Here is a 55,293-nt window from a genome sequence, read left to right as displayed (position 1 = left end):
GAGCTGGGCCAGCCGCGCTCGCGGCGAACGTCCTCGCCGCCCTCGACCGGACGCTCGCACGCGTTGACGCCCGGCAGCCCGTCGACGGTCAGCGGGCAGTTGCCGCACGCGCCGTAGCCGCACGTGTAGCCGCGCGGTCGCCGGTACTTGAAGCTGCGCGTGAGGATCCGGACGCCGTCGGCGTGCAGCGCGCCGCCGAGGGTCTGGCCGGCCGTGGCCTCGACGCTGCGCCCTTCGAACGTGAACCGGACCGGGCTGGGCGTACGGTCGTCGGTCATGCGTGGTCCTCCCCGGTGGGAACGACGAGGGACGACTCGGCGATCATGCGTCCTTCGGTGAGGCGGCGTGGCGAGAACGGGGCGAGGACGGGCGACGGCGTGCCGGTCACGATCTCCTCGGCGAGCAGTGTCGACGCGCCCGGCGCGCCCATGAAGCCGTAGACCCAGCCGCAGGTCATCACGTAACCCTCGACGTCGGGCACCGACCCGATGACCGGCGCCAGGTCGGCGGCCTGCGTGACGGTCCCGGCCCAGTTCCGCAGCAGGCGTGCGCCCGACAGCAGCGGGAAGAGCGTGACCCACTTCGTCGCCATGTCGGCGAGCAGGTCCCACGTGCTGTTCTGGCTGCGCGACTCGTCGACGTGGTGCCTCTCCGTGCCGCCGACGAACTCGCCGCGCGCGGTCTGGTGGCAGTAGCCGAGGAGCGCCAGCGCGGCGAGACCCTGCCGCAGGAACGGCGCGAGCGGCTCGGTCACGAGCATCTCGAGCCGGCTCGTGACCATGGGGAGCGTGATGCCGGCCCAGGCGTTGACGTCGAGTGCGTTGCCGCCCGCGGCGTTGAGCACGAGGCCGGCGGCGATGGGGCCGCGGCTGGTTTGCACGCCGGTGACGCGGCCGGCCGCGGTCGTCAGGCCGGTGACCGTGACGTCGCAGTAGACCTCGACACCGCGGCGCACGCCGGCCTTGAGGTATGCCCAGTTCACGGCGTCGTGGTGGGCGAAGCCGCCGGACGGCTGGACGACGCCGCCCCGTACGACGTCGGGGTTGAGCGCGGGGACGAGCGCGAGGACGTCGGCCTGGGAGAGGAGGTCGCTGTCGACGCCCTCGGAGCGGTGGTAGGCGTGGTCGCGCTCGCAGTTGGCCCACTGCTCGTCGGTCGAGGCGAGCACGAGATAGCCCGAGGAGCTGAAGAGCACGTTCATCTCGAGCTCGGCCGACAGCTGGTGCCAGCGCGTGAGGCTCAGGTCGAACAGGCCGACCCACTCCGGCGACGAGAAGATCGAGCGGATCAGCTCACCGTTGCGACCGCTCGCGCCGCCGCCGGGCCACGCGCGGTCGAGCACGGCGATGCGCTTCACGCCACGCTTGGCCAGCTCGTACGCGGTCGAGAGTCCCTGGATGCCGGCGCCGATGACGACGACGTCGTACGAGGCGTCGGGGTCTCCGGCGCGGACACCGGGGGCGCTCACGCGGGCTCCGCGTCGGGGTCGGCGAGCTCGCCGAGGCGCACCGCGTACAGCGGGGGACGGACCGTCGGACGGGCGGGGGAGTCGCCTGCGGCCGGCGCCGCGCCGACACTCTCGAGGAACTCGTCGAGCGCGGGAGCGCAGAGCTTGCCTTGGCACGGGCCCATGAAGAGGGCCGTCGCGCGCTTGAGCGTCTCCGGGTGCGTGTAGCCGCGCTTCCAGCAGACTTTGAGGTCGTGGAGCGTGACGTCGTGGCACGGGCAGACGATCGTGCGGCGGTCGGCACGCGCGCTCATCGACGCCGCCTCGCGGGAGACTTCATAATACGCCACTATTATGAATCGATCCCGTGTTGTCAACGCCCTGAGCCCTTGAGTTCCTACGATCGACGCATGGGGCTCGTCAGGGCTCGACCTACAGGAGGAAATGTGGCATCCGTCCGAATCGGTCGACCGCCTCTCAACGACGAAGCCGTCGAGCAGCGCCGCTCCCACATCCTGGGGGTAACCCTCGCCCTCGTCGCGCGCGACGGCGCCGACCGCGTCCGCCTGCGTGACGTGGCACAGGAGGCGAGCGTCTCGGTCGGCATGCTCCAGCACTACTTCGCGACGCGCGACGCGCTGCTGCACGAGGCGTTCTCGGCGCACGCGCAGGAGGTCGTCGCCCGCGTCGAGGTCGCGTCGCGCGCCGACGTCGACCCGTGGGAGCGCATCCGGTCGCTCGTCCTCAGCATCACCAACCCCGAGGACTACCTGCAGCGCTGCTCGCTGTGGGTCGAGTTCGCCGCGGCGGCCTCGCGCGACGTCGGGCTGCGCACGCTGATGACCGAGGCGTACGGTCGCTGGCGCGTCCCGCTGAACGACGCGGTTCAGGCAGGGGTCGACGCAGGGATCTTCCACCCCGTCCTCCCGCCCGCGTCGGTCGTCGAGAACCTCCTCGCGCTCATCGACGGGTACGAGGTCGCGCTCGCGATCGAGGAGAAGACCGACGTCGACAAGGTGGCCGACGAGATGACCGCGGTCGCGGGGGCGCTGCTCGGGTACGACGCCGGCGCCGCGGCGGACGCCGGCTGATCCGGGCACGGGCTCACCGGTGCCCGGACGAACCGGCTGTACGACCTCAGCTCCCGAGGACGACGCAGTCCTCGGCCGACCATGTCGCGCTGACCCGGTCTCCGCGCTCGAAGCGTGACCACTGCGCCGAGCGGGCGATCTTCGCGTGGACCTCGTCGCCGCCGTCGCCGGCGACGATGTACTTCACCTGCGACCCCAGATAGACGACGTCCGCGACGCGGCCGGTCATCTGGTTGACGGCCGACTTCGAGTCCTCGGCAGGGGAGAGGCGGACCATCTCCGGACGGATGATGACCGAGGCCGGTGACCCCTTCGGTGTCGCACCCCGCTCCGGGCCCGCCGCGATCCAACCGTCGCCGACGACCGTCCCGTCGCCCTGCGACTCGCCCGCGAGGATGGTCGAGTCACCGACGAAGTCGGCCACGAACGTCGTTGCCGGACGCTCGTACAGGTCCTCTGCCGTGCCGAGCTGCTCGATCACGCCGTCGTTGTAGATCGCGATCCGGTCGCTCATCGTGAGCGCCTCTTCTTGGTCGTGCGTCACATAGACGACCGTGCTGCCGACCCGGCGGCAGAGCCGCATGATCTCCAGCTGCATGGTCTCGCGCAGGCGCTTGTCGAGTGCGCCGAGCGGCTCGTCCATGAGCAGCAACCCGGGCTCGAAGACGAAGGCGCGTGCCAGCGCCACCCGCTGCTGCTGGCCGCCGGACAGCTCAGCCGGCCGCCGGTCGGCACACTTCTCGAGCTCGACGAGCTCGAGCGCGGCGAACGCACGGCGCATCGCCTCCTTGCGGCCGACACCTCGCATCTCGAGCGGGAACGCGACGTTGCGCTGCGCGCTCAGGTGCGGGAACAGCGCGTAGTTCTGGAACACCACGCCGATGTTGCGCGCGTGCGCGGGCGTCCTGGTGATCTCGCGCCCGTCGAGCGTGACCGTCCCGGCGTCGGGCTGCAGGAACCCGGCGACCATGTTGAGCGTCGTGGTCTTCCCCGAGCCCGACGGGCCGAGCATCGTGAGGAACTCGCCCGGCTTCAGGTCGAGGTCGATCTCGTGGACGGCGACCGCATCGCCGAACCGCTTGGTGACCCCTGAGAGGGTCAGGGCTGCACCGGTCGCGACCGGGCTGTTGTCAGGCATCTCGTTCACTCCTGCGGAGGACTTGCATGGCGATGAGCGCGAGGCTGGAGACGAGCAGGAGGCACGTCCCGAGCGCCGCGAGGGTGGGGGTGACCTGCGTGCGGACCTGGATCCACATCTCGACCGGGAGGGTGCGGGTCTGCGCGTCGGTCAGGAAGATCGACACGACGACCTCGTCCCAGGACGTGACGAACGCGAAGAGCGCACCCGCGACGACGCCGGGGAGCAGGAGCGGCAGGATCACACGGCGCAGCGTCTGGAACGGCTTGGCCCCGAGGCTCGCGGCGGCGCGTTCGTAGACGGGGTCGAGCTGCGCGAAGCTCGCGCCGACGGCGATGACGACGAAGGGGATCGCGAGCACGGTGTGCGCCAGGATCAGGCCGAGCACCGTGCCGTTCAGCTGCCAGGTGAGGAACACGCTGTAGAGGCCGACGCCGAGGATGATCGGCGGCACGACGACGGGCGCGATGCTGCCGCCCTGGATCACGCGTCCGTACACGCCCAGCTTGTTGAACCCCCACGCCGCCAGGGTCCCGAGGACCGTGGCGAGCACCGTCGAGCCGAGCGCGACCTGCAGGCTGTTGAGGGCTGCCGTACCCCACTCGGGCGAGGTGAGCAGCTCGTCGTACCAGTGCGTCGTCCACTCGCCGTTGAACACGCCGAGCGTCGACGAGCCGTTGAACGACATCGGGACGACGACCAGCGTCGGCAGGAGCAGGAAGCACGCGGTGAGGACGGTGGCAGTCGTCAGTACGACCCACCGTACGGGTGGCTTCTTCATCGTGAGGCCCTCCCGAGGCGCTTGGCGAACAGGGCGACCACCATGAGGATGATCAGCGTTCCGGTCAGCAGGACGATGCCGAGCGCGCTCGCGGTCGTCAGGCCGAACTGCTCGACCTGCTCGGCGATGACCTCGCCGAGCATCGCCTGGCTCGGGGCACCGAGCAGCGCCGGCGTGATGTAGAAGCCGAGCGAGATCGTGAAGACGAGCAGGCAGCCGGCGGCCAGGCCGGGCAGGGTCAGCGGCAGGAAGACCCGCACGAACCGGCGCCACGGCGTCGCGCCGAGGCTGGAGGCCGCGAGCAGCAGCCGGCCGTCGACGCGTGCCATCGCCGTGTAGAGCGGCAGCACCATGTACGGGAGCATGATGTGGACCATCCCGATGAGGACGCCGGGCGTCGTACGGATGAGCGACACCGGGTCGTCGGTGATCCCGAGCCCTTGCAGGGCCTGGTTGATCAGGCCGCTGTCCTGCAGGAGCGCGATCCACGCGAAGCTGCGGACGAGCAGGCTGGCCCAGAACGGCAGCAGCACGAACGCCATCAGCGCCAGGCGCAGGCGCGGCGAGACCTTGTTCATGACGTACGCGTACGGGTAGGCGAGCACGAGGCAGAGGAGGGTCGTCGCGCCCGCGATGGTCAGCGTGTTCGCGAAGACCTTGCGATAGACCGGCGACGTCATGATCGCCTCGTACGTGGCGAGCCCGCCGCTGGCGCTCTCGCGCGCCATCTGGACCAGCGGATAGAGGAAGAAGACGCCGAGGAAGAGGACCAGGGGGACGACAAGGGTCCACCCCCCGCCGCCGGGGCCGAGACGGCCCCGTCGGCGAGGGGCGGGCACCGTGCCGACCGTCACGCGGGGACCCAGGCGTTGAACGTCTCCATAACGCCCTCGAGGTTCTCGGCCCACCAGTCGTCGTTCATCGGGACCTGGGTGTCGAGGTGGTTGCTCGGACGGTTCGGGTTGGCCCGTACGGTCTCGTCCTCGGCGGCCTCGCGGTTCACGGAGCCGTAGTCGATCAGCTGGGTGAACGCGACCTGCGGGTCCTTCGTGACCATGTAGGCGATGAGCTTCATCGCCTCCTCCGCGTTCGGCGAGCCCTTCGGCACCATCCAGTACGCGTCCTGGCTCAGCCAGGTGTTCCAGTCGATCTTGACCGGGCTCGCCTTGCCGGCGTCGACGGCGCGGCCGACCCACACGAGGCCCATCGTGACCTCGCCGGACTCGAGCAGCTGCTGGCTCTGGGCCGCGGTGTCCCACCAGACGATGCGGTCCTTGATGGTGTTGATCTTCTTGAGCGCGCGGTCCACGTCGAGCGGATAGAGCTCGGCCTCGGGGACGCCGTCGGCGAGCAGTGCCGCCTCGAGGATCCCGCCGGCAGCGAACTTGTTGACGGCCCGCTTGCCGGGGAACTTCTTGGTGTCGAAGAAGTCGGCCCACGACGTCGGCGCCGTGGGGAGCTCGTCCTCGCGGTACGCGAGCACGGTGCCCTCGACGTCGGCGCCGGCACGGAACTTGTCGGCGTACCCGTCGAGCAGCGAGGCCTTTTCGACGATGTCGTAGTCGATCGGCTCGAGCCACTTGCCCTGGCTCTCGTTGCCGAAGTCGTTGGCGAGGAGGACGACGTCCCACTGCGGCTTGCCGGACTCGACCATCGCCCGCAGCTTCGCGTTCTCGGAGGGGCCGTCCTGGACGATCTTCACGTCAGGGTTCGCCTTCATGTACGGCTCGAAGAACGCCTCCGCCTGGGCTTCCTGGTAGGGCCCTCCATAGCTGGCGACGGTCAGCGTCGTCTTGCCGTCGTCAGAGGCATCGGCGCCACAGGCGCTTACAAGGGCGAGCGGAAGCATGGTCGCCGCGATCGCCGCGATCGTCCGGCATCCGAGGGATGTCTTCATGGTCACGTGTGCACTCCTGCATCGGCGGGCCGGGGCCCGGTTTTAAGTAGTGCACTATTATTAATGTCACCTTGTCAAGGGCTGCGGCGCAACCGTGGACGCTTTGAGACCAAGTTGGTGGGTGGTGCGAGCCCTCGAGGAACGTGGTGCGGCCTACCTCGCGGCATGTCGCAGGTCGGCGAGGACTCCCGCAGGCTCCTGGTCCAGCGGGAGTGTCGCCCGGTCGTGCGCACCGTTGAACGCCGACGCAGTCGACGGCAGCGGGTCGGGGTCGGTCGACGCGAACGCCGCCTCCCAGTCGTCGAGCGGAGGGCCGTCGACGGAGAACACCTCGACGGTGCGGCCGGTCGCCGCAGGCGTGCGGAGTGCGTGGACCAACGTCTCGGCGACGTGCCGGCGCCGGACCGGGCCGTATTCGGTCAGGTCACCCTGTCGCAGGTCGACCCGTTCCTCGTCGCCGGTGCCGGTGTCGAACCATCCCGGCCTCACGATCGTATACGGGAGGCCGCTGGCTCGGAGCAGGCGCTCGCCGCGCCGCTTCCAGCGGAGCAGGTCGGCCGCGTCGTCGCCGGTCCCGGTGCCGGTCACGCCGATCGACGTCATCAGGGCCACCCTCGCGGTGCGGTCGCCGAGGGCCTCCACAAGCGTGCGCACTGCACCGTAGTCGACCGCCTCGTAGTCCCCGGACCCGTATGGGGCGCCGTGGGTCATGACGACGGCCTCCACGTCGGTGAGCGCAGCGGCCACGCTTGCCACGTCGCTGAAGTCGCCACCGGCGATCTCCACCGCCGGATCCGCGATGCTGCGCGCGCGTCGCGGGTCGCGGGTCAGCACCCGCGCGGTGCCTCCCGCCCGGGTCAGCTCCGCCACCACAAGCCGTCCGACAGATCCGGTGCCGCCGAGGCAGAGGACGGTGGTCGCTCCCATGTCTCCATTGGACCCCCGATCGACGCCGAACGGGTATGGCACGGGCTCGAGGAGGTCGGCAGGTGGGCCGCGGCGAACCTGAATGTGTGGTATTGACCGCTCGCCAACGCTTTTGCAGTTTCTTGTACGGCAAATCTGCGGATGCCGAAATGCTGTCCTATGGTGGCGCTTACGAAGCATGATTCCGCAATCTCGGGTAGGCGTCACGACGTTCCGTCGACGCGGCCCCGGCCTATCTCCGAGTGCCGCGACTGCATTCTCGCGGTGCTACCACCTTGTGCCCGAGTCAGAAATGGAACCCACGGTGAAGAACGACACTCTCCACGACGCCGAATGGCACGCTCGCACGCTTCTGCTGTCATTGCGTACGCCTTCTCGACGACGGCAGATGTGACACCGGATATCAACCGTCATCGTCCGCTGAACGAGGGGGAAGTGCGTGACCGTGTCAACCGGGGGGCCTGAGTCGGGCTCGAGCGAGCTTGCGTGGGGAAGTCCTGAGGTCGATGATCCGCAGCCGCTGCTGCTGGAGGCGACGTCGATCGGGGTCGACGCATCATGGGGCCAGATCTACGGCCCCATCGACCTGTCGATCCGTACGGGTGGTCTCACGGTGCTCGCGGGTCCTGGGGGTCGAGGGCGGGTCGCGCTGCTGCTCACCCTCGCCGGGAGGATGAAGCCGACGACCGGCTTCTTGAAGGCGTTCGGTCGCATCAACGACGCCCACGACCTCTTCTCCAAGGCCATCGTGGCAGACATCGACGAGATCGACGGGATCGCCCAGGCCATCCGCGTGCACGACCTCATCACCGAGCAGGTGCGCTGGGAGGCGCCTTGGTACCGGTGGGTCAGGCAGTCCCGGCAGGAGGACCTGGAGCGGATCTGCCGGCCGGTGTTCGGCGACCTCACCCTGCCCGCGATGGACGCGTACGTCGAGGAGCTCCCGGAGCTCACCGCCGCGCTGCTGCGGATCGCCGTCGCCAACACGCACAAGCCGCCGCTGCTGGTCGTCGGGGGAGTGGACGCGCTCTCGAGCGTCCGCGCGACGTACAAGCTGCTCGACCGGCTGATCGTGCTCGGCACGGAGCAGACCGTCATCACCGCGGACATCAACGCCGGGTACGGAGACCGCCGTCTGCACGACGTGATCGACGTGCCGAACCTCATCGACAACGAGTTCGTCGAGCTCGAACGAGAGGCGTTGAGCTGACATGTTTGCCGCCTTCTCCCCGGGAAGCGACCTCAAGCGCTACTACCGCGGACGCATGCCGCGCCTTGCGCTCGTCGTCATCGTCGCGATGCCGCTGCTGTACGGCGCGCTCTATCTCTGGGCGTTCTGGAACCCGTTCGCGGCCGCCGACAAGATCCCGGTCGCCCTCATCAACGACGACGTCGGCGCGGTCGTGCAGGGGGAGAAGCTCGACGCCGGCAAGCAGGTCGCGGACGGCCTCATCGCCTCCAAGCAGCTCGACCTGCACCTCGTCTCGGCGAAGGAAGGTGCCGACGGCGTTGCCGACGGGACCTACTACTTCTCCGTCACCCTGCCGAAGGACTTCAGTGAGGCGGTCGCCTCTCCGGCCGGCGACAAGCCGCGGTCGGCGGACCTCATCTTCACGTACAACGACGTGAACAACTACCTCGCGACGATCATCGGGCAGGACGCGGCGCAGCAGGCGGTCAACGAGATCTCGGCACAAGTGGGGGTCAAGACCTTCGAGATCGCGTTGAACGAGGTGACCAACGACCTGGTGCCGAAGGTGAAGGAGGCGTCCAGCGGCGCCACCCAGCTCGACACGGGTCTGGTGAAGCTGAACTCCGGGGCGCAAGAGCTCTCGACCAAGATGGTCACCGCCAAGGACGGCTCTGCCGAGCTCGCGAGCGGTGTGGACGAGCTCGACGCGAAGGTCGACTCGGTGACCGGGGTCCTGCTGGCCGAGATCGACAAGTCGGGCATCACCGGCGCGGAGATCAGGACCACGGCGAACCAGCTCAAGGTCAACGCGAACGAGGTCGTCAAGGTCCTCGACGACGTGACCTCCGCGCAGGCCGTCGCGAGCCAGCGCCTCGACACGGTGGTCGCGCAGCTGCGAGCGAGCGGCGACGCAGCGGAACGCCGGTTGGCCAACGCCCTGAGCCCGGTGCAGGACGCGCTCGCGACGAAAGGGCTGGGCCCGCGCGCGAACGACCAGCTGACTGCGATCCGGGGCGACGCCCGGTTGCTCGATTCCGAGCTCGGCAACTCGCAGAGCCGGATCAGCGGGGCCCTGCGCGTCCTTGAGAGCGGCGAGGTCGTCAGCCAGATCAAGACCGCCCGCACCGACGTGGGGAAGCTGAAGAGCGGCGCCGACGAGCTGAGCTCCGGACTGGTGAAGCTCAGCAGCGGAGCAGACCAGCTCTCCGCCGGCACCAAGACGGCCTCGGCCGGGTCCGCCGAGCTGGCGAGCGGCCTGAAGCAGGGGGTCGGCATGATCCCCTCCTGGTCCGACGAGCAGCGCAGCGACATCGCCAAGGCCCTCGCGAAGCCCGTGCAGCTCCAGGAGGACTACCTCCACAAGGCGCCGACCTTCGGCACCGGCTTCGCACCGTTCTTCTTCGGGCTCGCCCTGTTCGTCGGCGGCATCATCGCGTGGATGCTCTTCACGCCGCTGCAGACGAGGCCGCTCGTCCAGGGGTTGGGGTCGTTCCGCGTCGTGCTCGCGTCCTACGCGCCGACGTACGCGATCGGGGTGCTCCAGGCCGGGCTCCTCTATGCCGTCGTCGTGTTCGCGATCGGGCTGAGACCGACGCATCCGTGGGCGACCTTCGGCTTCATGCTGCTGATCGTGGCGATGTTCCTCGCCATGATCCAGATGTTCAACGCGCTGTTCGGGCCCGCGGTCGGACGCGTGGTGACGCTCGCCTTCCTGATGATCCAGCTGGTCTCCGCAGGCGGGATCTATCCCGTCCCGACCACCACCAAACCGTTCCAGTACATCCACGTGATCGACCCCATGACGTACACGGTCACGGGGCTACGGCAGCTGACCGTCGGCGGGATCGACAGCCGGCTGTGGGTCTCGATCACGGTCATCGTCTGCCTCACCGTGCTGTTCCTCGCCGTCTCGACGTGGGCGGCCCGACGAAATCGGCAATACACCATGGACCGGCTCTATCCGCCGATCGAGGTCTAGGAATCGTCGGCCCGCACCGGCTGCGGGCCGCGAACAATCACTCGTCACCGAGAGAGGACACCCATGTCCGTCAGACACACCAACGCTCGCCAGACCACCAACATCGGCGAATCGCTCATCGTCAACCCCGTCTTCGTGCGCCCGGGGGAGGCCACGGAGATGCCGAAGTTCGAGATGCCCGACCGTGCGAGCCTCCCTGAGACCGCGTACCAGATCGTCCACGACGAGGCGATGCTCGACGGCAACGCGCGGCTCAACCTCGCGACGTTCGTCTCCACGTGGATGGACGACGAGGCGAAGAAGCTCTACACCGAGACCGCCGACAAGAACATGATCGACAAGGACGAGTACCCCCAGACGGCGGCCATCGAGGAGCGCTGCTGGCGGATCCTCGCCGACCTCTGGCACGCGCCGGACGGCGCCGCCACGATCGGGACGTCGACGATCGGCTCGTCGGAGGCCTGCATGCTGGGCGGTCTCGCCCTGAAGCGGCACTGGCAGACCCGGCGCCGCGAGGAGGGCAAGTCGGTCGAGTCGCCGAACCTCGTGCTCTCGACCGGCGTCCAGGTGTGCTGGGAGAAGTTCTGCAACTACTTCGAGGTCGAGCCCCGCTGGGTCCCGGTCTCGGAGGAGCATCTCGTTCTCGACGGCCACGACCTGGAGAAGTACGTCGACGAGAACACGATCGGCGTCGTCGGGATCATGGGGCAGACCTACACCGGCATGTACGAGCCGATCGCCGAGATCGCGAAGAAGCTCGACGAGATCCAGGCTGCGACCGGGTTGGACGTAAAGATCCACGTCGACGGCGCCTCGGGGGCGATGATCGCCCCGTTCTGCCAGCCCGAGCTCGAGTGGGACTTCCGTGTCGAGCGGGTCGTCTCGATCAACACCTCGGGCCACAAGTACGGCCTGGTCTATCCGGGAGTCGGGTGGATCGTCTGGCGCGACACCGAGGCCCTGCCCGAGAGCATGGTGTTCCACTGCAGCTATCTCGGTGGGAACATGCCCACGCTCGCGCTCAACTTCTCGCGTCCGGGCGCGCAGGTGCTCCTGCAGTACTACATGTTCCTGCGCCTCGGTCGCGACGGCTATCGCGAGGTCCAGCAGAGCTCCCTCGATGTGGCGCAGTACCTCTCGTCCGCCATCGAGAACATCGGTCCCTTCACGCTCGTGAGCAGGGGCGACACCATCCCCGTCTTCGCGTGGAAGCTGAAGCCGGACCACACCGCCAACTGGAACCTGTACGACCTGTCGGACCGGCTCCGGATGAAGGGCTGGCTCGTCCCGGCGTATCCGCTCGCCGACGACCTCGCCGAGGTCACGGTGCAGCGCATCGTCGTACGGGCCGGGCTGAGCCACGACCTGGCCAATGCACTCCTACGGGACCTCGAGGGTGAGGTCGCCTACCTCGACGGCCTCAAGGCTCCACTGCCCCGCGAGGTCGCAGGTGCGCACTTCCATCATTGAGATCGCCATCATCGACGGCGAGCTGCCATGAGCGAGATCGCACAGAGCTCGTCGCTGCAACGGGCGGCGCTGACACCGACGCTCACCAAGCAGTGCGTGGGGTTCATGATCGGCTCCGCGCTCTTCGCCCTGGGGTCTGCCCTCGCGCTGGGCGACTGGGCGTCGGCCGCGACGTCGAACATGTGCTACTTCGTCGGCGCCTGGTTCTTCACGGCTGCGGGCCTGGCCCAGCTGCTCATGAGCGGGGCCGTGACCGTACCGGTGTCCTACGGGAGGGGGACGATGGTGCGGGCGGAGTGGCTGGCGGCCGCGACCCAGTCCTTCGGCACCGTGCTTTTCAACGTGAGCACGACGGCCGCGCTCGAGGCGAGAACCGTCTCCGCGCAGAAGCACTTCGTCTGGTCGCCCGACGCGGGCGGGTCGGTGGCGTTCCTCGTGAGCGGTGTTTTCGTGATCGTCGCCTACAACCACCTCAACAAGGCATGGAGTCCAGGCGAGCGACAGTGGTGGTCGGCCCAGATCAATCTTGTCGGGTGCGTGGCATTCGCGATCTCGGCGGTGGGCGCCTACATCCTGCCCGGTGGGGATTCTGTCAACAATGCCGTGGCAAACGTCGGCACTCTGATCGGTGCGGTGTGTTTCTTCATGGCGTCGTTCATTGTTCTGCCGCGGCGTGAAAGGAGCCGAGAAAGCCACTCGTGATGTCCAGCATTTCGTACACCTGAAAGCGAGAAGATATGTGCACGAGAGTCATTTGGCCGGACGCCGCCGGATCGGTGATCGTCGGTCGCAACATGGACTACCACCGCGACCTGGGGACCAACCTCTGGAAGCTGCCGCGCGGCATCTCCCGCGACGACGGAGTGAAGGGCGAGCTCACCTGGACGGCGAAGTACGGGAGCCTGGTCGCCACGGCGTTCGACATGATCTCGGTCGACGGCATCAACGAGGCGGGGCTCTCGGGGCACGTCCTGTGGCTCGCCGAGTCGACGTACGAGCCGCGTGACGAGTCGCGGCCCGCGCTAAGCCAGGCCGTCTGGCTCCAGTACTTCCTGGACAACCATGCGACCGTCGCGGAGGTGGTCGCGTGGATCCAGGGCAACGACGCACAGGTGGTTCAGCTGACCGACCCGTCGAGCGGCGAGGTCCCGGCGATCCACCTGGCGCTGGACGACGCGACCGGCGACTCGGTGATCATCGAGTACATCGACGGCAACGCGCAGATCCACCACGGTCGCGACTACAAGGTGATGACGAACTCGCCGACCTTCGACAAGCAGCTCGAGCTGGTCGCGCATGTCGACGGGCTGGGGGGTGACAAGCCGCTCCCGGGCTCGACGCTTGCCACCGACCGCTTCGCCCGTGCGCTCTACTACGTCGGTCGGCTGTCGCAGCCGCAGTCGCAGGTCGAGGCGATCGCGGCGATGTTCAGCGTGATCCGCAACGCGGCACAGCCGTTCCGCGTGCCCGACCCGGGCAAGCCTGACGCCTCGCAGACGATCTGGCAGGTGGTCGCCGACCTCACGAACAAGCGGTACGTGTTCGAGTCGACGACCCGCCCCAACATCGTGTGGGTGGACCTGGCCGACCTCGACTTCAGTGAGGAGTCGCCCACGCTCAAGCTCGATCTGCTGAGCAAGCTCGCGCTCGAGGGCGGGATCGCCGGCAACGTCAGCGACAAGTTCGAGGATGACGGCGCGCTCAACTTCCTGACGTTGGCGATGGTCGACGCGCTCAAGGCCGGCGCGAAGGACTGAGGTCTCGCTCCTCCTGTGCTCCTGGTTGTCGGGACAGGGGCACAGGAGGAGTGAGCGGCTTACCGTGCGGGGCTGACAGGTTCCGCGATAATTCATGACATGGATAAATACGGCGTGTCATCGGGGCGCGCTCTCCATGAACGGACTCTCGGGGGCGAGGATGAGCGTGGGCGTAGCCAGCTCAGAGCAGAGGATGGCGCCGAGCGGAGGCGGGTTCCGGTACGCGGTCCCGCGGTTGCCGCGGCCGTTGGCCAAGCGGGGGAGGCTGCTCGAGCGCCTCGACTCACAGGTCCCGCTCGTGGTCGTACGAGGGCCGGTCGGCATCGGGAAGACCACGCTCGTCGCCCAGTGGATCGCCTGCCTACCTGACGTCGCCGATGCCGCGTGGGTGACCCTGGACAGGGACGCCCGTAGCGCCGACGACCTCTGGGAAGAGGTGCATCAGGCGCTGGCCGTGACCGGCGTCCTCGCCTCTGACGCCGATGACATCGGGGCACGTCTGGCGATCCGACGCGCGCTCCACGCCTGGGCCGCCCCGGTGATCCTTGTGGTCGAGGCGTACGAGCGCGTCCACGGGGACGAGGCTCACCGCGAGATCGCCGAGATGCTCCGTCAGTGCCCGAACCTCCGTGTCATCGCGTGCACCCGAGACGACGGCCGGCTTCGTGAGGCGTGCCGACAGCAGGGCGTCGAGTCGGACGTCATCGACGTGCGTGACCTCCTGCTGACCCGGGAGGAGACGCACGCGCTCTTCGAGTCGTTCGGACTCGCGCTCCCGCCGGCGAGGTTGGCTGACCTGCACCGCGAGACGGGCGGGTGGCCGGCGATCCTGTGGACGATTGGCAACGCCCTCGCGCACGAGCCCTCCCCATGGACGCTGCCGGTCGACGAGGTCGTCCGGCATCATGCCCACGAGTGGGTACGCAGCGAGGTGCTCCCGGCGCTGGCGCCGCTGGCCTCGACCGAACGGGTCTTCCGGATGACGGTCCCCGCTCGGCTCGACGACGAGGTCGCCCGCTTCGTGAACGGAGGCGACGATCCGCGGCCCGTCCTCGACTGTCTCGTCTCCCACGGCCTTCTGGTCTCGACGCCGACCGCGCCGACGCCGACCTACGTCTGGCCTCGGCTCGTCCGCTCCGCGCTCCTGTCCCTGTTCGTGTCGGAGCGGCCCCAGGTCGTCAGGCGCCTCGACAGCGAGCTGGCCGACTGGTTCCGCGCTCACGGGGATCACGCCCACGCCTTGGCGCACGCGCTCGCGGCGGACGACCTCGATCGCGCTCACGAGACGGTCGAGGAGGGCTGGCTCAGTCTGCTGGCCGTCGACCAGGACGGGCTCGAGGCCTTCTTCACCCGGCTCCCTGCCGCTGATCTCCCGCAGCGCCCCAAGCTTCGGGCGATCCATGAGCTGGTCGAGTCGTTGCGTGGAGACGGTGCGGCGGCGTCGGAAGGCCCGGTCCTGCTCGGCCGTACGGAGCTCGAGCTGATCGGTCGGTCGAGCGACCCGCGGTGCGCGCTGGACGACGGGCTCCTCTCGCTCCTCTCGCTGCGCCGGCACGGCGACCTCGGTCAGGCCCGCGACATCGCCGTACGCCTCACCTCGATCGCGGCGGCGGCGCGGGGCGCGTCGTCCGACCACGTCGGGGACCTGCTCTGCCCGGTCTTCAAGGAGACCGGCATCCTCCATCTGGTCGCAGGTGAGACGCGCGCCGCCAAGGAAGCCCTGACGTGGGCGTACGAGACGGCCTCGTCGTCTCGCATACCGGGGGCTGCGCGCGACGTGAGCGCCGCCCTCGCCCTGACCCTCGCGGTCGACGGTGACGTCGCCGAGGCCGAGGCGTGGATCGCTCAGCACGCGAAGCTGTCAGAGACGAGCCTCGATGCCGAGGCGCCGAGCGAGCAGGACGTCAGCACCGCGATGGCCCTGGTGGGGGTGGAGCGCCTCGACCGACGACTCGTCAAAGAGGCGTTGGAGCGCGGGCTCCGACCGCCGGAGGCCTCGAACGAGCTGTGGTTCCACGAGCTGTACGCACGCGGGCAGGTCGCTCTCCTGTGGGGAGACCGCATCGGGATGTTGCACCGCATCGCGGCTGAGAGGTCGCGCCGTGGGCGCAGGGTCGTCGCGGGATCGCTCGCCGAGGCCGTGGTGGCCGCCGTCGAGGTCGACCTCCTGATCTCGCTGCAGTGCGCGTCGCGTGCCAGCGGACTCCTGGCCTCCATCGAGTCGGACCACCCGATCGTCGACCTGGCCCGTGCGCGGCTCGCGCTCGTCGTCGGCGACCACCGCACAGCCCAGCGGATCGCGGGATCGCGCCGTTGGGACGACCGCTGCAGCAGCCGCGTGCGTACGGACCTGAACCTCACCTACACCGCGGCCGTCCTCGCGGGAGGGGACGAGGGCGAGGCGCTCGCAGACTTCGGTCGCGCGCTCTCGATGGCCGACGGCGGGATCTACAGGCCTTTCGCGATGATCCCGCGCGACCTGCTGACTGCCGCGGCGGGACAGCTTCCCACGCTGGCCACGGTGGTCGCGGCGCTGGACGACGCTCACGTACGGGATGTGCTCCCCAGGCAGCTCGAGATCGTCGAGCTGACTCCTCGGGAGGAGGTCGTCCTCGCGGAGATCGCGACCGGCCGCACCATCGATGACATCGCCCAGACCCTGCACGTCTCGGTGAACACCATCAAGTCCCAGACCCGCAGCCTCTATCGCAAGCTCGGTGTCCGCTCGCGCGACGAGGCCGTTCACGCGGCGGCGATCCGCGGGATGCTCGACCCCTCCCGCTGACGGGGCTCCCAGGGGGTGAAGCCGTGGGTGAAGTCTCCGATCTGGGATGGTCTGCCCCTGTGTCGTACGGCGTAATAGTTGCAGGGGATGAATCAGCCGGAAACGGTGACTTGCCTCGGGGGGGCGGGGCCTCGGATTGGGGGATCTGAGGCCCCGCCTGACGTTTGCGCCCATGTCGCGACGCGGCAGCTGCGCCGAAGGGAGAACGGTGTCCACGACAGTGCGAGAGGCTACGTTCCAGCTGTTGCGTGAACTGGGGATGAGAACAGTCTTCGGAAATCCGGGTTCGACGGAGGAGACTTTCCTCAAGGATTTCCCCGAGGACTTCACCTACGTCCAGACCCTCGCTGAGGCATCGGCGGTGGGGATCGCAGATGGCTTCGCCCAGGCCAACCGTGTGCCGGCCCTCGTGAACGTGCACACCGCCGCGGGTCTCAGCAACGGGATGTCCAACATTCTCACTGCATCGATGAACCGCACGCCACTGATCATCACCGCAGGCAACCAGACGCGCGACATGCTCCTGATGGAGCCGTGGCTGACCAATATCGAACCGACCGAGCTGCCCAAGCCTTGGGTGAAGTGGAGCTACGAGCCGGTCCGTGCGGGCGACGTCCCGGCGGCCTTCATGCGGGCGTACGCGGTCGCGACGCAGCCACCGGCCGGCCCCGTCTTCTTGTCGATCCCGCTCGACGACTGGGACCAGACCGCGGACGGCGTGGCGGTCGTCCGCTCGGTCGCGACCAGGACCGCGCCCGACCCGGAGCGGATCGCTGACTTCTGCGCGCAGCTCTCCGCTGCGGTGAATCCCGTCCTGATCTTTGGCTCGGCGATCGCCCGAGGCCGAGGATGGGACCAGGCGGTCGCGCTCGCGGAGAAGATGGGCGCTCCGGTGTGGGCGGCGCCAGCCTCGGAACGGCCTCCGTTCCCCGAGAACCACCCTCTTTATGCGGGAGGGCTCCCGTTCGCGATCGGTCCGCTCTCGGAGAAGCTCAGCGGCCACGACGTGGCCCTCGTGATCGGTGCACCGGTGTTTCGCTACTACCCGTACGTGGCCGGACCGTACCTTCCTGCCGGGCTTCGGCTGCTGCACGTCACCGACGACCCGGTGGAGGCGGCGAAGGCCCCGGTCGGGGACAGCCTGCTCGGCGACGCGGTCCTCACGCTGGAGGCTCTCGCGGCCGATGTCGCCGCTCGGACAGCGCCTTCGAGCAGTGTCGTCACGCAGCCGCACCGCCTCGCGCCGCATCCGGCCGCCCCCGCTGGCGAGGCCGAGGCGCGAGACGCCAGGCTCACCCCGCTCGCGTTGTTCCGGACCCTGCGCGCAGCGGCGCCAGCCGAGACCGTCCTCGTCGAGGAGTCGCCCTCGAACCTGGGTGAGCTTCACGCGGCCTGGCCGGTCGAGCGCCCCGACTCGTTCTTCACGTTCGCCTCCGGAAGCCTCGGCTGGAACCTCCCCGCATCGGTCGGGATCGCGATGGCCGAGCGCGACAGCGGCCGCAACCGTCCCGTCCTCGCCGTCATCGGCGACGGATCGCTGCAGTACTCGATCCAGGCGCTGTGGACCGCAGCGCAGCACGCGCTGCCGGTCGTCGTGGTGGTGCCCCGCAACGCCGAGTACGCGATCCTCAAGTCGTTCGCTGTGCTCGAGGAGACTCCGGGAGTCCCCGGCCTCGACATCCCGGACCTGGACATCGTCGCGCTCGCGAACGGCTACGGCTGTCACGGCGTCCTCGCTGAGACCTCCGACGACGTCAGCTCGGCCCTTGCCGCAGCGTTCGACCGCTCCGGCCCCACGGTGATCGTGGTGCCGGTGACACCGACGGTGCCGCCGCTGATCTGAGCTGTCGCTAGCCGGTAGCGCGGCCGAGCAGGTAGTCGCGCTCGACGGTCGGATCACGTTGTTCTCCACCGCACTCGACCTCACCGCCCGGAACCGCCCGGAGACCGTGATCTCGGCATCCCGGCAAGACCTTCATGGTCCTGGACGACGAAGACGACGAGGTTGAGTACGACGATGAGGATGAAGAAGTGGGCGCCGAGGGCCCGATCATGTCGGTCTTCGGGCGCCATGACTTCGTCGTGCACGACGATGATGCCGTGGTCGCCGCCGGACGTGAGGCGTACATGCGGGCGTGGCCGAACGAAGAAGACGAAGACGACGACTCCGAGGGCAACCCGTTCGAGCTCGTGGCTTCCGAAGAGTGAGTCGGCGCGCCGGCACGTCCTCGCCCTACTCGAGCCCTTCGAGGGCCTGGATCTGTGAAGGCGCCAGCGAGGAGAGCGCTCGACAGTGCGTAGACCGTCTAGTGCGCCTCCGCGCGGCCGAGCAGGTAGTCACGCTCGACCGCGTTGTGCGTGAGCTCCGCGGCCTCGCGGAAGGCGACGGCCGCTTCCGAACGACGCCCGAGCTCGTCGAGCAGGTGCGCCCGTACGGCCCGTACGCGCTGCCGCGTCAGGGCGTCACCGCTGAGACCGAAGCGCCGGTCGAGGTCGTCGAGCAGGTCGAGCCCACGCTGGGCGCCGAAGGCTCGGGCGACCGCGACGACACGGGAGAGTCGTACGGGACCGGTCGGGGTGAGGCGCTCGAGCCAGAGATAGAGCGCGGCGATCTGCGGCCAGTCCGTCGCGTCGTCGCGAGGCGCCGTGTCGTGGACGGCGGCGATGGCGGCCTGGAGCTGGTACGGCCCGACCTCCCGCTGCGCCCACGCGCGCTTGAGGATCTGCTCGCCCTCGGCGATCATCGTGCGGTCCCACCGGCTGCGGTCCTGCTCGTCCAGCGGCACGAGACGGTGCTCGCCGTCGGTGCGGGCGTCCCGCCGAGCCTCGGTCAGCAGGAGGAGAGCGAGCAGGCCGGCGACCTCGGGGTCGTCCGGCGTCTGCGCGAGGGCCGTCCGCGTGAGACGAATCGCCTCCGCGCTGAGGTCGATCCGGCCGAGGTCGTCCCCGGAGCTGGCGGTGTAGCCCTCGTTGAAGATCAGGTAGAGGGCGCGCAGGACGGAGGCCATGCGTGACGCGCGGTCGGCACTGGAGGGGGCGACAAGGCGGGTCCCCTCTCGGACGAGCTGGTGCTTGGCCCTGCTGATCCGGGTGCCCATGGTGGCCTCGGAAGTGCCGTACGCGTGTGCGATCTCCGCGGTCGTCAGTCCGCCGACCGCGCGCAACGTGAGCGCGACCTGCGAGGTCGGGCTGAGCGTGGGGTGGCAGCACAGCAGGAGCACAGTGAGGCTGTCGTCGTCCTCGATCACGGCAGGTCGCCGGTCCGGCTCTCGGTCGGCCAGCTCGGACGTCCCGACGAGTCGTTCGCGCCGGTGCCGAGCCTGCTCGGAGCGCAGGATGTCGACCATCCGTCGGTAGCCGATCCGGATCAGCCACCCGCGCGGGTCGACCGGCACGCCGTCCGCCGGCCACTGCCGGGCCGCCGCGAGGAGCGCTTCTTGGACCGCGTCCTCGGCGACGTCGAAGCGGCTGAACCGTCGTGCGAGCGCGCCGAGCACCTGCGGCGCCTCGCTGCGCAGCAGGTTCTCGATCGACCTCTCCTCGGACATGGACCGACCTCAGGCGGCGTAGTCGTCGCCCATGATCGGCCGGATCTCCATGGGTTCACCGAGGACGTCGACCATCCGGCCGACGATCTCGACCGCCCGCTCCTGGCTCGCGCAGTCGATGACCGCGAAGCTCGCCAGGACCTCCTTCAGCTCGGCGAACGGCCCGTCGGTGGCGACTACCCCACCGTCTGTCTTGCGGACGGTCGTCGTCACGGCGGGGTGTCCAAGCCCTTCGCTCGTCACGAACTCCCCGGTCTCGCGGAGCTCGGCCTCGAACTTCTGGTACGCCTCGAAGGCGGCGAACGCCTCCTCCGAGGGGACGTCGGCGGTGGCCGCGTCCCAATCGGCCGACGGCGTGTAGCTGAGAAGCAGGTACTTCATGAGGTTCCTCCTGGGCGGGACGGTCACGAGGCGAGACGGCGAAGGTGCAGGGCGTACGCCGACACCCATCCGAAGGCGACCAGGCCGGTGACGGCGATCTGGATGCTCGCGTGGGTCGGCGACACGGGGACGAGCAGGATCACGGCGGCGAGTCCGCTGCCGATCGCGGGCAGCGTACGACGCGCGCCGATCGCGCGCACGGTCAGCACGACGCAGGCGACGGCGAGCGCGGTGAACGCGACCGCGGCAGCTCCGGAGTGCACCACGCTGTGCCAGGACATCTCCGGCGCCGGGGCGTCCGGGGTGCCGGCCGGGAAGGCGTACTGCGGGTCCATCACGAACAGGCCGGCGACGGCCAGTCCGCCCCCGAAGACGCCGATGAGGATCGGCAACCAGCGCCGACCGACGCCGGTGGTCACGAGGCGGCGGTGTGCCACGGCGAGGCCGAGCACGCCGAGACCGGCGATGACGAACGTCGCCCTCTGGACCCAGCCGAGGTCGCCGGTCGAGAGCTGGCTGATCGGGTGCTCGCGCAGGTCGAACCCGTCACGCGTGACCATCTGCGCGATCGCGGAGGTGTAGAACACGGGGCCTGCGAGGGCTGCCGCGGCAAGGAGCCGCCGGGTGGGTGTGCTCATGGTCTGCCCTTCCTGGAGACGCCGTCTGGAGTCGCCGTCACCGCCACCTCGTTGCGGCCGCGAGGATCTCGACATCGCGCGCCAGGTGATCTGGATCACGTCACGCGCTCATGTCGCGATGTCGAGACCGGCGAACCGGCTCCGAGGTATCAGTGACGGCACCCCTCGGGGTGCGCACCACTGGAGAGGAGCTCGCATGAGCACGAAGGACACGACGGCCGCCGACATCGACGCGTACGGGATGGAGGCGCCGCCTGCACCGAGCAAGGCGCTCGTCGCACTCGATCGCCTGGTCGGGACCTGGGAGGTGACCGGCGGCGCCGAGGGCGTCGTCACCTACGAGTGGATGGACGGTGGCTACTTCTTGATCCAACGCGTCGAGCTGTCACAGTTCGGGCAGGCGACGACGGGGTTCGAGGTCATCGGCAACCTCCGTCCGTTCGGTGAGCCGGCAGGGGATGATGTCGTCTCGCGGTTCTACGACTCGACCGGCAACACGCTCGACTACGTGTACGAGCTCGACGGCGACACGCTGACGATCTGGGCGGGCGCCAAGGGGAGCCCCGCGTACTTCCGTGGCACCTTCACCGACGGTGACCGCAGCATGGCGGGGGAGTGGGTCTATCCGGGAGGCGGCGGCTACCCGTCCACCATGACCAGGCGCTGACCGTACGATCGGGCATCACGGCCGCGTTCGTCAGCGGCACCGGCGAAGACGGGCGGTTCGGCATGCCTCTCCATGCTCCTGACGGGACGCTGTTGGCCTACCGCTGCATCGGGGCTGGCGCGCCGCTCGTCTGCGTCCCGGGTGGCCCGATGCTCCCGGCTGACTATCTCGGAGACCTCGGTGGCCTGAGTGATCACGCCGAGCTCGTCCTCGTCGACCCCCGAGGGAGCGGTGCCTCGGGGACGCCGGCGGACCCGGCGACGTACCGGTGCGACCGGCTCGTCGACGACCTCGAGACGCTCCGCCTCCATCTCGGGCTCGACCGTGTCGCTCTGCTCGGGCACTCGGCCGGGGCGAACGTCGTGTTCCGTTATGCCGAGCGCTATCCCGACCGCGTGGATCGGCTGGTGCTGGTGACACCGAGCACGCGGGCCGTCGGTGTCGAGATTAGCGACGCGGCGCGGTCGGAGGTGGCGCGATCTCGGTCGGCCGAGCCCTGGTACGACGCAGCCGCAGCCGCACTGGCGCGGGTCCAGTCTGGGGCCGCCGGGGACGGTGACTGGGCGGCGATCACCCCGTTCAGCTACGGGCGCTGGGACGCGGAGGTGGCCGCGTACGACGCCGCGATGGAGGCGTTGCGCAACGCCGTGGCGGCGCAGGCGTTCGGGGCGGACGGGGCGTTCGAGCCGCCGGCGACGCGGGCGGCGCTGGCCGCACTCGACGTCCCGGTCGTGGTCATCGCCGGCAGCGCGGACGTGGGCAACCCCGTCGACGCGATGTCGGAGGTCGCCGGCCTGTTCCCCCGTGGTGAGCTCGTCGTCCAGGAGGGCGCCGGGCACTTCCCGTGGGTGGACGACCCGGCGTCCTTCCGCACGCTCGCCGTGCGAGCCCTCAGCCGGTAGCGGAGGGCATCAGCAGGTGTCACCGCACCAAGCCTTCGACGCCCTCGCGGACGGCGAAGGCAGCGATCACCAGCGCGGCGAGTCTTCGTACATCGCTCCATCCGCCTGCTCGGCCGAGAGCCGCTTGGGTCCGCTGCAAGTGGGTACCCGTCCAGCACGTCCGGGCGAGGACGCCCGAGGACGGTGGAGACAGGGGGTCAACAGGTGGGACGAAACAAGGACGACGCTGTGTCGGTCGAAGATGCGGCGGCGACGTACGAGAAGCGGAGCAGGCGCGCAGACCGGGTGAGATGGCTGGTGGTGGCGACGGGCTCGATCCTTCTCGCTGCTGTCGTCGCGATCGGGATCGCAGGGCTGGAGCCGCTCGGCTGACGCCAGGCACGCTGGATCGTTCAGTCGTCTGCTCCCCGCTCGTACTCCTGGTTGGTGCTGTCGACGATCTCCTGTGCGATGCCACGGAGCTTGATGTTGCTGGTCGACGACGCGCGAACGAGGAAGTGGAACGCCTGGTCCTCAGTGATCTTGTAGCGCTCGCAGACGATCCCGATGGCCTGCCCGATCACCTTGCGGGTCACCAGCGCATCGTTGAGGTGCTCCTCCTTGCGTGCACGTCCCAGCGCGATGGTCGCGTGGGAGGCGAACAGGGCCGCGAGCTCGACGGCTCCTGCGGCGATCGTGTCGGCGTGGACCGAGTAGAGGTTCAAGCCTCCGAGCGTCTCGTCCTCGTTGAACAGCCGGACGCCCAGCTGGGCGCGCAGGCCGGCCCGTGCGGCAGCCGGCATGTAGTCGGGCCACCTCGGGTCCTCTGCTGCCTTCTCGACCGGCACGATGGGGAACTCGCGGATCGCGTCGACACATGGTCCCTGGCCCAGCTGGTACTGAAGGGTGTCGAGCTCCCAGACCAGCTGGTCGGTGCCGGCGAGCGTCTCGATCTCGCCGTTGCTGTGGGCGACCGAGATGCCGACGTGGTCGAACCCCGGCACGGTGTCGCGCGCGGCCTTGACGATCGCATCGAGAGTGGCTTCGAGCGAGCGGGGCTGGTGGATCGCCCGCGCGGCATCGGTCAGCGCCTGGGCGATCTCGAGAGATCCTGCGTTCATCGCACCTCCTCGCCTGACCGTACTCCGATGCGCTCGAGCCGACACGTCACTGCTGTACGAACCCGTGGTCGCATCGCACGCAAGTCCGTTCTGTCGTGTCTGCACGTCGTCCTCGCGGAGGAGTGGGAGCACCTCCGCCTTGCCCTCCGCGACCTCGACGCAATCGAGGCTCGTGGTTTGTGAAACCGGTCGAGGGGAACCAGTCGGGCAGCGTTACGGAGGTCCCTCATGTCCGCACACCGCCCGATCCCGCATCCTCGCGCCGCTCTGGCGCCCACCGCAGCACTGCTGCTCGGTGCCTCGCTGCTCGCCAGCCCGTCGGCCGCCGCGGCACCCGGTGTTCCCGCACCCGGTGGTCCGGGAGTCAAGAGCACCTGGACCGAGGCCGACAAGACCGGCTTCGGCACCGCGCGCGACCGACGCAGCAACGTGTGGTTCACGCTGCAGCGTGGCCGGGTGAGCGAGGTGTTCTATCCGGACCTGTCGACGCCCAGCGTGCGCAGCCTCGAGCTCGCCGTCACCGACGGTGCCACGTTCACCGACCGCGAGGCCGTCGACATGCGCCCGGCCACCGCCCGTCCTGATGCGCGCAGCCTGCGGTTCCGCCAGGTCGGCGGCCGTCCCGGGCGCTATCGCGTCGTCAAGCAGGTCGTGACCGACCCACGTCGTGCCGCGCTCGTGGTCCGTGTGCGGCTGCAGTCGCTGGACGGTCGCCGCTACCGGCTCTTCGTCCGGCACGACCCGGCGCTGAACAACGGCGGCATGGACGACCGCGCCCGTACGGTCGGCCAGACGCTCGTGGCCTCCGACGGTCAGGTCGCCACCGCGTTGCGTGCGCAGCCGCGGCTCGGAGCGAGCAGCAACGGCTACGCCGGGCTGGCCAGCGACGGGTGGCCAGACCTGCGCGACGACCACAGGCTCGATCGACGTCACCGATCGGCCGGTCCCGGCAACGTCGTCCAGACCGCACGCGTGAGTCGCGTCGACGGGCTGCCCGGTCGGCAGCGCGCGACGCTGACGCTCGGCTTCGGACGAGGTGTGTCCGACGCGCGTGCGACCGCCGCGTCGAGCGCGCGTGCCGGTTGGTCGTCGCTGCAGCGCCGGTACGACCGAGGCTGGCACCGCTACCTCGCCGGCCTGAAGCGGGTGCCGGCGGCCGCGGCCCCGGTCAGGCGCCAGTACCTCGCGTCGGCGCTCGTGCTCGCGGCTGCCGAGGACAAGCGCAACCCCGGCGCCGTCGTCGCCTCGCCGTCCGCGCCGTGGGTGTGGGGCGACGAGGTGCCGGACCTGTCGTCGCCGTCCGGCGCCTATCACCTGGTCTGGTCGCGCGACTCGTACGAGTTCGGCAGCGCGATGTGGGCCATGGGCGACGAGGCCGCCGCACGGCGGATCGTCGACTGGCTGTTCCGTGTCCAGCAGAGGCCTGACGGGTCCTTCCCGCAGAACTCCGACGTGCAGGGCACCCCTGTGTGGTCGGAGCTGCAGCTCGACGAGGTGGCACTGCCGATCGTGCTCGCGAGGCTTACCGGCAAGACCGACCGCCGGACGTACGAGGGCGTGAAACGTGCCGCGACCTTCCTCGAGCGCTTCCGCGACGAGGAGACGGGGCGCCCCGCCCCGTACTCGCCCCAGGAACGCTGGGAGAACCAGTCCGGCTACTCGCCGAACTCGATCGCCGCGCAGATCGCGGGTCTCGTGTGCGCCGCTGACATCGCCCGCACGAACGGTGACCCGGCGTCCGCGCAGCGCTGGCTGAGGCTCGCCGACAGCTGGGCGGCGCAGGCGAAGGGCTGGACCGTCACCACCAACGGTCCGCTCTCGACGAACCCGTACTTCCTGCGGCTGACGAAGAACGGCCTGCCCAACACCGCTTCGCCATACCAGATGGGCGACGGCGGGCCCGTGCAGATCGACCAGCGCCGCGTGGTCGACCCCAGCTTCCTCGCTCTCGCACGGTGGGGGATCCTGCCCGCCGACGACCCGGTGATCGCCTCCTCGCTGGCCGTGGTCGACCAGGAGCTGAAGGTGCAGACCCCGAACGGACCGTTCTGGCGGCGGTTCAGCCTCGACGGCTACGGAGAGACGCGCGACGGCGGCCAGTGGGAGATCACCGAGCCAGGCACCTTCACGACCCTCGGTCGCGGTTGGCCGATCCTCACCGGCGAGCGCGGAGAGCAGGAGGTGGCGGCAGGGCGCGACGCGTCCTCGTACCTCGCCACGATCGCGGCGTCAGCCAACGGTGGCGACATGATCTCCGAACAGGTGTGGGACGGTCGGCCACCGACCGGACGGCCATGCTGTACGGCCGGGGAGGGCACCCGTGCGGCGACGCCGCTGGTCTGGTCGCACGGCCTGCTCGTGCGGCTGGCGTGGACGATGCAGCGTGGCCGTCCGGCGGACCAGCAGGCCGTGGTCGCACGGCGCTACCTGGACTGAGCACGACGGACCCGTCCGCCGAGCGCGTCGGTGCGAGGGCGGGGAGAGTGGCGGTGAGGAGGTTACCGACATGCGTGGAGTCATGATGTACGCCCCCGGCGACGTCCGTACGGAGGAGCGAGACGACCCGCAGATCGTCGAGCCGACGGACGCGATCTTGCGATTGACCGCGACTTGTGTGTGCGGGTCAGACCTGTGGCCGTACCGCGGCGTCGAGCCGATGGCCGCGTCACCGGCGGCGATGGGGCACGAGTACGTCGGGGTGGTCGAGCAGATCGGGTCGGACGTGAAGAACGTCAAGGTCGGCGACTTCGTCGTCGGCTCGTTCGTCGCTTCCGACAACACGTGCGAGATCTGCCAGGCCGGCTACCAGTCCCGCTGCATCCACCAGGTGATGATGGGCGCGCTCGGGACGCAGGCAGAGCGGGCGCGCGTCCCGCTGGCCGACGGCACGCTCGTCGCGACCCCCGGACAGCCGGATGACGATCTGATCCCGTCGCTGCTCGCCGCGTCCGACGTGCTCGGGACCGGCTGGTACGGGGCGGTCGCCGCCGAGGCCGGTCCGGGCAAGACCATCGCCGTCGTCGGCGACGGTGCGGTCGGTCTCTCGGCGGTGCTCGCGGCGAAGCATCTCGGCGCCGAGCGCATCATCGCCTTCAGTCGGCACCCCGCACGCCAGGCCCTGGCTCGCGAGTTCGGCGCGACCGACATCCTCGAGGAACGCGGCGAGGAGGGCGCGGCGAAGGTGGTCGAGCTCACCGCCGGGTACGGGGCTCACGGGGCGGTCGAGGCTGTCGGCTCTCAGGAGGCGATGTGGCAGGCGATCCGCGCGACGCGCCCCGGCGGGTACGTTGGAAACGTCGGTGTCTCCCACGGCGTGGAGCTCGACGGCACGGAGCTGTTCTTCACCAGCGTGCACCTGCACGGCGGGCCCGCCCCGGTGCGCCGGTTCCTCCCTGAGCTCATCCAGCTGATCTGGGACCGTACGATCGATCCCGGCAGGGTCTTCGATCTCGCCCTGCCTCTCGCGGATGCTGCTGAGGCCTACAGGGCGATGGACGAGCGACGAGCGACGAAGGTCCTCCTGACCTTCTGACGTACGGGCCGCCCACCTGATGCCCGAAAATTGTCCCGTTCGGCCATCCAGGCCAGCGTCGGCCGCGAAGCACCCGCATGGACCTTCTCGATCCCGGTGAGCAGACGTTCGGCGTGCGCATCACCCGGAGGGACGAGGCCGCCCTCCGCGAGGCCTACGAGACGTACGCCCCTGTCGTGCTCGCCTACGTGACCAGATATGTCGGCAGGCACGAGGCAGAGGACGTGATGCAGCGCACCTTCCTCGACGTGTGGCGGGGAGCGTCGGGGTACGACCCGAGCCAGCGGTTCACCGGGTGGCTCTTCACGATCGCTCATCACCGTGCGATCGATGCGCTGCGGGCTCGCAGGCATGGGGTCGTCGACCTCGAAGCGCTGCGTGAGCTCGCAGGAGAAGACGGAAGGGACACCGTAAACCGGCTCGCGGATGCCGCGCTCGTCCGGTCCGCCGTCGCGAGGTTGCCCGGGCATGAACGCGCGGTCCTCGAGCTGGCGTACTTCGACGACCTCCCGCTGCGAGAGATCGCCGCGCGCCTCCAGGTCCCCATGGGGACGGTCAAAGCGCGTGCCTTCCGAGGGAAGCGACGGCTGGGAGAGATCTTGAGAGCGGCCGACGAACCTGCGAGATGACGCCTGCCCCCGGCAACCGAACGGGGTCAGCGACCGAAGAACACAGAGACCAGGTATCTGGTCGCCACCAGATGGAGGGATTGTTCGCATGTCGAAACGTACGTTCATCAAGGTCCTCACCGCGTTCCTTGCGGTCGTGGGGTTGGTCGCCATCGGGGTCGGAGCCCCGGCACAGGCACAGGAGCAGCGGCGGGCGAAGGTCGGCTACACGCAGGTCGTCGTCGATCCGGCCGTCTACTCGCTCATCGCAGGCGCAGGGATCACGCCCGCGGCAATCGGTGGGGCGAAAGCGTTCGCCTACAAGGGCACGCTCGCGGCCCGGTTCCCGATCACCGGCTACTCGCTCAAGAAGGTGCAGATCAAGCACAGCGGCGGGATCAGCCTCACGGCAGGATCCGCCACGATCTCGCTGAGGAAGTTCACCATCGATCTCGGCCGCCAGCGGGTCAGCGGCAAGGTCTCCGGCTCCGTCGGCAACGTGGGGCGCGTCGACCTGTTCAAGATCCGCCGTTCGAACCGCCCAGGGCTGGGCCTGGTCAAGCTGACCTTGACGGGCACTGCTGCTGGTGCGCTCAACTCGACGTTCGGCGTCAACGCGTTCAGCGCCGGCGACACGTTCGGGTACGCGAGCCCGCGGCCGTTCGGGAGATTCTGACTCATGCTCTGGGCCGGTTGGGGGGCAGGCGCGATGCCTCCCACCGGCCCATTGGGCACGTTCCTGCCGTTAGGACCGGGCACAGTGGGGCACCGGACGAGCACTGCTTGGCCGTGGGCGCCAACGGTCGAGCATCAGGCCCGGGCGGGTCGAGAAAACGGACGCCCGGGCTGTCCCTTGTGACATCGCCGCCGCGCGGAGTCGTCGGCGGGCTAGGTGTTGTCAGGCTGGGGGATCTGCCGGGTCGCCACGATGTGCTCGGAAACGGCGAGGAGCCGAGTGTTGGTGATGCTCGAGACACGCTGAAGAAAGCGGAAGGCCCGCGTGGCGTCGAGGTCGTACCGCTCCATGACGATGCCCATCGCCTGGCCGATGACGGTGCGCGTGCGCACCGACCGGCCGAGCTGGTCGATCTGCCGTGAGGAGTCGACGGCCACGGCGATGTGTGCGGCCATGGCAGCACCGACGACCTGGTCAGAGTCGTCGAAGGCGTCGACCTTGTCGGCGTACAGGTTCAGCGCGCCGTAGTCGTCGGCGGTGGTGAAGAGCTGGAAGCACAGGACGCTGCCGAACCCCAGGTCGCGGTTGACCTGCTCGCTCCATCGCGGCCATCGGTCCTCCTGCGAAAGGTCGCGGACCAGCGTGGTCTCGTGGTCGTGGATCGTGTCGAGACACGGGCCCGTACCGATCTTGTACTGCAGGTGGTCGGCCTCTCGCGCTCGCGGCCCGGTGGAGTTGATGGTCTCGATCCGTCCGCCACGGCGGATCAGGCTTATCGCAGCGTCGTCGCAGCCCTCTATCGTCTCAACCGCCAGCTTGAGGGCCTGGTCGAGTGTGTCGGTCTCGTCGCCCTGGTCCCGCAAGGACCGCGCCAGCTCGGCGAACCAGTCGTCAGGATCTTGTCGGCGTGGCATCCCGTCATCGTAATCGTGGTGCGGACGCATGGGGAGAGTGGCTGCGACCCAAGGTGTGGGCTTAGGTCCCGCAGGCCCGGGTACCGCTTCTTCCTGGAGCAACGGCGCGATAGGGCGCCGGGGCGGGAGGAAGAGGAGTAGGGCGATGCCCCCTAGGAAGAAGGCCGCGAACAGCGGTGGCACACGAGTGACCGACGACAGCCTGCGAGTGCGCCAGGTCACGCACTACCAGTTCAGCTGGGCTGCTGGCGGCGCCGGAGAGGACGGCCTCTGGACGCTTCAGCTGGTGCTCGACGAGGGCGCATGGGAGGAAGTCCTGACGGTCAGTGCGGACGACGCCGACAACCTTCAGGACGTCCTCACCAACACGACCAACGTGTTCTACGACATCGATCGTCGGGTGCTGATGTTCGGCGTGACGAAGACCGGTGACTGACACGCTGCCGAGGACCTCGGTCCGCGGCGGCGCGTCCTTTCAGCGCGAGGCTGCCATGTGGCGCGCGCCGCGGAAGCCGAACACCGCTGCGGGTCCGATGGTCGACCCGGGACCAGGGTAGGTGCGCCCCATCACGGCGGCAGAGTTGTTGCCCGCGGCGTACAGGCCCTCGATGACCGAGCCGTCCTCGCGCAGGACGCGCGCATCGGCGTCGGTGACGACACCGCCCTTGGTGCCGAGGTCGCCGATCACCACCTTGAACGCCGTGAACGGGCCCTTCTCCAGCGGGCCCAGGCACGGGTTTGGGCGAACGAGCGGGTCGCCGTAGTAGCGGTCGTACGCGGAGTTGCCACGGCCGTAGTCGCCGTCGACGCCCGCCTTGGCGAAACCGTTGAAGCGGTCGACCGTCGCGTCGAGACGCGTGGGGTCGACGCCGATCTTGCCGGCGAGCTCGGCGAGCGAGTCGGCCTTCACCATGATCCCTGCCTCGGTCATCTTCTTGTTGAGGCGCGGGTCCATGGCGTACGTCCGCAGATAACGGCGTGCGTGCCGGGTGTCGGCGATGAACCAGTACGGTCCGTCCTTGTCGTGCTCGAGCATGTGGTGCCCGAGGTCGACGTACGACTCCGACTCGTTGGCGAACCGCTCGCCCTTGCCGTCGACGATGATCGAGTACGGGAACGACCGCTCGCCGACGATGAATGCCGCGCCGTGTCCGTCGACGGGCGCGATCGACGCACCCCACCAGGCGTCGTCCATCAGCTCGAGCGCCGCGCCGGCCTTGTAGGCGATCTCGATCGGGCGACCGAGGTTGCCAGGTGCGCCGGACGGGTTGCCCTCGATCCCCTGCAGCTCGCGTCGCATCTGCTTGTTCTGGTCGAACCCGCCGCCAGCGAGCATGACGCCGCGGCGTGCCTCGATCGTGAGGGGCTCGCCGTCGCGGGTGACGCGGACGCCGACCACGTGTCCTTCGTCCATGATCAGGTCCTCGAGCGGCGCGTTCAGCCACAGCGGAGTCTTCTGCTTCTGCACGACCACGTCGACGAAGGAGGCGGCGAAGGCAGCGCCGATGCCGGCGAGCTTCTTGCCGCGCAGGACCCCTCCCGCGGCGCGGACCACGAGCTCGGCGCCGCGCCGGAATCCGGCCGGGGTCGACCATGCCCGTCCCAACAGCCAGACGTCGTCGGTCTTCACCGGCAGGGCCACCGGGGCCTGGCAGGTCTCCCACCACGAGCCGATGCGCTTGACGTCGAACGGCTTGACCTCGACAGCGCGACCGATCTTGCCGCCCGGCTTCTCGGGGTAGTAGTCGGCATAGTCCGGTGCGCGCACCAGCTCCACGCCGTACTTCTCGGCCGTCAGGACGAAGTCCTCGACGCCGTCGACGAATGCCTCCTTGCGGGCCCTGTTGCTGGCGGCTCCCGGCTCCCCGACGGTGGCCTCGAGGTAGGCCAGCGCCTCCACTCGGGAGTCGCCGACGTCGTCACGCTTCATCAGCGGGTTGTTCGGCAGCCACATCCCGCCGCCCGACATCGCCGTGTTGCCGCCCCACTTGTCGGTGCTTTCCAGCACCACGACGCTCAGCCCGGAGTCGGCGGCTGCCATCGCGGTCGACAACCCCGCGGCTCCGGACCCGACGACAACGACGTCGTAAGTGTGGTCGTACGAGGACGCGGGACGGGAGTTCGCGGGCATGGAGGCCTCCTGTACGGGCTACCGGACAATCTTGTCCGGAGTAGGATCCCAGCATGCCTTCCCCGCGCCGTCAGATCAACCGCGGCCCTGCTGCGGCCGGCGAGAACCGGGCGGCGATCCTGGCGGCGGCGCGGCGCGTCTTCGCCGAGCAGGGCTATCACGCTCCGCTGTACAAGATCGCCAAGGAGGCCGGGGTCGGCCAGGGTGTGCTCTACCGCCATTTCCCCAACCGTCTCGCCCTCGGCTTCGCGGTGTTCGAGGAGAACTTCGTCGAGCTGCGAGAGGTCTCGTCGCGCGACGACGCAGGCGCGCTCGAGGAGCTGTGGGCGCGGCTGCTGGACCTGACCATCACCGATGCCGCGTTCGTCGAGATGTTCGTGGACGCCCGTCGTGCCACCGCCGACTACGACGGCGCCGAGCGCTTGGTCGCTCTGCTCGAACCGGCCCTCGACCGTGCGCGCGCTGCGGGTCGCGTCGACCCCGAGCTGACGACGGCAGACCTCCTGCTCGCCCACCGCATGGTGTTCGGCGTCGTCGCCACCGCGGAGGACGAGGCCGCCGCGCGCGTCGCCGTGGCGGCGGCAACGGCGCTCATCCCGAGGCTGCCTCCTGCCCCTCGTGCGTGAGGACGCCGGGGACGGGTACCGGTCCGGAGACGAAGGGAGTCTCCCATGGACGACTCAGCAGCAGCCAGCCGCGGCCACGACAGCGATCTCGCCGCGAAGGAGAAGACCGTGCGCACCCTCACGATGGTCGTGGGAGCGGTCTTCCTCCTGGTCGGGATCCTCGGCTTCATCCCTGGCATCACGACGAACTACGACACGATGACCTTCGCCGGACACGAGAGCGATGCGAAGCTCCTCGGGATCTTCGAGGTCTCGATCCTGCACAACATCGTCCACCTCCTGTTCGGCGTCGTCGGGCTATGGGCGGCACGGGCCGCGAGGACCGCTGTGCCGTACCTGATCGGCGGCGGCGTGGTCTATCTCCTCCTGTGGCTCTACGGGCTGATCATCGACCACGACCACGCGGCGAACTTCATCCCGGTCAATGACGCGGACAACTGGCTCCACCTCGGCCTCGGCGTCGTGATGGTCGTGCTGGGGGTGATGGGCTCGCGCATGATCGCGCCGCGTCGAGCGGCGACGGGTCCACCGGGCCGTCGCCCGTGAGGGCGGGCAAGGACCGCGACAGGGCGGGCCTGCTCGGTCGGGCCGCCCTGACGGGCGCCGGTCTGGAACCACGCGATGCACTGAGGGACAGGGCCACGCTCGGTGCGCTGCGCGGGGTGGTCGAGAACGCGACGGGCGTGGGTGCCCCGCCCTCGACCTGGGAGAGCACCGAGCGTCGGGCCGACTTCTTCCACAAGGCGGTCTACTCGACAGTCACCGGCTGGTTTTCGGACCGCTGGATCGCGCCCCGCCTGCAGTCACGTCGCGGGGTCGTCAGCCACTGACCGCGCGAGGGACACCGGCTGCCTGAGGATCGTGCGCAGCTTGGCGGGGGCGACCCTGCGTGCGTCGCTGAGGTAGATCTCGTGGTGCTTGCCGGTCATCCGCAGGCCGTGGTCGGGGACGAACTCGTCATGCATCCGCGCCAGCACCTCGGCCTCGTCGTCGAAGGAGCCGACGTGCAGCGTCTGCACGCACCGTCCCTCGGACAGCGGTGCGAGGCGCAGCTCGTCGAGCCGGACCGGCCGGGCTTTGGCTGCGGTGCGGGCGACGGCCGCGTCGACCATGGACTGGTCGATCCAGTCCGGGTCATGATCATCAAGGTCCAGTCCCACTGCGACTTGTCGCGCGTCGTGGTGAAGGCGTCCATGTCCTCGGCCCACCACAGGCCCTCCAGCGGCGGAACGACGTAGTCACGTCCGAGGTCCTTCTTGCTCGCGAACTTCACGGCGTACGCCACGGGATACAGCGCGGCGAGCGCGTCGGCGTACGCCGGTGAGGTGTTGGGATCGCCGTGTCCGTCGACCATCAGATATTGCATGTCGGGCACGTCCAGGAGTCTGAAAACGCCTCTCTTGGCCTGGTAGGCGTCAAGGCTCTTCTTGATGTCGGTCTTGTCGGTCGTGCGGATCATCGAGCACCTGGACTCGGCTGGCGAGCCACTGCCTTTCCGCCTCCAGGAGGCACGGAGAGTACCTCGACGGGTGAGCCGGGTACGGAGCGCCGCGCCGTACTGGCGCTCGTTGAGCAGCGGCAGGTTGGCCACGCCGAGAAGGAACGGGTGCGGCACCGTCCGGAGCTCGGTGAGGAACGCGAGGGCGTTGCGTGCCGCGCTCTCTCGGCCGAGGTCCGTCGTGTGGAAGACGCGCCGTGACTTCGCGCGGCCGGGGCGTCGCGCACGTGGACGAGGCCTCGATCCACGCACCTATTCTGGCACTGGAATAGCCCTGCTGGTCAAGCGCTTCGTTGATGCTCCACACTGCTCAGCCGTGCAGGGTGGGCCGGTAGACGAGCTCTTGGATGCGGCCGTCAAGGGTCCGGCTCTCGAGCAGGTCGAGGTCGAAGTCGGCCGCTCCGGCGAAGATCGGGTCGGTTCCGGACTGCCCGGTGATCACAGGGAACACCGTCACTTCGACGCGGTCGACCAGGCCAGCGGCCATGAGGGCACGGTTCATCGACAGGCTTCCGTGCGAGCGCAACGGCACGTCGGACGCCTCCTTGAGCCGGGCGACGACGTCGACGGCATCACCAGCCGCAAGGGTGGCGTCCGGCCAGTCGAGCGGTCCTCGCAGGGTGGACGACACGACCGTCGTCGGCAAGCTCATCATCCGGGTGACCCAGGCGTCGTACACCGACTCCTCGGTGCCCGAACCCAGCAGCTGGACGAACGCCCGGTACGTATTGGCCCCGAAGACCATCCGCTGCTCCTCGTCGTACGAGGCGAGACGGTGGTCGAGCAGCTCGGGGCCTTGCTTGCCCCAGTAGCCGCCCCAGTCGCCGCCGCTGGCGGTGCCGAAACCGTCGAGGCTCGAGAAGACGTCGAAGGTGTAGGTGGCAGTCATCGTGCACTCCTCGGGACGGTTGATCAGGTCGTGGTGTCGACCTGCGGGCCGGGTCGAACTCATCGCTCCCATCGAACGGTCGCCGCGTTCGCGTGACATTCGTCATCCCCGGGCCGTGGAGGATCCACACGCCTTCATGACGGCCGGCACTACTGCCCGCGCCCGTACGCCACGAGGCTGGAGGCATGAACCACGAACGGAGTGCGACCAGGCCCGCTGACCGGGCTCCCGTGATCGAGGTACGAGGGCTGCGGCGCGTCTACGGCGAAGGGGACACCGCGTTCGAGGCCGTCCGGTCGCTCGACCTCGACGTTCGACCTGCTGGAGGGGCTGGCAGAGCCGACTGCCGGAGAGGTCGCGGTCTTCGGGCTCGACCCGGTGCGCGACCGTCGCCGGATCCGGCCGCGGGTGGGGACGATGCAAGGGCCTTCGGAACGAGCGCTAAGCGGCGACGGTGGCCTTGGCCTCGCGGCGGGTCCACGGCCAGGTCAGCAGCGCCCAGACGGTGGCGACGATCACGATCTCGAGGACCACGTACAACGGCCACGGCCCGAGATAGTCGAGCAGCGAGGCCCGGCCAGGCTTCGCGTTGAGATAGCCGTAGTTGACCCCGGCGATCGCGTTGTAGATGAAGGCGAGCACTGCCCAGACGAGCGTGATCGCGACCGTGCGCCGATAGGTCGCCCACGTCGGCCAGACCCCGAGGCCCACCACGAGATAGACCGCCGCCCAGACGATGAGGAGGTGCATCGCCCAGAACATGAGGAAGCGCGGCTCGGGCCAGGCCGCGGCGAGGTCGGGGGTCAGCATCCCCTGGGTCGTGAGCGTGATGCCCCACAAGTAGGTGACGGTGGCGGTCAGGCGCGAGCGCGTCCAGAGCGCGTGCACGGCGAAGAGCCACGCGAGGTCGCAGAGCTGGAAGGGGAGCGAGGTACGGGGGTTCCACTCGTCCGGGAGGAACTGCATGATCTGCAGCGGGATGGTCACCGCGCAGATGCCCACTGCGAGCGCCCGGCTCACCCGCGTCTCGGTGGCCGTGCCCCGTACGTGCCACCCGACCCACACCACGGCGATGAGGCCAACCGCGAACACACCCAGCGCTGCGAGGTGCTGCGAGCCGAACGTCTCGAAACGGCCGTCTGCGGCCAGGCTCACCATGGGATCAGGCTAAGGCCGCCGGAGGTCGCGCAGTCCGACACTCACATGCGCGCTGCGCCGGTACGGATCGCCTCCCGGATGCGGGGGTAGGTACCGCAGCGACAGATGTTGCGGATGCTGTCGAGGTCGTCGTCGGTGACGCTGCGACCCTCGGCGGCGACACGGCGTACGAGGTCGACGGCGGCCATGATCTGGCCCGGCTGGCAGAAGCCGCACTGCGCGACGTCGTGCGCGAGCCACGCCTCCTGCATGGGGTGGAGCTCGGCGCCGATCGTGTCGGGGAGCCCCTCGATCGTTGTCACCTCGTCGCTCGGCGAGAGCGCGTCCACCGGGACAGCGCACGGGTTGAACGCCTTGCCGTTGAGGTGGCTCGTGCATGCCTTGCACACGTTGATCCCGCAGCCGTACTTCGGGCCAGTGACACCCAGGACGTCACGCAGGACCCACAGCAGTCGCACGCCGTCAGCGACGTCGACGCTGACCTGTCGGCCGTTGAGCACGAAGGTGTGCTGGGGCACGGTGGTTCTCCTTGGTCTCGTGGGGGAATGCGGTGCGTCAGCGGACGAACGTCAGTCCGTCGGTGGGCGACTGCGGGATCGGAGGAACGGTGGGCTTGGGGGTGAACGAGAGCGTCGAATGGTTGATCGGGAACGACGTCGGCATGGTCCCTGTCGCTCTCCCGTACGCGCAGGCGACGGCGGCGAACGACGCGGCGACGCCGAGCTCGCCCGCACCTCCGGGCTCGCCGGTGGTGGTCGGCATGATGACGATCTTGATCTCGGGGGGCGTGTTCCACTGCCGTGTATAGAAGTAGTTGTCCCAGCTGGCCTCGAGGAACGACCCGTCGCGGAGGTGGAGGCTGGAGGTCAGGGCGAGGGCGATTCCGTCCATCAGGCACCCCATCATCTGCGCCTCGAGGCCGCGCGGGTTCACCGCGAGGCCGGCGTCGACCGCGATCACGGCCTTGGTGACGCGAGGACCGGCGACGGCGTCCCTGATCTGCCGTCCGACAGTCTCGGGACGGCAGTCGAGCTCGACGAGCACGGCGCTGACCGAGCGGTACTCGTCGTGGAGCGCGATGCCCTGCGCCGTGCCGGCCGGCATCGTCCGTCCCCAGCTGCCGACCTGGGCGACCTTGTCGAGGACGGCGCGCGCTCGATCGGTCCGCAGCATCGACCGGCGGAACTGGTAGGGGTCCTTGCGCATCCGTGCCGCCAGCTGGTCCACGACGAGCTCGCGTGCGCACGTCACGTCGGGGGAGTAGACGTTGCGCATGCTGCCGGTGTTGAACCCGCGGTCGGTCTCGTTCAGGACCCGGCTGACGACCCCGAAGTCGTACGGCATCGTCTGCGAGAGCTGGAAGAACACCTGCGAGAACGCCGAATCGCCCACCGGCAGCCCCGCGACCGTCGCGGTGATGAGCTCGCCCAGGCCGTGGCCGAGGTCGGTGGCGACGCTGGTGTGGACCTGCTTGAAGCCGAGCACGGAGCTGCCGAGGTAGTTCGCGCGCACGCGTGAGGTCGCCATCGGGTGGGTGCGCCCTTGGCGGCTGTCGTCGGCGCGGTGCCACATCAGCTTCACCGGCTTGCCGATCTTCTGCGAGACCTCGGCGGCCTCGAGCGCGGCGTCGAAGAAGAGCTTGCGGCCGAACGAGCCGCCGCCCTCGGTGACGTGCACGGTGACGGCGCTGGCGGGGATCTTGAGCGTGAGCGCGAGGGTCTGCCGCGCGATGATCGGCGACTTGAGCGACGACCAGATCTCGGCCCGTCCACCGCGCACGTCGGCGATGGCACAGTTCGTCTCCAGTGCGCTGTTGCTGCGGAACGCGAACGTGAACCTGGTGTCGATCGTCGGCGTGAGGGGCGGCAGTCCCATCGGGAGCTCGGCCCGCCGCAGCTCGGCGAGCACGTCGTCGTCCGACTTGCCCTCAGCGGTGCCCCGACCCCACGAGACCTCCAACGCTCGCACCGCGTCGATGCACTGGCCGAACGTCTCGGCGCGTACGGCGACGCCGGTCGCGATCGGCACCACGTCGGTGACGCCGGGCATGGCGCGCACCGCGGCGAGGTTGGCGACCGACCGTACGGTGCCGTTGAGCGTCGGGGGCCGGCATACCATCGTCGGCAGTGCGCCGGGGACCTGCAGGTCCATCGCGAACTGCTTGCGTCCGGTCACGGCAGCCAGCGCGTCGACGCGCGTTCGGGGCGTGCCGATCACGGTGAAGTCGTCGCTGGGCTTGAGCGTGACCCGTACGGTCTCGACGCGGGAGCTGGCCGCCTTCGCCGCGAGCGCACCGATGTCGAGGGATGCGCCACCGGGAGCGGTGACGACGCCGTTCTTCAGTGTGAGGTCGGCTGCCGGACGGCCGAGCTCGGTCGCGGCCGCGGCGAGCAGGCGGAGCCGCGCGATCGCCGCGGCGACGCGGATCGGCGTGAACGTGGCGATCGTCGTGTTGGAGGCTCCGGTGAGCTGGTTGAAGAGGAGCTCCGGCCGGGCGTCGGCGAGCGTGACGCGGATCCGGTCGAGACCGACGTCCAGCTCCTCGGCGATGAGCATGGCCGTCGAGGTGGTGATGCCCTGGCCCACCTCGGCCCGGGGGAGGGAGAACGCCACAGTGCCGTCGGGGCGTACCTCGACGGTGATGAGGTGCGACGTCGGCAGCGCCGCCACCGTCATCATGTCGTTGAGGTCGAGGAAGTCCGTCAGCTGCGGCAGGGCTGCGGCCTCGGCCTCACCGGGGAGGGCCAGGCGGGCGCCGGTGACGAGGGTCGCCGATGCCAGCACGTACCCGAGGAAACTCCGACGTCCGATGCCGTCGGGCTCGTTAATCTCGTCTGTCATGTCGGCGCGTCAGAACGGACTCTGGCGTCTGCTGAGGTCGCGCATGGCTCGGCTCCTCGCTCTCAGGACGGGTAGTTCGGGTTGTTCATCGTCGGGATGTCGATGTTGATCTGCTGCCCGGGCTCGAGGTAGAAGAGCGCGAACTTCCGGATCAGCTCCTCGAACACGAAGTAGATCGACGGCACCCCGAGCAGCGGGAGGCCGAGCTCGCGCAGCCGGACGAACGGGATCCAGGCGGCGGCGACGGTCGCGTCGAGGATCGGGTTGCGGTCGATCCCGAGCCAGTCGGTGACCTGGTCGCCGAGCATGTATCGGGTGACCGACTCGAACGCGGGCTTCGTGACCAGGGTGAAGTCGATGCGGTCTCCCAGGTTCGTCAGCATCTCCGCGAGCTTGACGCCCTCCGGGGTCGGACCGAGGAGCGGCACCAGGACCTGTTCACGCTGGGCCAGCGCCTCGTCCCAGGATGCGGGGATGTACTCGTCGAGGACGCCGAGCATCGACGCCGTCACCTGCCAGATGTGGAGGTAGGCGTCAGCCTCGGCCTTGGGGATCCGGATGTTCCAGTCCATGAGCTTCTGCCAGACTGACGAGGCGAGGCTGTGCCACGTCACCATGATGTCGAACTGGCTGATCGGGATCTCTTCGTCGGCCGAGGCCACCCAGTGCGGGGACTGGGGGAGTAGATGGCGAACGGCGGCGTGCGTGAGCCTGGTCTTCACACAGGTCACGACCATCTCGCCGTCCGGCCGGTACGCGTGGTAGTCGCCGATGTCGTACCCGAGCTTCGCGGTCTTGGCGATGCGGTCCGTCAGGTCGGCGCCGCCTTTGGAGTAGTAGACGGCGCGTGCCTCGCGCGGGATGGCGGCGCTCATCATGCCGCTGTTCATGCCGTACAGGACGCCCAGGTAGAGCCCGCGCTTGCGAGTGAACTGGTACGCGAGGTCGAGCTTGCGCTGGTCCGCCCACGCGGGAAGCGTGCGGGTCTGGTTGACCAGTGCTGCGACGTCGGCGGGGAGACCGGAGGGGACGGTCTGACCGTTCTTCGTCCACGAACGGAGCACGTCGTTCACGGCGGGGACACCGCCGCGCTCGAGGAGCGAGGCGAGCACGGGATCCGCCAGGTCGTCCCACACGTAGCGCGGGTCGCGACCGGTGCCCGTGCCGGCGATCGAGCCCGCCGAGGACCACGTCCACGCCTTGGCGGGGGCGGCGACCGTGAAGGCGCCGAGCGCACCGAGGGCTCCTCCCGCCCGTAAGAGGTTTCTCCTGCTGAGGTCTGCCATTTCGTGCTCCTCGTCGAGTCCTCGCGACAGCCAGGCGGAGGCTATCGGCAGTTTGCCAATAGTGACTTGCGTCATATTAATAGAGGAGGACGGGGATGGCTAGAGGGAACGAGGTCGATCGTCCGATCTGCACTCTTTGCCCCGGTCGAGCGAGGTGTACGGCAAGATTCCGGCATGGGATCTACGCGTCGCCGACTCCCGCCGGACGTACGGCGCGAGCAGATCGTCAGCGCCGCCGGCCGCGTGTTCGCCGAGCGCCCGTACGACGACGTGTCGACGGGCGAGCTTGCCGGTGCATGCGGCGTGAGTAGAGGACTGCTCAACCACTACTTCCCGACCAAGCGCGACCTCTACGTCGCCGTCGTCGCGAAGCTGCTCCAGGCGCCGCGCCTCCCGACCCCCGCGTACGTGGAGGGGGCGCGGCCGGAGGAACGCATCGCGCAGAGCGTCCACGAGTGGGTCGGGATGGTGCTGCGCAGCCGTGAGACGTGGCTGTCGGCGTCGGCGTTGACGGGGGAGTCGCAGGACGAGCAGGTCCAGGCGCTGGTGAGCGAGTACACCGAGGCCATGGCCGACCAGATCTGCGAGATCGCCGGCCTGCACGTCGTACGAGAAGACCCGGTGGTGCGGGTCGCGCTGCACGGCTACTCGGCGTACGCGACGGTCGTCACGCGTCGCTGGTTGCGCGGGGCCGAGCTGACACGAGAGCAGCTCGAGCGGCTGCTGTGCGAGGCGCTGATCGACCTCGTACGGAGGACCATCCCCGATCTGGTCGAAGGCGCGGGGCGACCGGGCGGCGGTCAGTCCTAGGACGGCTGGACGGCGTTCCTCTGGATCGCGCCGGCACCGGTGACGACGCTCAGCGGCGGGACATCCTTCGCGACGACGGTGCCCGCGCCGACGACCGATCCGTGGCCGATCGTCACGCCGGGTGCGACCGTCGCGCCGGCGCCGATCCAGACGTCGTCCTCGATGACGATGGGGGCGTGAGTCAGGTAGTCGAACCGCTCGGCGACCTCAACGGGATGCCCGGAGGTGCTGAGTGTGACGTTGGGGCCGATCAGGACGCGGTCGCCGATCGTGATGCCGCCGAAGTCCAGGAAGTAGCACCCCTGGTTGATGAAGACGCGCTCCCCGAACGTCGCGCCGAGGCCGTAGTCGCAGAAGAACGGCGGATAGATCGTGAGCGACTCCGGCAGGGGCTGGCCGAAGATCTCGCTCAGCAGAGCGATGCGTGCGTCGACGTCACCGTGCGGGAGGACGTTGAGCCGCGACGTGAGTTCCATGGCGACCTGGACGCGCTCGGCGAACGCGCGGGACTCGGGCGTACGAGTGGGCAGGCGGCGCTTCTCGAACATGCCCCCGATGCTGGCAGAGGGGAGTGACGGAATCAGCCGTGCACGGTCGGACGGTAGGTGAGCTCTTGGGTGTGGCCGTCGAACGTCCAGCTCTCGAGCAGCTCGAGGTCGAAGTCGGCCGATCCTGCGAAGATCGGGTCCGTCCCGGTCTGACCGCTGATCACCGGGAAGAGCGTCACCTGGACGCGGTCGACGAGACCGGCCGCCATCAGCGCGCGGTTCATCGACAGGCTGCCATGCGAGCGCAACGGCACGTCGGACTCCTCTTTGAGCCGCGCGACGACGTCGACGGCGTCGCCGCTCACGACGGCCGCGTTCGGCCAGTCGAGCGGTCCCTGGAGGGTCGTCGAGACCACCGTCGTCGGGAGGTTCACCATCCGGGCATTGATCGGGTCGAGCTCGTCGGTGCTCGCGCCCAGGAGCTCGACGAACTCCCGATAGGTGTGGGCGCCGAGGACCATCCGCTGCTCCGCCTCGTACTGCGCGAGGCGGTGGTCGAGGAACTCGGGGCCCTGCTTGCCCCAGTACCCGCCCCAGTCGCCGCCCCCTCCGTACGAGCCGAAGCCGTCGATGGTGGACACGACGTCGAAGGTGTAGGTCGCGGTCATGGTGCTCTCCTCGCAGTCGGCGGGTCCGTCTGAAGAGACTGACCGACCGGGCGGCGGAACCTCATCGCTGTCGCCGGAACGCAACCCGGGCGTAAAATCCTGACGGGTGCAGACGCGCGCCCCACGGCGTGAGCGGGGGTGTCAGATGACGGACGAGGTGCTCGATCATCACGAGCTCGCGGACCTGGTCGAAGACCTCCACGCCGCTGACTCCGCGGAGCAGACGGCCGAGCAGATCATCACGCGCTTGTGCGAGACCGTCGAGATGGATCGCGGCGGCGTGACGATGATCCGCGGCGGTGGCCGGCTCGACACCGTCTCTGCCACCGACGACCTCATCAAGAAGGCCGACGAGCTGCAGGTCGCGCTCGGCGAAGGACCGGCCCGCAGCGACGACTGGGACGAGACCCTCCGTTTGGGCGACCTACGGCGAGAGCGGCGATGGCCGCGCTGGACGAAGGCGGTCACGGACCTCGGCGTCGCGAGCCTCCTCGGCGTGAGCCTCGCGCCGAGCTCCCGCCGGATCGGCGTGGTCACCCTCTACTCGGAGGACACGCGGTTCTTCGACGACGATGACGTGGCGTTCGCCCACATCTTCGCGCGTCACGCCGCAATCGCGTTGTTTCGTGCCGAGCGCGAGGAGAACCTCGAGATCGCGCTCGACGCGCGCAAGCTCATCGGGCAGGCCCAGGGCATCCTCATGGAGCGATACGGCCTGGACGAGCCGCGGGCCTTCGAGGTGCTGCGGCGCTACTCCCAGCAGCACAACCTCAAGCTGCGCGCGGTGGCGCGGATGCTCGTGGAGACCCGCACGCTGCCGTCCTGACCTGGCACGGCGCAAACCACCGCTGGAGTGCCGGCCGCGTGTGGATAGGGTCGGCCCGTACGGGTGGCGAGCGAAGCGGGCGGGGCATGGGCGAGACGACGGTCGTGGTCAAGCGGGGCGACGAGCTCGGCGAGGAATACCGGCGCCGCATCACCGAGGTGTACGTCCGCAGCTTCGCCGACGACTTCGTCGCGTTCTCGCGCGACACCGACACGCTGGCCGACGCGTTCGAGCACATGCTGCTGATCGAGCGGTTCTATGTCGCGCTCGTCGAGGGTGAGCCTGCGGGCATCGCCTCGTTCACCGAGGGCGACCAGACGCTCTTCGCGCCGCAGTGGTCGCAGATCCGTCGCCACCTCGGACTCGTACGGGGGCTGCTCGGCTATGTGGTGATCCAGCGCTGGTTCATGCGTCCGTTCGAGGGAGCACGGCCCGGACTGGCCGAGATCGGGTTCGTTGCCACCGAGCCGGCATACCAGGGGAGGGGTGTCGCGACCGCGCTGCTGCGTCACCTGCTGGCGCTGCCCGGTTATCGCGAGTTCGTGCTCGAGGACATCAAGGACACCAATGCGTCGGCGCTCGCCGTGTACGCCAAGCTCGGCTTCACGGTCTACAAGCGTAAGAAGGTGCGCTTCGCCCGACGCGTCGGCTTCACTGAGCTGGTGTCGATGAAGCTCGAGCGCTGAGGCCCGTCGCTAGAGCCAGCCGCGCCGTTTGAACACGACGTAGAGCGTCACGCAGACGGCGGCCATGAGCACGATCGCGAACGGATAGCCGAACGCCCATCCGAGCTCCGGCATCCGCTCGAAGTTCATCCCGTAGATCGTGCCGACCAGCGTGGGCGCGAAGAGGATCGCCGCCCACGACGAGATGCGCTTGAGCTCCTCGTTCTGGCGGAAGCTGGCCTCGGTGAGGCGCTGCATCTCCTCGTTCTGTCGTTGGCCGACGAGGGTGGCGTTGACGGCGAGGATGTTCTGGAGGAGAACCCGGAACCCTTCGATCCGCTCGACGATCCGGATCACGTGGTCCTCGACGTCGCGCAGGTTGCGGCGGAGCTCCTCGTCGACGGCGTACTTCTCGAAGCCGCTGCGGAGCGCGTCGAGCATGCCGAGGAGGGGACGGGCCGCGCGCTGGAACTCGATGACCTCGCGCGACAGTTCGTAGATGCGCCGCGAGACGGTCGGATCACCGGCGAACACCTGGTACTCGATCTCGTCGATGTCGTTCTCGAGGCCGGCGACCACCGGACCGTACTCGTCGACGACCTCGTCGAAGATCGCGTACAGGACGGCTTCGGGGCCGAGGCAGAGCAGGTCGGGGGAGGACTCGAGACGGCGCCGGACGTGTCCGAGGTTGGGCGACTCCGCGTGCCGGACGGTGACGACGAAGTCGGGGCCGGTGAAGACGTGGACCTCGCCGAACTCGACGCGCTCCTCGGCATCGAGATAGCGCGCCGGCCGCAGGACCGTGAAGAGGACGTCGCCGTAGCGCTCGAGCTTCGGGCGCTGGTGCGCCCGGATCGTGTCCTCCACCGCGAGCTCGTGGATCGAGAACTCCTCGGCGACGGACTCGATCTCGTCGCGGGTCGGACGGTAGAGGCCGATCCAGCCCATCCCGTGCTCGTCACGCAGCAGCTCGTACGTGTCCTCGAGGGTCGGCGGCTCGACCTTGCGCGTGCCCTCGACGTACACGGCGTTGTCCACGATCCCCATCGGCTGCCTCCTCTCGCGACCACGATGACCGTACCTGTTGGCGGGCGTGCGAGCCCGCCCGCCCGGTCCGTCAAGATCGTGTCAGGGCTTGCGCGCGGGTGTCACCGGGGGTCGTCCGGCGCCTTCGCGCGGAACTCGTAGTCCCCCGAGCCGACCTCGTACACGACGTAGCCGTCGCGGACTCCCGCGTACGAGGCTCCGCGCGGCGCGGTGACATCACTTCGCCGACGGGCCGGGACGTGGATCTCGGCAGTGGCGCCGACCGGGACCGTCGCGCGGAGTGTGAGCTGGTGGCGGGAGCGCTGCCAGCTCGACGTCACCTGGCCGAGCGGCGAGTCGACCGTCGCAGACGCGTGGTCGAGGTCGCCGACGGGGGAGGGCTGGATCTTGACCTTCGAGAACCCGGGCGCGGCCGGCGTGATGCCCGCGACCTGCTGATAGAGCCAGTCGTCGACGGTGCCGAAGAAGGCGTGGTTCTGCGAGCGTGAGTGCGCCGGCCACTCCTCCCACATCGTCGTCGCGCCCAGCTCCTCGAACCAGTAGCCCCACCCGGGATATGTGGGGTTCGTGGCGACGTCGTACGCGAGCTCACCGTGGCCGCTGTCGGTGAGGACCGGAAGCAAGTCCTTGGTGCCGATCGCGCCGGTGCTGAGGTGGTTGCCGCGCACCTCGACGTCCTTGACGAGGTTCGCCAGCACCGTCTCGCGGTGCTCCTCGGGGACGATGCCGAACGCCAGCGGGAGCACGTTGGCGGTCTGTCGGTAGTCGGCGGACGGGTTGTCGGCGTACGTGCCGCGGTCCTCGTCGTAGAACGTGTCGTTGAAGGCGTCGGCGACCTGGCCGGCGAACGTCTCGAAGTGCGCCGCGTCAGCCTTCTTGCCCAGCACGGTGGCGATCTTCGCCATGAGGGTCGCGGTCCTGTGAAGGTAGGCGGTCGCCGGCAGTCGCGTACCCGCTCCCGCGCCCGGGGTCGGGTCGAGCCAGTCGCCGAAGCTGAACCCGGTGTAGACGTTGCCGGTCGCGCCGATCGTCGCCTCGTAGTGGTCCAGCCACTTCTTCATGCCTGCGTAGTTGTCCTCCAGCGCACGGGTGTTGCCGTAGTACCAGTACAGGTTCCATGTCATCAGCACATAGCTCGACGACCAGAGCGGGTCCACGGACTGCTCCTTCGACCCCGCCGATCCGGGCACCGTGGCGCCGAAGGTGCCGTCGGGCAACTGGTCGTCGCGATGCGTGCGCACCCAGCTCTCGTAGAAGCTCTGCATGTCGAAGCCGGCGATGGCGGAGTCGGCGGTGAGGTACGCGTCCGCGGTGTAGGCACGCTTCTCGTACATGGGCGTGTCCGTGGGGATCGAGTGCAGGTTGTTCAGGATCGTGTTCGCCTGCGCCTCGTGGTAGCGGTTCAAGAGGTTGTCCGAGCTTCCGAAACCACCGGTGCGCTCGACCGCGGTGTGCACACGCATCCCGTCCACGCCGCGGATCGTCACGCCCTCGGGTGCGGTGACCTGGACGTACCGGAAGCCTGCATAGCTGTAGCTCGGCTGGTACGACTCCGGCCCGCCGCCCTTGAGCGTGTAGCGGTAGGTCTGCCCGTCGAAGAACCCGAGGTTGCTGTCGACGGTGCCGTCCGCCTTGAGCTTCTCGCCGTAGCTGACCGTGACGGTGGCGCCTGCGGGCCCGTCCACCGTGAGCTTCGCCCAGCCGGCCGTGGGACTCGCGAAGTCGTACACGGTGGTCCCGGTTCGCGGCACGCTCGTCGCGGTGTGCTCGAGCTGGTCGGTGACCTCGATGGCGGGGAACTGCTGTGAGCGGAGCGCGACGTCCTTGCCGGGGCTGGCTACGGCGACCGCTGACCGCCACGAGGAGTCGTCGAACCCCGGCGCGTTCCATCCCGGCTGCTCGAGCCGGGCGTCGTAGCTCTCACCCATCCAGACCGAGTCGGACGTCGTGGGACCCTCGGCCGTGCTCCAGGTGCGATCGCTCACGACCTGCTGCGTCGTCCCGTCGACGTACGCGATGTCGAGCTCGAGCTTGAGCTTCGTGTCGTCGTGCCACGGCTCACCCGCCCAGTCGTCCGGGAAGGTCTGGCCGAAGTAGCCGCGTCCCAGACTCACTCCGAGGACGTTCTCCCCGGACCGCAGCGCCTTCGTCACGTCGTACGTGGCGTACAGGGTCGTCTTGTCGTAGACGGTGAAGCCGGGGTCGAGCTCGTGATCGCCGACGCGCTGGCCGTTCAGGAAGAGCTTGTAGTAGCCCAGCCCAGTGACGTAGGCGCGGGCCGAGGCGATCTTCTTGGCCTTCTTGCCTGACGTGGCGACGTCGAAGTCCTTGCGTACGAGAGCCTCCGGCGGCGAGGGGACGTTGACGTTCTTTCCCCACGGACCACCCCCGTACGGGGCGCCGACGACCGCGGCGGACCAGCCGGAGTCATCGAAGCCCGGCTGCTCCCATCCGGGGGTCGTCGCTCCGCTCGCACGCCAGGAGTCGTCGGTGACGGCGTCGATCACTGTGCCGTCGGCCAGCTCGATCCGCAGCTTGCCGAGCAGCCCGGCGAAGCCCTGGGCACTGTTGGTCACGCGGACGGCGAGGACGTTCTTCCCGGTGTGAAGGTCGCTGGCCAGATCAGTGACCCGCACGGTCCGCCACGCCTCGCCCTGCGTCGGCGAGCTGAGCGCCTCGGAGCCGTTGACGAAGAGGGCGAAGTAGTCGTCGGCGGTCACCTGCAGCTGTGCGGAGACGATGTCTGCTCCGGCAGGAATCTCGACCTCGGTACGGAAGAAGTGGTCGCCGGCTCTCGCGTTCCCGCTTGCTCCGGCGCCGTCGCCCCAGATCCAGCCGGACCCGTCGAGCGATGCCTCGGGCCGTCGGTTCGGCGAGCCGATCCACTCGCCGGCGAACTCCGCGTCGTCGACGAAGGCGGTCTCGAACGTCGCCCGCTTGCTCCACCCGGAGACACGGCCGTTCTCGTCCCAGACACGCACCTGCCACGTGTAGCGCGTCCGCGACTCCAGGGCGCGGCCTGCGTACGCGACGTCGTACGACCGCGTCGAGCGCACCTTGCCGCTGTCCCACACGGGACGGCGGCCGTCGCGCTCGCGTGACACGACGACCTGGTACGCGGACTGGCGGGCGCCGCGGTCCGGCGAGCTCAGGATCCAGCTCAGCCGCGGGTGCGCGACGTCGATGCCGAGGGGGTCGACGGCGTGCTCTGTGGTCAGGCGCTCGACCTGCATGCCGCGGGGGTGTGCGCCGTGCGGGACACCGGCGGCCGGGGCCGGGGGAGCTGCTGTCGCCTGCATGACACCGAGGGACAGCGTGAACGCCGTCAACACGGCGATCGCGATTCCTGGAGCTCGTCTCTTCGTCACGTCGCCACACCCTTCGTGCCAGGAGTTCCGCCTCGGATGAAACGGTTCAATCCCTCGCCACACACTCGGGGTCGGCACGCGTGCGGTCAACGACTATGACCGGATCCGGCCACGAGCGGGTTAATGCTTGGGCTTCGCGCTGCGGACCATGCGGATCTCCCGCACGCCGTCATCGACCTGGCTGGCCCCGTCGGCCACAAAGCCGTGCTTGCGGTAGAACGCCTGGGCGCGAGGGTTCGGGTCGGCGACCCACAGCGCCACCGGCTCGTCGGGGTCGACGACGGCGTCGAGAAGCGCCGAGCCCGCGCCGGTGCCGTGGTCGGCTGCGTGAACATAAAGCACATACAGCTGTCGTGTCCACGGCGTCTCGTCGTCCAGCGGCGGTCCTGACATGGCGATGCCGACCAGCTCGCCGTCGCGCTCGGCGACAGCCACGCGGTTCTCGCGAAAGCGCGGGTCGGTGAGGGCGGACGTCCAGAACCGCTCGCGCGTGGCCTCGAGGCCGGGGTCGTCGAGCACGTCGTCGGCCATGAGGCCCCGGTACGTCTCCCGCCAGGACCGTACGTTCACGCGCGCCATCAGCGCGGCGTCCGCCGCCCGCGCCGGGCGTACGGTCGGCGGCGAGCTCATGTCAGAGCGCTGTCGCCTGTGCCGCTGCGTCGGTGAGTGCGGCCAGGACGGCGGTGACGGCGGGCGGATCGGGCGGGTCGCCGTACGTGGCGGCGTACACCTCGCGCTGGGACCCGACGAGCTCGGCGGTGTGGATGTCGGGCCGTCGGTGGGCTTGGAGTGCGAGGCCGGGCAGCGTGGTGACACCGGCGCCGGCGGCGACGAGGGCCTGGACGACGACGATGTCGTCGCTGTACGAGGCGATGCGTGGGCTGAAGCCATGCCGTCGGCACACCGCACTCAGCTCCTCCTGACACCGGTCGCAGCCGCCGATCCATCCGGAGTCGTGGTGGTTCGCGAGGCTGTCGTCGGCCTGCCCGCTGATGAGGTAGATCGGGTCGTCGGCGAGATGGACGAGGCGGGCTCCCTCCGCGAGGGGCGGAGCGCCTGCGTGACGGAAGACGAGAGCGACGTCGACCTCGCCGTGCCGCAGCATCTCCAGGGCCTCGACGGGATGCCGATCGAACAGGCTCAGCTCGAGACCCGGGTGGTTCTCGGCCAAGGACAACGCCGCGCGCGGCACGATCGTGCTCAGCGTGGAGGCATTGGCGGCCAGTCGTACGCGCCCCGCCTGCAACCCGACGTGCGCGGCCAGCTCGTTGGTCGCGGCATCGACCCGGCCGAGGATCTCGGCAGCACGCGCGGCGAGGAGCTTCCCTTCGGGAGTCAGCCGGATGCCACGACCGACACGCTGGACGAGCTTGACGCCGGTGGCCGACTCGAGGCGGGACAGGTGGTGGCTCACCGACGGCTGGGAGTAGTGCAGCTCGCGGGCGGCCTCCGTCACCGAGCCGCAGCGCGCGACCGCGGCCAGCACCTTGAGATGGACGATGTTGAGCATCGATCAACGATGTTAATGCGATTTGGGCGTGATTGGCATTAGACGTCATGGCAGCGCCGCGCGATGCTGAAGTGCATGACTCCACCGACGGGCAAGGTGATCGGCAACATCACGATCTCGGTCGACGGGTATGCGGCTGGGCTGAACCAGACCGAGGAGCGCCCGTTCGGCGACGACGGTGGCGACGGATCCGGCGGCAAGCTGCACGCCTGGATGTTCGACGACCCCGAGGCGAACCGGGCCGAGGTCGACGAGCTGGCCGCGTACTCGGCGGTGATCATGGGCCGCAACATGTTCGGACCTGTACGGGGCGAGTGGGACCGGCCTTGGAACGGGTGGTGGGGCGACGACCCGGTCTTCCACGCCCCGGCGTACCACTTCGTCACCTCGGGGATCGAGTCCGCGCTCGCGCAGGCGCGTGAGGCGGCCGGCGACGGTGACGTGTCGATCCTGGGTGGCGCGGACACGATCAACCAGTACCTCGCCGCCGGCCTGGTCGACGAGCTGCGGCTGCACAACGTCCCGCTCACACTCGGCGCGGGCGCGCGGCTGTTCGAAGGCGTGCCGCCGCTGGCGCTCGAGCAGGTGAAGTCGCGGGCCTCGAAGTCGGTCACCCATCTGACCTACGTACCGGTGAAGGAGTAGCCATGTCTCACGTACGCGTCCACAACTTCGCGATCTCGCTCGACGGCTTCGGCACGGGCGAGGGCCAGAGCGCCGACGCGCACTTCGGTCACGCGGGGGACCGGCTCCACCAGTGGATGTTCGCCACTCGGTTGTGGGATCCCGCCGGCTCCGGTGGTGTCGACGACGCCTTCGCGCAGCAGCACGAGCCCGGCATCGGCGCCGAGATCATGGGCGCCGGCAAGTGGGGGCATCCCGGATGGCACGAGGACCCGGACTGGAAGGGCGCGTGGGGTCCGAACCCGCCGTTCCACACGCCGGTGTTCGTGCTGACGCATCACCCGCGGCCGTCGATCGAGATGGAGGGCGGGACGACCTTCCACTTCCTTGACGCCTCGCCTGCTGAGGCGCTCAAGACAGCGAAGGAAGCTGCGGGCGGCAAGGACGTACGCATTGGCGGCGGTCCTACGGTGACCCGCGACTTCCTCGCCGCCGGGCTCGTCGACCACATGCACACGGTGGTGGTCCCGATCCTGCTCGGACGGGGCGTGCGGCTGTGGGACGGGCTGGAGGGGCTCGAGGAGGACTACCGGATCGAGTCCACGTCCTCACCGAGCGGCGTCACGCACCTGACGTTCGATCGGGCGGCATGAGGGAGCCCCGCACCAAGCGTGCGAGCGACCTTCGCGGCGGATCGACACAGCTTCGAAGCACCGGGATCGCGGCGTGAGAGTGCGTCTCTTACGGCAGGATCGGAGGCATGCGAGCCGTTTTGAAGAGCCTAGAACTGGAGCCGGACCCGTCCACATTGTCCGGCGACCCCGCCGAGTTCTCACTGCTCGCCCGGATGATCGTAGGACCGCCTGACACACCCGGTGAGGAGTCGTTCGATGTCACGGTGTGCTCGCCGGAGTGGCTCGCAGGCAAGGCGCGAGCAGGGTTCTACGACGCACGCCACCACGTCGTCGTGGACTTCGAGACCTTCGATAGGAACGCACGTCAGGCGTGGCTGACCAAGCGGGTCGACGTGGTCCAGGCAGACACATGGGGTGGGATCGGCGAACTCCTCGGACGTCTGGGCTATTGGGAGTTCGAGGACTACAGGCCCTGACCGCTCATCGGCAGATCCACGCTTCCGGCTCGCGGTGCTATGTCGCGACCGGACGGTACGCGGCGTTATGGGTGAGGGCCAGCCGCTGCGCCCGATCCCGCCCACCCGGTGAGGCCACGGTGAAACCCGGTGGAGCCGAGTTGCGGCCCCCGAGAAGATAAGCATGTGCTCCGCATCTACCTCGATCAGAACAAGTGGGTTGACCTTGCGCGGGCCGCGACCGGCCACCAGCTCGGCCGACAGTTCACCGACGCTCTCACCCTCGCCCGGGCGGGCGTCGCGGCCGGGGCGGTGTCGTTCCCGCTCGACATATACCGGTACTGGGAGACCAGCAAGCGCCGAGATGACCGCTCCCGTGACGACGTCGTCGACACGATGTTGGAGCTGTCGAAGCAACACACGATGGCGTTGCCCTTCCCGCTGCTCGATCGCGAGATCGACCTCGCTCTCCAGCGGCTATTCGGGAGACCCGAGCATCCGCGTCAGGTGCAGGAGTTCGGCATCGGGATGCGCCAGATCGGCGAGGGTCGCCTCGACTGGCCGGAACTCGACCTGTCTGCCCTGCCCGGCGGCGGAGCGTCGCTACCACCTGGCCTGAGCTCGCAGTTGAGCGAGCTCGTCGACCAGTCGGTCGAGGAAGCGCTGCTTCGTGCCGGTCCTGACACGTACCGCGCCCGCGGCTTCGCCCACTCAGACTCCGATCACGCTCAGCGGTTCGTCGAGTTCGAGAAGATGGTCGCGGCCGCGATCGCGGCCAACGGACTCACTGGCAACGCTATTGATGTCGCGGTCCGCGCCACCGACTTCGGCGACATCCGCCCAGCGGTCTCCGACGCGCTCGGCCGCATCGGGATGACGTACGAGGAGTTCATGGACGGGATCACTGTCGGCGGGCTGATGTCGTTCATCGACGACCTGCCCACCAGGTACGTCACGAACGTGATGCGGTCCGCGAAGCACCGGCAGACCCAGCAGAAGTGGGAGCCGAACGATTTCGCCGATGTCGTCGCGCTGCCCGTACCGGCTGTGTACTGCGACGTCGTCGTGACCGAGAAGCAGTGGGTGCACCGGTTGCGGCAAGGCAAGGTCGACCGCCGCTACAACACTATCCTGCTCGACAACGTCGCCGACGTCGTCGACGTTCTGGTCACCGCCTCCGCGACGTGACACACCGGAGAGCTACCTTCCAACCATGACCGGGCTGCCGAACCTCGCCAACGTCTTCTTCGACAGGGACGGCGCTGAGGACGACGACTCGGTGCACGCCGACGACAGTTGCTGCATGTCATTGCGGTGGCCTAGCTTCACCGATGACGTCGCCCGCTGGGCCGAAATGTTGAACCAGCATCTCGAGGCGTTCAGTCTCCTCGCCCGACAGGCGCACGACTTGGCCACGCGGGAAGGTGAGGACGGTGAGATGGGCGGTTGGTTCATCGGGCGGCCGCTGCTGTTTGCTGCGTCTCACCTGCTCGAGCTCGCGTTGAAGACCGCGCTCCTTGACCACCACGCCAACTGGCCCCAAGGAGCCAGCGGCCACGATCTCGCGCAACTTCTCGAGCTTGACCGGTCGGTGCAAGGCCCGCGGGTTGAGTCAGCAGCTTGGGAGGACGCCCTGGTCGCCCGCCTCGACCTGGCATGGATGGCTGGGCGTTTCCCAACAACGCGGAGAGGCGCCCCGCTCGGTGACGACCTGTGCTGCGTCAGCGCACTCGGGCTGCTGTCCGCGATTCAGTGGATGCTGACCCTGATCGCGGCCGGGTCGCCAGCTGGCGTGGCGGATAGCTCCGAGGAGCACGACGCCTAGGAGCGACCGGCAGGAACCGATCCGCCGCGACGCGTTACACCCCCCACCGTGGGCAACCTCACATAGTCTGACCACCTCTGATGTTCGTTATCCGGGGGCGAGGATTTGTCCAGCGACACCAGCAAGTTCCACAAGAGCAAGAAGTCGGCGGCGGTGCTGAAGCACGCCCTCATCGACTCATACGCCGGGCCGTTCATCGGCAAGACCGGCAAGTGGTCAACCGACCACCGGGTGGCCTTCATCGACGGCTACGCCGGGCCGGGCAGGTACGACGATGACGCCGAGGGCTCCGGCGCGATGCTGATCCGGCACGCCCAGAAGCACGTATCGACACCCCGCACCGTCGAGCTGCACTTCGTGGAAGAGAAGGACGAGTTCGCGGCCAAGCTGCGCGAGGTGGTCGCCAAGGAGGGCGACGGCCTCAAGATCACCGTGACCGACGGCGACGTATCGCACCACCTCCCGAGGCTGTTGAAGCTGTGCGAGGGCATCCCGCTGTTCGTGTACCTGGACCCGTGCGGGCTGGTCATCCCGCTGGAGGAGGTGGCGAGTATCTTCGACCGACCCAGCGGGTACGGCGCCCCCGCCACCGAGGCTCTCATCAACCTCACCGCGCACATCCGGCGTTTCGCCGGTCACCTGACGAGCGACAAGCCGATCGAGGCTTCCCTCAAGCGCATGGACGCCGTGTGCGGCGGCGACTGGTGGCGCGCCGTGTGGCTGGAGAAGTACCCCAACAACCAGGCATCCGAGGACGACAAGACCGCGGCCGAGGAGGCCGTCGTCGCCGGGTACGCCGAGAAGCTCCGGGAGCGCGCTGGTGGCGCTGGCACCTGGGTGATCGACGTCCGGCCTCGCGCAGATCTCAAACCGCTGTACTACCTCGTGTTCGCGACGCGGCACATCGACGGGATGCTCGCGTTCGGTGAGTCGGCATCGCTCGGCCTTCAGGAGTGGCGCAAGTACCACGCCAAGGTGGCCGCCGAGGGCACGATCTTCGAGGAGAACGACGCCTGGCTGAAGGACTGGAAGGCCCAGGAGGAGCTCCTCAAGAAGCAGTGGGTCGACACGCTCGCCGCCCGGCTGACGACCGAGCTGGCCAAGGGCGAGGCCTTCCGCATCATCGACCGCGCCGAGGAGATTCTCGGCGACGACCTCGTCGGCGTGGTCCGCACCCTGCACCTGCGCGCGGCGATCAACAAGGTCCGCGACGAGGGCAAGACCACGACTCAAACGGTGCGCGTCAAGGACATGCTGACGCTCACGATCACGCCCGCGTAGGAACCGGCATCTCGTCCCAGAGGCGCCCATCGAGCTCACGCCCGTTGCTCTTCGGCGTACGCCCGCCCCACTGCTTGAAGAAGAATGCGACACTCTGATCGCTGCACTCGTCGCGGAGTTCCCGCACCCACGTCGGATTCAGCGGACGGTGATTCGGCCCGCTCTCACCGCCCGCGATCAGCCAGTGCATGCCGGTGAGGTCCAGCCCGGCGAGCGACCCCAGCAGCGGCTCAGCGGACACGAACCGAGTCGCGGCAGGGACACGGCGCAGGTCCTCGAGCCGCCACAGCTGATCCGACGTCTCGACACTGACGCCGAGCCAGACGTTGCTCGGCCACGGAAGCTCCTCGGCCAGGCGCGCCGCCCGGCGAGGACGCTTGGTAAGTAGCTGGTAGGTGTGCCGGGGTGTGTCCTCCATGACTTGGAAGACGTCGCGAATGAACGACGACGACACGCGGGCGTGAAACAGGTCGGACATGCTGTTGACGAAGATAACGCGCGGCGAGGCCCACCGACGTGGGATGTCCAGGGCCGACGGGTGCTCGGCAATCGCGAAGCCCGGCCCGCTGGTGCGCGGGTCGCCGTCCTCTTGGTACTTCGGGTTACCCATGGCCTTCAGCCGCTTCGCCAGCGTGAGCGCGTAGCAGTTATCGCACCCCGGGCTGATCCGATCGCAACCTGTCGTGGGGTTCCACGTGGCTTCCGTCCACTCGATGCCGCTACCGTCCGCCATGGCAACAAGGTATGTCACTCGCCACTGACAGTCGTGCAGGACGAAGCGACCGAAAGTTCGATCTTCCTGACGGTTTGGGTGCCAGTCGGCGTCATTACCGGCCGGTACCCGCTTCGGTTACGTCGACCGAACTGCGCCGGCTCGTAGATCCAGAGGTCCTCGGGTTGCGTCATAGTGGGCGATATGACTGCCTCAGTCGGGCGGATCAAGCTCACTCGAACGCTGGCGCGAAGCTGGCTAATGCAACGTGCCTCGCCTCGTCCTTGAAGGCCGGGAATGGGTGCACCGCTGCGGGTGCGGAGCTCCCGTTCGCTGTTGATGCCCGCCACCGATCGGCCCAGGTTGCCCGCACCAACCGTGACCAGCGTCTCCCGTCCCGGCGGGGGAGGGCCGCGCGTCGGAAGGTAGGTTAGGAGCGCCTAGCCTTACCACTGAGAGGATCTCGGATGCGTCCCCTGCGCGTCGCGGTCATCGGCGCCGGACCTGCCGGAATCTACGCC

The 55,293-nt window shown here is 68.9% G+C and carries 57 protein-coding genes (2 of these 57 running past the window's edge); 30 read left to right on the top strand and 27 right to left on the bottom strand.

Going from position 1 to position 55,293, the window contains the following annotated elements:
* The 3 genes in view from HCT63_RS11380 to HCT63_RS11370 are tightly spaced (each overlapping or abutting the next) and all read right to left on the bottom strand, a layout consistent with a single transcriptional unit that may run on beyond the window.
* Positions 1–278 carry the 5' portion of a (2Fe-2S)-binding protein gene (locus tag HCT63_RS11380; protein WP_167004299.1) on the bottom strand. Its footprint begins 1,123 nt before the window's first position, so the window shows 278 of its 1,401 coding nt (coding positions 1–278); it begins with the start codon at positions 276–278; its stop codon lies off the left edge, out of view.
* On the bottom strand, positions 275–1,468 hold the full coding sequence (locus tag HCT63_RS11375; protein ID WP_167004296.1) for an FAD-binding oxidoreductase: 1,194 nt from the start codon (positions 1,466–1,468) through the stop codon (positions 275–277). Before HCT63_RS11375 ends, HCT63_RS11380 begins: the two co-directional genes overlap by 4 nt.
* Positions 1,465–1,761 (bottom strand): (2Fe-2S)-binding protein, encoded by a 297-nt coding sequence (locus HCT63_RS11370; RefSeq protein WP_167004293.1) that lies wholly within the window; start codon positions 1,759–1,761, stop codon positions 1,465–1,467. Before HCT63_RS11370 ends, HCT63_RS11375 begins: the two co-directional genes overlap by 4 nt.
* A gap of 132 nt (positions 1,762–1,893) precedes the next feature.
* Here HCT63_RS11370 and HCT63_RS11365 point away from each other — a divergent pair, with 132 nt between their 5' ends.
* Positions 1,894–2,538: a TetR family transcriptional regulator C-terminal domain-containing protein gene (locus tag HCT63_RS11365; protein ID WP_167004290.1), complete on the top strand. Its 645-nt coding sequence runs from the start codon at positions 1,894–1,896 to the stop codon at positions 2,536–2,538.
* A gap of 46 nt (positions 2,539–2,584) precedes the next feature.
* Here HCT63_RS11365 and HCT63_RS11360 read toward each other — a convergent pair whose 3' ends face one another.
* The 5 genes from HCT63_RS11360 to HCT63_RS11340 form a co-directional block, all read right to left on the bottom strand.
* Positions 2,585–3,676: an ABC transporter ATP-binding protein gene (locus HCT63_RS11360; RefSeq protein ID WP_167004287.1), complete on the bottom strand. Its 1,092-nt coding sequence runs from the start codon at positions 3,674–3,676 to the stop codon at positions 2,585–2,587.
* Positions 3,669–4,457, bottom strand: a complete 789-nt coding sequence (locus HCT63_RS11355; RefSeq protein ID WP_167004284.1) for an ABC transporter permease — start codon at positions 4,455–4,457, stop codon at positions 3,669–3,671. The genes HCT63_RS11360 and HCT63_RS11355 overlap by 8 nt, the downstream gene beginning before the upstream one ends.
* Positions 4,454–5,296 carry an ABC transporter permease gene (locus tag HCT63_RS11350; protein ID WP_167004281.1) on the bottom strand — a complete coding sequence of 281 codons (843 nt, stop codon included), beginning with the start codon at positions 5,294–5,296 and terminating at the stop codon, positions 4,454–4,456. Before HCT63_RS11350 ends, HCT63_RS11355 begins: the two co-directional genes overlap by 4 nt.
* Positions 5,297–5,307: 11 nt before the next feature.
* Positions 5,308–6,354, bottom strand: a complete 1,047-nt coding sequence (locus HCT63_RS11345) for an ABC transporter substrate-binding protein (protein ID WP_243843011.1) — start codon at positions 6,352–6,354, stop codon at positions 5,308–5,310.
* Between the two features lie 153 nt (positions 6,355–6,507).
* Positions 6,508–7,281, bottom strand: coding sequence for an SDR family oxidoreductase (locus HCT63_RS11340; protein ID WP_167004275.1), 774 nt, complete (start codon positions 7,279–7,281; stop codon positions 6,508–6,510).
* Between the two features lie 439 nt (positions 7,282–7,720).
* Between HCT63_RS11340 and HCT63_RS11335 the strand changes: the two genes are divergently transcribed.
* From HCT63_RS11335 to HCT63_RS11300, 8 genes are all read left to right on the top strand, one after another.
* Positions 7,721–8,491 carry a hypothetical protein gene (locus HCT63_RS11335; RefSeq protein WP_208322385.1) on the top strand — a complete coding sequence of 257 codons (771 nt, stop codon included), beginning with the start codon at positions 7,721–7,723 and terminating at the stop codon, positions 8,489–8,491.
* Between the two features lies 1 nt (position 8,492).
* On the top strand, positions 8,493–10,451 hold the full coding sequence (locus HCT63_RS11330; RefSeq protein WP_167004272.1) for a YhgE/Pip domain-containing protein: 1,959 nt from the start codon (positions 8,493–8,495) through the stop codon (positions 10,449–10,451).
* Between the two features lie 63 nt (positions 10,452–10,514).
* Entirely contained in the window at positions 10,515–11,921 is a 1,407-nt protein-coding gene (locus tag HCT63_RS11325) for a glutamate decarboxylase (protein WP_167004270.1), read from the top strand.
* A gap of 96 nt (positions 11,922–12,017) precedes the next feature.
* A complete protein-coding gene (locus HCT63_RS11320; RefSeq protein WP_208322384.1) occupies positions 12,018–12,623 on the top strand; it encodes a hypothetical protein in 606 nt (201 codons plus the stop codon).
* A gap of 35 nt (positions 12,624–12,658) precedes the next feature.
* Positions 12,659–13,678 carry a linear amide C-N hydrolase gene (locus tag HCT63_RS11315; protein ID WP_167004267.1) on the top strand — a complete coding sequence of 340 codons (1,020 nt, stop codon included), beginning with the start codon at positions 12,659–12,661 and terminating at the stop codon, positions 13,676–13,678.
* A 166-nt stretch (positions 13,679–13,844) separates the two neighbouring features.
* The gene (locus tag HCT63_RS11310) at positions 13,845–16,463 is read left to right on the top strand and encodes a LuxR C-terminal-related transcriptional regulator (RefSeq protein ID WP_167004265.1); all 2,619 of its coding nucleotides are present in this window, start codon (positions 13,845–13,847) and stop codon (positions 16,461–16,463) included.
* A gap of 172 nt (positions 16,464–16,635) precedes the next feature.
* On the top strand, positions 16,636–18,306 hold the full coding sequence (gene mdlC, locus HCT63_RS11305) for a benzoylformate decarboxylase (protein ID WP_167004263.1): 1,671 nt from the start codon (positions 16,636–16,638) through the stop codon (positions 18,304–18,306).
* Positions 18,307–18,494: 188 nt separating this feature from the next.
* Positions 18,495–18,671, top strand: a complete 177-nt coding sequence (locus HCT63_RS11300) for a hypothetical protein (protein WP_167004261.1) — start codon at positions 18,495–18,497, stop codon at positions 18,669–18,671.
* Between the two features lie 98 nt (positions 18,672–18,769).
* Here the strand turns inward: HCT63_RS11300 and HCT63_RS11295 are convergent, their stop codons facing one another.
* The 3 genes from HCT63_RS11295 to HCT63_RS11285 are packed head-to-tail and all read right to left on the bottom strand — an operon-like array spanning position 18,770 to position 21,030.
* Positions 18,770–20,011 carry a sigma-70 family RNA polymerase sigma factor gene (locus HCT63_RS11295; protein ID WP_167004259.1) on the bottom strand — a complete coding sequence of 414 codons (1,242 nt, stop codon included), beginning with the start codon at positions 20,009–20,011 and terminating at the stop codon, positions 18,770–18,772.
* Between the two features lie 9 nt (positions 20,012–20,020).
* Positions 20,021–20,392 (bottom strand): YciI family protein, encoded by a 372-nt coding sequence (locus tag HCT63_RS11290; RefSeq protein WP_167004257.1) that lies wholly within the window; start codon positions 20,390–20,392, stop codon positions 20,021–20,023.
* Positions 20,393–20,415: 23 nt separating this feature from the next.
* Positions 20,416–21,030, bottom strand: coding sequence for a DUF998 domain-containing protein (locus HCT63_RS11285; protein WP_167004254.1), 615 nt, complete (start codon positions 21,028–21,030; stop codon positions 20,416–20,418).
* Positions 21,031–21,226: 196 nt separating this feature from the next.
* Between HCT63_RS11285 and HCT63_RS11280 the strand changes: the two genes are divergently transcribed.
* From HCT63_RS11280 to HCT63_RS11270, 3 genes are all read left to right on the top strand, one after another.
* A complete protein-coding gene (locus HCT63_RS11280; RefSeq protein WP_243842991.1) occupies positions 21,227–21,697 on the top strand; it encodes a hypothetical protein in 471 nt (156 codons plus the stop codon).
* 62 nt (positions 21,698–21,759) lie between these two features.
* On the top strand, positions 21,760–22,599 hold the full coding sequence (locus tag HCT63_RS11275; RefSeq protein WP_167004251.1) for an alpha/beta hydrolase: 840 nt from the start codon (positions 21,760–21,762) through the stop codon (positions 22,597–22,599).
* A gap of 204 nt (positions 22,600–22,803) precedes the next feature.
* A complete protein-coding gene (locus HCT63_RS11270) occupies positions 22,804–22,971 on the top strand; it encodes a hypothetical protein (RefSeq protein WP_167004249.1) in 168 nt (55 codons plus the stop codon).
* A 20-nt stretch (positions 22,972–22,991) separates the two neighbouring features.
* On the opposite strand, the gene HCT63_RS11265 is transcribed toward HCT63_RS11270, so the two are convergent.
* A complete protein-coding gene (locus HCT63_RS11265) occupies positions 22,992–23,699 on the bottom strand; it encodes a GAF and ANTAR domain-containing protein (RefSeq protein WP_167004246.1) in 708 nt (235 codons plus the stop codon).
* 228 nt (positions 23,700–23,927) lie between these two features.
* On the opposite strand from HCT63_RS11265, the gene HCT63_RS11260 reads away from it, so the two are divergent.
* The 4 genes from HCT63_RS11260 to HCT63_RS11245 all read left to right on the top strand — a co-directional run bounded on the left by HCT63_RS11260 (position 23,928) and on the right by HCT63_RS11245 (position 28,515).
* Positions 23,928–26,135: a glycoside hydrolase family 15 protein gene (locus HCT63_RS11260; protein WP_167004244.1), complete on the top strand. Its 2,208-nt coding sequence runs from the start codon at positions 23,928–23,930 to the stop codon at positions 26,133–26,135.
* Positions 26,136–26,205: 70 nt separating this feature from the next.
* Entirely contained in the window at positions 26,206–27,231 is a 1,026-nt protein-coding gene (locus HCT63_RS11255; RefSeq protein ID WP_167004241.1) for a zinc-dependent alcohol dehydrogenase family protein, read from the top strand.
* 77 nt (positions 27,232–27,308) lie between these two features.
* On the top strand, positions 27,309–27,860 hold the full coding sequence (locus HCT63_RS11250) for a sigma-70 family RNA polymerase sigma factor (protein ID WP_167004239.1): 552 nt from the start codon (positions 27,309–27,311) through the stop codon (positions 27,858–27,860).
* Between the two features lie 88 nt (positions 27,861–27,948).
* The gene (locus HCT63_RS11245; protein ID WP_167004237.1) at positions 27,949–28,515 is read left to right on the top strand and encodes a hypothetical protein; all 567 of its coding nucleotides are present in this window, start codon (positions 27,949–27,951) and stop codon (positions 28,513–28,515) included.
* A gap of 212 nt (positions 28,516–28,727) precedes the next feature.
* On the opposite strand, the gene HCT63_RS11240 is transcribed toward HCT63_RS11245, so the two are convergent.
* The gene (locus HCT63_RS11240) at positions 28,728–29,429 is read right to left on the bottom strand and encodes a GAF and ANTAR domain-containing protein (RefSeq protein ID WP_167004234.1); all 702 of its coding nucleotides are present in this window, start codon (positions 29,427–29,429) and stop codon (positions 28,728–28,730) included.
* A gap of 145 nt (positions 29,430–29,574) precedes the next feature.
* Here HCT63_RS11240 and HCT63_RS11235 point away from each other — a divergent pair, with 145 nt between their 5' ends.
* Positions 29,575–29,865 (top strand): hypothetical protein, encoded by a 291-nt coding sequence (locus HCT63_RS11235; RefSeq protein ID WP_167004232.1) that lies wholly within the window; start codon positions 29,575–29,577, stop codon positions 29,863–29,865.
* Positions 29,866–29,904: 39 nt separating this feature from the next.
* Here HCT63_RS11235 and HCT63_RS11230 read toward each other — a convergent pair whose 3' ends face one another.
* Complete coding sequence (locus HCT63_RS11230; RefSeq protein ID WP_167004228.1) at positions 29,905–31,560, bottom strand: FAD-dependent oxidoreductase; 1,656 nt, start codon at positions 31,558–31,560, stop codon at positions 29,905–29,907.
* 53 nt (positions 31,561–31,613) lie between these two features.
* On the opposite strand from HCT63_RS11230, the gene HCT63_RS11225 reads away from it, so the two are divergent.
* From HCT63_RS11225 to HCT63_RS11215, 3 genes are read left to right on the top strand one after another with little or no spacing between them, the layout of a single operon-like run.
* Positions 31,614–32,186, top strand: coding sequence for a TetR/AcrR family transcriptional regulator (locus tag HCT63_RS11225; protein ID WP_167004225.1), 573 nt, complete (start codon positions 31,614–31,616; stop codon positions 32,184–32,186).
* Positions 32,187–32,231: 45 nt separating this feature from the next.
* Complete coding sequence (locus HCT63_RS11220; protein WP_167004222.1) at positions 32,232–32,732, top strand: DUF4383 domain-containing protein; 501 nt, start codon at positions 32,232–32,234, stop codon at positions 32,730–32,732.
* A complete protein-coding gene (locus HCT63_RS11215; RefSeq protein WP_167004221.1) occupies positions 32,729–33,016 on the top strand; it encodes a hypothetical protein in 288 nt (95 codons plus the stop codon). The genes HCT63_RS11220 and HCT63_RS11215 overlap by 4 nt, the downstream gene beginning before the upstream one ends.
* Here HCT63_RS11215 and HCT63_RS20460 read toward each other — a convergent pair.
* The 6 genes from HCT63_RS20460 to HCT63_RS11185 all read right to left on the bottom strand — a co-directional run bounded on the left by HCT63_RS20460 (position 32,990) and on the right by HCT63_RS11185 (position 39,858).
* Positions 32,990–33,346 (bottom strand): GyrI-like domain-containing protein, encoded by a 357-nt coding sequence (locus tag HCT63_RS20460; protein ID WP_243842990.1) that lies wholly within the window; start codon positions 33,344–33,346, stop codon positions 32,990–32,992. The genes HCT63_RS11215 and HCT63_RS20460 overlap by 27 nt on opposite strands.
* Before the next feature lie 648 nt (positions 33,347–33,994).
* Positions 33,995–34,573 (bottom strand): dihydrofolate reductase family protein, encoded by a 579-nt coding sequence (locus HCT63_RS11205; RefSeq protein WP_167004218.1) that lies wholly within the window; start codon positions 34,571–34,573, stop codon positions 33,995–33,997.
* Between the two features lie 441 nt (positions 34,574–35,014).
* Positions 35,015–35,731 (bottom strand): TIGR02206 family membrane protein, encoded by a 717-nt coding sequence (locus HCT63_RS11200; protein WP_167004215.1) that lies wholly within the window; start codon positions 35,729–35,731, stop codon positions 35,015–35,017.
* A gap of 41 nt (positions 35,732–35,772) precedes the next feature.
* Positions 35,773–36,249: a (2Fe-2S)-binding protein gene (locus tag HCT63_RS11195; protein WP_167004211.1), complete on the bottom strand. Its 477-nt coding sequence runs from the start codon at positions 36,247–36,249 to the stop codon at positions 35,773–35,775.
* 37 nt (positions 36,250–36,286) lie between these two features.
* The gene (locus HCT63_RS11190) at positions 36,287–38,572 is read right to left on the bottom strand and encodes a molybdopterin cofactor-binding domain-containing protein (protein WP_167004208.1); all 2,286 of its coding nucleotides are present in this window, start codon (positions 38,570–38,572) and stop codon (positions 36,287–36,289) included.
* 62 nt (positions 38,573–38,634) lie between these two features.
* On the bottom strand, positions 38,635–39,858 hold the full coding sequence (locus tag HCT63_RS11185; RefSeq protein ID WP_167004205.1) for an oxygenase MpaB family protein: 1,224 nt from the start codon (positions 39,856–39,858) through the stop codon (positions 38,635–38,637).
* A 174-nt stretch (positions 39,859–40,032) separates the two neighbouring features.
* Here HCT63_RS11185 and HCT63_RS11180 point away from each other — a divergent pair, with 174 nt between their 5' ends.
* Complete coding sequence (locus HCT63_RS11180) at positions 40,033–40,668, top strand: TetR/AcrR family transcriptional regulator (protein ID WP_167004202.1); 636 nt, start codon at positions 40,033–40,035, stop codon at positions 40,666–40,668.
* On the opposite strand, the gene HCT63_RS11175 is transcribed toward HCT63_RS11180, so the two are convergent.
* Together HCT63_RS11175 and HCT63_RS11170 are read right to left on the bottom strand one after the other, a co-directional pair.
* The gene (locus HCT63_RS11175; protein ID WP_167004199.1) at positions 40,665–41,216 is read right to left on the bottom strand and encodes a sugar O-acetyltransferase; all 552 of its coding nucleotides are present in this window, start codon (positions 41,214–41,216) and stop codon (positions 40,665–40,667) included. The two genes, HCT63_RS11180 and HCT63_RS11175, sit on opposite strands and share 4 nt — an antisense overlap.
* A 32-nt stretch (positions 41,217–41,248) precedes the next feature.
* Positions 41,249–41,824, bottom strand: coding sequence for a dihydrofolate reductase family protein (locus HCT63_RS11170; protein WP_167004196.1), 576 nt, complete (start codon positions 41,822–41,824; stop codon positions 41,249–41,251).
* 145 nt (positions 41,825–41,969) lie between these two features.
* On the opposite strand from HCT63_RS11170, the gene HCT63_RS11165 reads away from it, so the two are divergent.
* Positions 41,970–42,650 carry a GAF and ANTAR domain-containing protein gene (locus tag HCT63_RS11165; RefSeq protein ID WP_167004193.1) on the top strand — a complete coding sequence of 227 codons (681 nt, stop codon included), beginning with the start codon at positions 41,970–41,972 and terminating at the stop codon, positions 42,648–42,650.
* An 86-nt stretch (positions 42,651–42,736) separates the two neighbouring features.
* Positions 42,737–43,336 carry a GNAT family N-acetyltransferase gene (locus HCT63_RS11160; RefSeq protein WP_167004190.1) on the top strand — a complete coding sequence of 200 codons (600 nt, stop codon included), beginning with the start codon at positions 42,737–42,739 and terminating at the stop codon, positions 43,334–43,336.
* Between the two features lie 9 nt (positions 43,337–43,345).
* Here HCT63_RS11160 and corA read toward each other — a convergent pair whose 3' ends face one another.
* The 4 genes from corA to HCT63_RS11140 form a co-directional block, all read right to left on the bottom strand.
* Entirely contained in the window at positions 43,346–44,362 is a 1,017-nt protein-coding gene (gene corA, locus HCT63_RS11155) for a magnesium/cobalt transporter CorA (RefSeq protein ID WP_167004187.1), read from the bottom strand.
* Positions 44,363–44,463: 101 nt separating this feature from the next.
* Positions 44,464–47,730 carry a family 78 glycoside hydrolase catalytic domain gene (locus HCT63_RS11150; RefSeq protein WP_208322382.1) on the bottom strand — a complete coding sequence of 1,089 codons (3,267 nt, stop codon included), beginning with the start codon at positions 47,728–47,730 and terminating at the stop codon, positions 44,464–44,466.
* A 120-nt stretch (positions 47,731–47,850) separates the two neighbouring features.
* Entirely contained in the window at positions 47,851–48,360 is a 510-nt protein-coding gene (locus tag HCT63_RS11145) for a GNAT family N-acetyltransferase (RefSeq protein WP_208322381.1), read from the bottom strand.
* Position 48,361: 1 nt separating this feature from the next.
* Positions 48,362–49,240 carry a LysR family transcriptional regulator gene (locus HCT63_RS11140; protein ID WP_167004184.1) on the bottom strand — a complete coding sequence of 293 codons (879 nt, stop codon included), beginning with the start codon at positions 49,238–49,240 and terminating at the stop codon, positions 48,362–48,364.
* Between the two features lie 75 nt (positions 49,241–49,315).
* On the opposite strand from HCT63_RS11140, the gene HCT63_RS11135 reads away from it, so the two are divergent.
* From HCT63_RS11135 to tcmP, 6 genes are all read left to right on the top strand, one after another.
* Positions 49,316–49,885 (top strand): dihydrofolate reductase family protein, encoded by a 570-nt coding sequence (locus HCT63_RS11135; RefSeq protein ID WP_167004181.1) that lies wholly within the window; start codon positions 49,316–49,318, stop codon positions 49,883–49,885.
* 2 nt (positions 49,886–49,887) lie between these two features.
* Complete coding sequence (locus HCT63_RS11130) at positions 49,888–50,517, top strand: dihydrofolate reductase family protein (RefSeq protein WP_167004178.1); 630 nt, start codon at positions 49,888–49,890, stop codon at positions 50,515–50,517.
* A gap of 107 nt (positions 50,518–50,624) precedes the next feature.
* Entirely contained in the window at positions 50,625–50,975 is a 351-nt protein-coding gene (locus HCT63_RS11125) for an Imm8 family immunity protein (RefSeq protein WP_167004174.1), read from the top strand.
* A 165-nt stretch (positions 50,976–51,140) separates the two neighbouring features.
* Positions 51,141–52,142 carry a hypothetical protein gene (locus HCT63_RS11120; RefSeq protein WP_167004171.1) on the top strand — a complete coding sequence of 334 codons (1,002 nt, stop codon included), beginning with the start codon at positions 51,141–51,143 and terminating at the stop codon, positions 52,140–52,142.
* A gap of 25 nt (positions 52,143–52,167) precedes the next feature.
* Positions 52,168–52,779, top strand: a complete 612-nt coding sequence (locus tag HCT63_RS11115; protein WP_167004168.1) for a hypothetical protein — start codon at positions 52,168–52,170, stop codon at positions 52,777–52,779.
* Positions 52,780–52,884: 105 nt separating this feature from the next.
* On the top strand, positions 52,885–54,060 hold the full coding sequence (gene tcmP, locus HCT63_RS11110; RefSeq protein ID WP_167004165.1) for a three-Cys-motif partner protein TcmP: 1,176 nt from the start codon (positions 52,885–52,887) through the stop codon (positions 54,058–54,060).
* Here tcmP and HCT63_RS11105 read toward each other — a convergent pair.
* On the bottom strand, positions 54,047–54,793 hold the full coding sequence (locus HCT63_RS11105; RefSeq protein WP_167004162.1) for a phage Gp37/Gp68 family protein: 747 nt from the start codon (positions 54,791–54,793) through the stop codon (positions 54,047–54,049). The genes tcmP and HCT63_RS11105 overlap by 14 nt on opposite strands.
* 446 nt (positions 54,794–55,239) lie before the next feature.
* Here HCT63_RS11105 and HCT63_RS11100 point away from each other — a divergent pair, with 446 nt between their 5' ends.
* Positions 55,240–55,293: the start of an FAD-dependent oxidoreductase gene (locus tag HCT63_RS11100; RefSeq protein WP_167004159.1), read on the top strand. Its footprint extends 1,287 nt past the window's final position; only the first 54 of its 1,341 coding nucleotides appear in the window; it begins with the start codon at positions 55,240–55,242; the stop codon falls past the right edge of the window.

Source organism: Mumia sp. ZJ430 (genome assembly GCF_011751845.1).
Classification (GTDB): Bacteria; Actinomycetota; Actinomycetes; order Propionibacteriales; family Nocardioidaceae; genus Mumia.
This window is presented reverse-complemented; position numbering and strand designations above follow the sequence as displayed.

What these genes read in the sequence shown, in the direction of transcription:
- HCT63_RS11230 (WP_167004228.1), bottom strand. Translation starts at nt 31,560, where the DNA reads ATGCCCGCGAACTCCCGTCCCGCGTCCTCGTACGACCACACTTACGAC.
- HCT63_RS11190 (WP_167004208.1), bottom strand. Translation starts at nt 38,572, where the DNA reads ATGACAGACGAGATTAACGAGCCCGACGGCATCGGACGTCGGAGTTTC.
- HCT63_RS11360 (WP_167004287.1), bottom strand. Translation starts at nt 3,676, where the DNA reads ATGCCTGACAACAGCCCGGTCGCGACCGGTGCAGCCCTGACCCTCTCA.
- mdlC (WP_167004263.1), top strand. Translation starts at nt 16,636, where the DNA reads ATGTCGCGACGCGGCAGCTGCGCCGAAGGGAGAACGGTGTCCACGACA.
- HCT63_RS11125 (WP_167004174.1), top strand. Translation starts at nt 50,625, where the DNA reads ATGCGAGCCGTTTTGAAGAGCCTAGAACTGGAGCCGGACCCGTCCACA.
- HCT63_RS11170 (WP_167004196.1), bottom strand. Translation starts at nt 41,824, where the DNA reads ATGACCGCGACCTACACCTTCGACGTCGTGTCCACCATCGACGGCTTC.
- HCT63_RS11255 (WP_167004241.1), top strand. Translation starts at nt 26,206, where the DNA reads ATGCGTGGAGTCATGATGTACGCCCCCGGCGACGTCCGTACGGAGGAG.
- HCT63_RS11160 (WP_167004190.1), top strand. Translation starts at nt 42,737, where the DNA reads ATGGGCGAGACGACGGTCGTGGTCAAGCGGGGCGACGAGCTCGGCGAG.
- HCT63_RS11130 (WP_167004178.1), top strand. Translation starts at nt 49,888, where the DNA reads ATGTCTCACGTACGCGTCCACAACTTCGCGATCTCGCTCGACGGCTTC.
- HCT63_RS11290 (WP_167004257.1), bottom strand. Translation starts at nt 20,392, where the DNA reads ATGAAGTACCTGCTTCTCAGCTACACGCCGTCGGCCGATTGGGACGCG.
- HCT63_RS11345 (WP_243843011.1), bottom strand. Translation starts at nt 6,354, where the DNA reads ATGAAGACATCCCTCGGATGCCGGACGATCGCGGCGATCGCGGCGACC.
- HCT63_RS11325 (WP_167004270.1), top strand. Translation starts at nt 10,515, where the DNA reads ATGTCCGTCAGACACACCAACGCTCGCCAGACCACCAACATCGGCGAA.
- HCT63_RS11370 (WP_167004293.1), bottom strand. Translation starts at nt 1,761, where the DNA reads ATGAGCGCGCGTGCCGACCGCCGCACGATCGTCTGCCCGTGCCACGAC.
- HCT63_RS11225 (WP_167004225.1), top strand. Translation starts at nt 31,614, where the DNA reads ATGCCTTCCCCGCGCCGTCAGATCAACCGCGGCCCTGCTGCGGCCGGC.
- HCT63_RS11105 (WP_167004162.1), bottom strand. Translation starts at nt 54,793, where the DNA reads ATGGCGGACGGTAGCGGCATCGAGTGGACGGAAGCCACGTGGAACCCC.
- HCT63_RS11260 (WP_167004244.1), top strand. Translation starts at nt 23,928, where the DNA reads ATGTCCGCACACCGCCCGATCCCGCATCCTCGCGCCGCTCTGGCGCCC.
- HCT63_RS11180 (WP_167004202.1), top strand. Translation starts at nt 40,033, where the DNA reads ATGGGATCTACGCGTCGCCGACTCCCGCCGGACGTACGGCGCGAGCAG.
- HCT63_RS11115 (WP_167004168.1), top strand. Translation starts at nt 52,168, where the DNA reads ATGACCGGGCTGCCGAACCTCGCCAACGTCTTCTTCGACAGGGACGGC.
- HCT63_RS11185 (WP_167004205.1), bottom strand. Translation starts at nt 39,858, where the DNA reads ATGGCAGACCTCAGCAGGAGAAACCTCTTACGGGCGGGAGGAGCCCTC.
- HCT63_RS11250 (WP_167004239.1), top strand. Translation starts at nt 27,309, where the DNA reads ATGGACCTTCTCGATCCCGGTGAGCAGACGTTCGGCGTGCGCATCACC.
- HCT63_RS11355 (WP_167004284.1), bottom strand. Translation starts at nt 4,457, where the DNA reads ATGAAGAAGCCACCCGTACGGTGGGTCGTACTGACGACTGCCACCGTC.
- HCT63_RS11265 (WP_167004246.1), bottom strand. Translation starts at nt 23,699, where the DNA reads ATGAACGCAGGATCTCTCGAGATCGCCCAGGCGCTGACCGATGCCGCG.
- HCT63_RS11200 (WP_167004215.1), bottom strand. Translation starts at nt 35,731, where the DNA reads ATGGTGAGCCTGGCCGCAGACGGCCGTTTCGAGACGTTCGGCTCGCAG.
- HCT63_RS11275 (WP_167004251.1), top strand. Translation starts at nt 21,760, where the DNA reads ATGCCTCTCCATGCTCCTGACGGGACGCTGTTGGCCTACCGCTGCATC.
- HCT63_RS11220 (WP_167004222.1), top strand. Translation starts at nt 32,232, where the DNA reads ATGGACGACTCAGCAGCAGCCAGCCGCGGCCACGACAGCGATCTCGCC.
- corA (WP_167004187.1), bottom strand. Translation starts at nt 44,362, where the DNA reads ATGGGGATCGTGGACAACGCCGTGTACGTCGAGGGCACGCGCAAGGTC.
- HCT63_RS11135 (WP_167004181.1), top strand. Translation starts at nt 49,316, where the DNA reads ATGACTCCACCGACGGGCAAGGTGATCGGCAACATCACGATCTCGGTC.
- HCT63_RS11285 (WP_167004254.1), bottom strand. Translation starts at nt 21,030, where the DNA reads ATGAGCACACCCACCCGGCGGCTCCTTGCCGCGGCAGCCCTCGCAGGC.
- HCT63_RS11245 (WP_167004237.1), top strand. Translation starts at nt 27,949, where the DNA reads ATGTCGAAACGTACGTTCATCAAGGTCCTCACCGCGTTCCTTGCGGTC.
- HCT63_RS11205 (WP_167004218.1), bottom strand. Translation starts at nt 34,573, where the DNA reads ATGACTGCCACCTACACCTTCGACGTCTTCTCGAGCCTCGACGGTTTC.
- HCT63_RS11235 (WP_167004232.1), top strand. Translation starts at nt 29,575, where the DNA reads ATGCCCCCTAGGAAGAAGGCCGCGAACAGCGGTGGCACACGAGTGACC.
- HCT63_RS11165 (WP_167004193.1), top strand. Translation starts at nt 41,970, where the DNA reads ATGACGGACGAGGTGCTCGATCATCACGAGCTCGCGGACCTGGTCGAA.
- HCT63_RS11240 (WP_167004234.1), bottom strand. Translation starts at nt 29,429, where the DNA reads ATGCCACGCCGACAAGATCCTGACGACTGGTTCGCCGAGCTGGCGCGG.
- HCT63_RS11315 (WP_167004267.1), top strand. Translation starts at nt 12,659, where the DNA reads ATGTGCACGAGAGTCATTTGGCCGGACGCCGCCGGATCGGTGATCGTC.
- HCT63_RS11140 (WP_167004184.1), bottom strand. Translation starts at nt 49,240, where the DNA reads ATGCTCAACATCGTCCATCTCAAGGTGCTGGCCGCGGTCGCGCGCTGC.
- HCT63_RS11145 (WP_208322381.1), bottom strand. Translation starts at nt 48,360, where the DNA reads ATGAGCTCGCCGCCGACCGTACGCCCGGCGCGGGCGGCGGACGCCGCG.
- HCT63_RS11340 (WP_167004275.1), bottom strand. Translation starts at nt 7,281, where the DNA reads ATGGGAGCGACCACCGTCCTCTGCCTCGGCGGCACCGGATCTGTCGGA.
- HCT63_RS11280 (WP_243842991.1), top strand. Translation starts at nt 21,227, where the DNA reads ATGAGCACGAAGGACACGACGGCCGCCGACATCGACGCGTACGGGATG.
- HCT63_RS11330 (WP_167004272.1), top strand. Translation starts at nt 8,493, where the DNA reads ATGTTTGCCGCCTTCTCCCCGGGAAGCGACCTCAAGCGCTACTACCGC.
- HCT63_RS11295 (WP_167004259.1), bottom strand. Translation starts at nt 20,011, where the DNA reads ATGTCCGAGGAGAGGTCGATCGAGAACCTGCTGCGCAGCGAGGCGCCG.
- HCT63_RS11175 (WP_167004199.1), bottom strand. Translation starts at nt 41,216, where the DNA reads ATGTTCGAGAAGCGCCGCCTGCCCACTCGTACGCCCGAGTCCCGCGCG.